This is a genomic window from Mycobacterium sp. SMC-8 (assembly GCF_025263565.1).
GTDB lineage: Bacteria > Actinomycetota > Actinomycetes > Mycobacteriales > Mycobacteriaceae > Mycobacterium.
In genome coordinates this window covers 4465019-4522689 of record NZ_CP079865.1, presented here as the reverse complement: position 1 = coordinate 4522689, position 57671 = coordinate 4465019, and the positions used below count along the sequence as shown (strand labels likewise).

Annotated in this window: 50 protein-coding genes, 2 tRNA genes and 2 pseudogenes (2 of these 54 running past the window's edge); 15 read left to right on the top strand and 39 right to left on the bottom strand. The window is 67.4% G+C overall.

What is annotated here, in order from left to right; genetic code table 11:
- Positions 1-11, top strand: partial view of an MBL fold metallo-hydrolase gene (locus KXD97_RS21925; protein ID WP_260752368.1) — the final stretch only. It extends 667 nt beyond the left edge of the window; 11 of the gene's 678 nt are visible here — the last part of the coding sequence; the start codon falls outside the window, past its left edge; its stop codon occupies positions 9-11.
- A 34-nt stretch (positions 12-45) separates the two neighbouring features.
- Complete coding sequence (locus tag KXD97_RS21920; protein ID WP_260752367.1) at positions 46-930, top strand: fructose bisphosphate aldolase; 885 nt, start codon at positions 46-48, stop codon at positions 928-930.
- A gap of 84 nt (positions 931-1014) precedes the next feature.
- On the opposite strand, the gene KXD97_RS21915 is transcribed toward KXD97_RS21920, so the two are convergent.
- The 9 genes and pseudogenes from KXD97_RS21915 to uvrB form a co-directional block, all read right to left on the bottom strand.
- A complete protein-coding gene (locus tag KXD97_RS21915; RefSeq protein ID WP_260752366.1) occupies positions 1015-1458 on the bottom strand; it encodes a universal stress protein in 444 nt (147 codons plus the stop codon).
- 204 nt (positions 1459-1662) lie between these two features.
- The gene (locus tag KXD97_RS33175) at positions 1663-2622 is read right to left on the bottom strand and encodes a hypothetical protein (RefSeq protein WP_313901320.1); all 960 of its coding nucleotides are present in this window, start codon (positions 2620-2622) and stop codon (positions 1663-1665) included.
- A gap of 162 nt (positions 2623-2784) precedes the next feature.
- Complete coding sequence (locus KXD97_RS21900) at positions 2785-3462, bottom strand: cutinase family protein (protein WP_260752362.1); 678 nt, start codon at positions 3460-3462, stop codon at positions 2785-2787.
- Positions 3463-3591: 129 nt separating this feature from the next.
- Positions 3592-3912, bottom strand: coding sequence for a multidrug efflux SMR transporter (locus tag KXD97_RS21895; RefSeq protein ID WP_260752361.1), 321 nt, complete (start codon positions 3910-3912; stop codon positions 3592-3594).
- Positions 3912-4238, bottom strand: coding sequence for a multidrug efflux SMR transporter (locus KXD97_RS21890; RefSeq protein WP_260752360.1), 327 nt, complete (start codon positions 4236-4238; stop codon positions 3912-3914). The genes KXD97_RS21895 and KXD97_RS21890 overlap by 1 nt, the downstream gene beginning before the upstream one ends.
- Positions 4238-4798 (bottom strand): TetR/AcrR family transcriptional regulator, encoded by a 561-nt coding sequence (locus KXD97_RS21885; RefSeq protein ID WP_260752351.1) that lies wholly within the window; start codon positions 4796-4798, stop codon positions 4238-4240. The genes KXD97_RS21890 and KXD97_RS21885 overlap by 1 nt, the downstream gene beginning before the upstream one ends.
- 62 nt (positions 4799-4860) lie before the next feature.
- Positions 4861-4931 (bottom strand) — tRNA-Cys (locus KXD97_RS21880).
- A 48-nt stretch (positions 4932-4979) separates the two neighbouring features.
- Positions 4980-6382, bottom strand: a pseudogene (locus tag KXD97_RS21875) (MFS transporter).
- 39 nt (positions 6383-6421) lie between these two features.
- The gene (gene uvrB, locus KXD97_RS21870; protein WP_260752348.1) at positions 6422-8581 is read right to left on the bottom strand and encodes an excinuclease ABC subunit UvrB; all 2160 of its coding nucleotides are present in this window, start codon (positions 8579-8581) and stop codon (positions 6422-6424) included.
- Between the two features lie 82 nt (positions 8582-8663).
- On the opposite strand from uvrB, the gene KXD97_RS21865 reads away from it, so the two are divergent.
- Positions 8664-9170, top strand: coding sequence for a DUF402 domain-containing protein (locus tag KXD97_RS21865; RefSeq protein WP_260758103.1), 507 nt, complete (start codon positions 8664-8666; stop codon positions 9168-9170).
- Positions 9171-9256: 86 nt separating this feature from the next.
- Entirely contained in the window at positions 9257-9781 is a 525-nt protein-coding gene (locus KXD97_RS21860; protein ID WP_260752347.1) for a hypothetical protein, read from the top strand.
- A gap of 10 nt (positions 9782-9791) precedes the next feature.
- Here KXD97_RS21860 and KXD97_RS21855 read toward each other — a convergent pair.
- The 4 genes and pseudogenes from KXD97_RS21855 to rpsA form a co-directional block, all read right to left on the bottom strand.
- Positions 9792-10665, bottom strand: a pseudogene (locus KXD97_RS21855) (IS5 family transposase).
- 46 nt (positions 10666-10711) lie between these two features.
- Entirely contained in the window at positions 10712-11929 is a 1218-nt protein-coding gene (coaE, locus tag KXD97_RS21850; protein WP_260752346.1) for a dephospho-CoA kinase, read from the bottom strand.
- A 25-nt stretch (positions 11930-11954) separates the two neighbouring features.
- A complete protein-coding gene (aztD, locus tag KXD97_RS21845; protein ID WP_260752339.1) occupies positions 11955-13178 on the bottom strand; it encodes a zinc metallochaperone AztD in 1224 nt (407 codons plus the stop codon).
- 116 nt (positions 13179-13294) lie between these two features.
- The gene (gene rpsA / locus KXD97_RS21840; protein ID WP_260752338.1) at positions 13295-14734 is read right to left on the bottom strand and encodes a 30S ribosomal protein S1; all 1440 of its coding nucleotides are present in this window, start codon (positions 14732-14734) and stop codon (positions 13295-13297) included.
- A 152-nt stretch (positions 14735-14886) separates the two neighbouring features.
- Between rpsA and KXD97_RS21835 the strand changes: the two genes are divergently transcribed.
- On the top strand, positions 14887-16089 hold the full coding sequence (locus tag KXD97_RS21835; RefSeq protein WP_260752337.1) for a PrsW family intramembrane metalloprotease: 1203 nt from the start codon (positions 14887-14889) through the stop codon (positions 16087-16089).
- On the opposite strand, the gene KXD97_RS21830 is transcribed toward KXD97_RS21835, so the two are convergent.
- Together KXD97_RS21830 and polA are read right to left on the bottom strand one after the other, a co-directional pair.
- Positions 16086-16895 (bottom strand): acyl-CoA thioesterase II, encoded by an 810-nt coding sequence (locus KXD97_RS21830; protein WP_260752336.1) that lies wholly within the window; start codon positions 16893-16895, stop codon positions 16086-16088. The genes KXD97_RS21835 and KXD97_RS21830 overlap by 4 nt on opposite strands.
- A gap of 83 nt (positions 16896-16978) precedes the next feature.
- Positions 16979-19714: a DNA polymerase I gene (gene polA, locus KXD97_RS21825; protein WP_260752333.1), complete on the bottom strand. Its 2736-nt coding sequence runs from the start codon at positions 19712-19714 to the stop codon at positions 16979-16981.
- A 154-nt stretch (positions 19715-19868) separates the two neighbouring features.
- Between polA and KXD97_RS21820 the strand changes: the two genes are divergently transcribed.
- Both KXD97_RS21820 and KXD97_RS21815 read left to right on the top strand, forming a co-directional pair.
- A complete protein-coding gene (locus KXD97_RS21820; protein ID WP_260752330.1) occupies positions 19869-20330 on the top strand; it encodes a Zn-ribbon domain-containing OB-fold protein in 462 nt (153 codons plus the stop codon).
- Positions 20327-21526 carry a lipid-transfer protein gene (locus KXD97_RS21815; RefSeq protein ID WP_260752328.1) on the top strand — a complete coding sequence of 400 codons (1200 nt, stop codon included), beginning with the start codon at positions 20327-20329 and terminating at the stop codon, positions 21524-21526. Before KXD97_RS21820 ends, KXD97_RS21815 begins: the two co-directional genes overlap by 4 nt.
- Before the next feature lie 119 nt (positions 21527-21645).
- Here KXD97_RS21815 and KXD97_RS21810 read toward each other — a convergent pair whose 3' ends face one another.
- From KXD97_RS21810 to KXD97_RS21785, 6 genes are all read right to left on the bottom strand, one after another.
- Positions 21646-22407 carry an ABC transporter ATP-binding protein gene (locus tag KXD97_RS21810; RefSeq protein ID WP_260752326.1) on the bottom strand — a complete coding sequence of 254 codons (762 nt, stop codon included), beginning with the start codon at positions 22405-22407 and terminating at the stop codon, positions 21646-21648.
- Positions 22394-23251 carry an ABC transporter ATP-binding protein gene (locus KXD97_RS21805; protein WP_260752323.1) on the bottom strand — a complete coding sequence of 286 codons (858 nt, stop codon included), beginning with the start codon at positions 23249-23251 and terminating at the stop codon, positions 22394-22396. The genes KXD97_RS21810 and KXD97_RS21805 overlap by 14 nt, the downstream gene beginning before the upstream one ends.
- Positions 23248-24393: a branched-chain amino acid ABC transporter permease gene (locus tag KXD97_RS21800; RefSeq protein ID WP_260752319.1), complete on the bottom strand. Its 1146-nt coding sequence runs from the start codon at positions 24391-24393 to the stop codon at positions 23248-23250. The genes KXD97_RS21805 and KXD97_RS21800 overlap by 4 nt, the downstream gene beginning before the upstream one ends.
- A complete protein-coding gene (locus tag KXD97_RS21795) occupies positions 24390-25400 on the bottom strand; it encodes a branched-chain amino acid ABC transporter permease (RefSeq protein ID WP_260752318.1) in 1011 nt (336 codons plus the stop codon). The genes KXD97_RS21800 and KXD97_RS21795 overlap by 4 nt, the downstream gene beginning before the upstream one ends.
- Positions 25401-25494: 94 nt before the next feature.
- On the bottom strand, positions 25495-26706 hold the full coding sequence (locus tag KXD97_RS21790; RefSeq protein ID WP_260752317.1) for a branched-chain amino acid ABC transporter substrate-binding protein: 1212 nt from the start codon (positions 26704-26706) through the stop codon (positions 25495-25497).
- 223 nt (positions 26707-26929) lie between these two features.
- Positions 26930-27559, bottom strand: coding sequence for an ANTAR domain-containing response regulator (locus KXD97_RS21785; RefSeq protein WP_260752313.1), 630 nt, complete (start codon positions 27557-27559; stop codon positions 26930-26932).
- A 70-nt stretch (positions 27560-27629) separates the two neighbouring features.
- On the opposite strand from KXD97_RS21785, the gene KXD97_RS21780 reads away from it, so the two are divergent.
- Both KXD97_RS21780 and KXD97_RS21775 read left to right on the top strand, forming a co-directional pair.
- Positions 27630-27706: transfer RNA gene (locus KXD97_RS21780), tRNA-Leu, on the top strand.
- A 78-nt stretch (positions 27707-27784) separates the two neighbouring features.
- Positions 27785-29113, top strand: a complete 1329-nt coding sequence (locus KXD97_RS21775; protein ID WP_396884539.1) for an adenylate/guanylate cyclase domain-containing protein — start codon at positions 27785-27787, stop codon at positions 29111-29113.
- Here the strand turns inward: KXD97_RS21775 and KXD97_RS21770 are convergent.
- The 7 genes from KXD97_RS21770 to KXD97_RS21740 are packed head-to-tail and all read right to left on the bottom strand — an operon-like array spanning position 29088 to position 35868.
- The gene (locus KXD97_RS21770; protein ID WP_260752310.1) at positions 29088-29591 is read right to left on the bottom strand and encodes a Dps family protein; all 504 of its coding nucleotides are present in this window, start codon (positions 29589-29591) and stop codon (positions 29088-29090) included. The two genes, KXD97_RS21775 and KXD97_RS21770, sit on opposite strands and share 26 nt — an antisense overlap.
- A 32-nt stretch (positions 29592-29623) precedes the next feature.
- Positions 29624-31414: a DUF2339 domain-containing protein gene (locus tag KXD97_RS21765; RefSeq protein ID WP_260752308.1), complete on the bottom strand. Its 1791-nt coding sequence runs from the start codon at positions 31412-31414 to the stop codon at positions 29624-29626.
- Positions 31415-31457: 43 nt separating this feature from the next.
- Positions 31458-32102 (bottom strand): response regulator transcription factor, encoded by a 645-nt coding sequence (locus tag KXD97_RS21760; protein WP_260752307.1) that lies wholly within the window; start codon positions 32100-32102, stop codon positions 31458-31460.
- A complete protein-coding gene (gene macS / locus KXD97_RS21755) occupies positions 32099-33232 on the bottom strand; it encodes a MacS family sensor histidine kinase (RefSeq protein ID WP_260752306.1) in 1134 nt (377 codons plus the stop codon). Before macS ends, KXD97_RS21760 begins: the two co-directional genes overlap by 4 nt.
- The gene (locus tag KXD97_RS21750; protein WP_260758102.1) at positions 33229-33981 is read right to left on the bottom strand and encodes an amino acid ABC transporter ATP-binding protein; all 753 of its coding nucleotides are present in this window, start codon (positions 33979-33981) and stop codon (positions 33229-33231) included. Before KXD97_RS21750 ends, macS begins: the two co-directional genes overlap by 4 nt.
- A 39-nt stretch (positions 33982-34020) precedes the next feature.
- Positions 34021-34932 carry an amino acid ABC transporter permease gene (locus KXD97_RS21745; protein ID WP_260752305.1) on the bottom strand — a complete coding sequence of 304 codons (912 nt, stop codon included), beginning with the start codon at positions 34930-34932 and terminating at the stop codon, positions 34021-34023.
- A 15-nt stretch (positions 34933-34947) separates the two neighbouring features.
- On the bottom strand, positions 34948-35868 hold the full coding sequence (locus KXD97_RS21740) for an ABC transporter substrate-binding protein (protein ID WP_260752304.1): 921 nt from the start codon (positions 35866-35868) through the stop codon (positions 34948-34950).
- Between the two features lie 201 nt (positions 35869-36069).
- Between KXD97_RS21740 and KXD97_RS21735 the strand changes: the two genes are divergently transcribed.
- The 6 genes from KXD97_RS21735 (at position 36070) to KXD97_RS21710 (ending at position 42838) form a co-directional block, all read left to right on the top strand.
- Complete coding sequence (locus KXD97_RS21735) at positions 36070-36663, top strand: HdeD family acid-resistance protein (protein WP_260752303.1); 594 nt, start codon at positions 36070-36072, stop codon at positions 36661-36663.
- Between the two features lie 80 nt (positions 36664-36743).
- Complete coding sequence (locus tag KXD97_RS21730; RefSeq protein ID WP_260752301.1) at positions 36744-38204, top strand: cytochrome ubiquinol oxidase subunit I; 1461 nt, start codon at positions 36744-36746, stop codon at positions 38202-38204.
- A 9-nt stretch (positions 38205-38213) separates the two neighbouring features.
- Positions 38214-39254 (top strand): cytochrome d ubiquinol oxidase subunit II, encoded by a 1041-nt coding sequence (cydB, locus tag KXD97_RS21725; protein WP_260752300.1) that lies wholly within the window; start codon positions 38214-38216, stop codon positions 39252-39254.
- Positions 39251-40870 (top strand): thiol reductant ABC exporter subunit CydD, encoded by a 1620-nt coding sequence (cydD, locus tag KXD97_RS21720; protein WP_260758101.1) that lies wholly within the window; start codon positions 39251-39253, stop codon positions 40868-40870. Before cydB ends, cydD begins: the two co-directional genes overlap by 4 nt.
- Positions 40857-42335 (top strand): ATP-binding cassette domain-containing protein, encoded by a 1479-nt coding sequence (locus tag KXD97_RS21715; RefSeq protein WP_260758100.1) that lies wholly within the window; start codon positions 40857-40859, stop codon positions 42333-42335. The genes cydD and KXD97_RS21715 overlap by 14 nt, the downstream gene beginning before the upstream one ends.
- Complete coding sequence (locus tag KXD97_RS21710; RefSeq protein WP_260752299.1) at positions 42332-42838, top strand: DUF4190 domain-containing protein; 507 nt, start codon at positions 42332-42334, stop codon at positions 42836-42838. The genes KXD97_RS21715 and KXD97_RS21710 overlap by 4 nt, the downstream gene beginning before the upstream one ends.
- Here the strand turns inward: KXD97_RS21710 and KXD97_RS21705 are convergent.
- The 11 genes from KXD97_RS21705 to trpB form a co-directional block, all read right to left on the bottom strand.
- The gene (locus KXD97_RS21705) at positions 42822-43703 is read right to left on the bottom strand and encodes an acyl-CoA thioesterase II (protein ID WP_260752296.1); all 882 of its coding nucleotides are present in this window, start codon (positions 43701-43703) and stop codon (positions 42822-42824) included. The two genes, KXD97_RS21710 and KXD97_RS21705, sit on opposite strands and share 17 nt — an antisense overlap.
- A gap of 17 nt (positions 43704-43720) precedes the next feature.
- On the bottom strand, positions 43721-45139 hold the full coding sequence (gene pyk, locus KXD97_RS21700; RefSeq protein ID WP_260752295.1) for a pyruvate kinase: 1419 nt from the start codon (positions 45137-45139) through the stop codon (positions 43721-43723).
- A gap of 27 nt (positions 45140-45166) precedes the next feature.
- Positions 45167-46675, bottom strand: a complete 1509-nt coding sequence (locus tag KXD97_RS21695) for a glutamate synthase subunit beta (protein WP_260752291.1) — start codon at positions 46673-46675, stop codon at positions 45167-45169.
- Positions 46668-51224, bottom strand: coding sequence for a glutamate synthase large subunit (gene gltB, locus KXD97_RS21690; RefSeq protein ID WP_260758099.1), 4557 nt, complete (start codon positions 51222-51224; stop codon positions 46668-46670). Before gltB ends, KXD97_RS21695 begins: the two co-directional genes overlap by 8 nt.
- A gap of 79 nt (positions 51225-51303) precedes the next feature.
- Positions 51304-51717, bottom strand: a complete 414-nt coding sequence (locus KXD97_RS21685) for a DUF2752 domain-containing protein (RefSeq protein ID WP_260752290.1) — start codon at positions 51715-51717, stop codon at positions 51304-51306.
- Positions 51707-52135: a TM2 domain-containing protein gene (locus tag KXD97_RS21680; RefSeq protein WP_260752289.1), complete on the bottom strand. Its 429-nt coding sequence runs from the start codon at positions 52133-52135 to the stop codon at positions 51707-51709. The genes KXD97_RS21685 and KXD97_RS21680 overlap by 11 nt, the downstream gene beginning before the upstream one ends.
- Positions 52136-52247: 112 nt before the next feature.
- On the bottom strand, positions 52248-52490 hold the full coding sequence (locus KXD97_RS21675) for a hypothetical protein (protein WP_260752286.1): 243 nt from the start codon (positions 52488-52490) through the stop codon (positions 52248-52250).
- A 179-nt stretch (positions 52491-52669) separates the two neighbouring features.
- Positions 52670-52960 (bottom strand): hypothetical protein, encoded by a 291-nt coding sequence (locus KXD97_RS21670; RefSeq protein ID WP_260752285.1) that lies wholly within the window; start codon positions 52958-52960, stop codon positions 52670-52672.
- A 152-nt stretch (positions 52961-53112) separates the two neighbouring features.
- Positions 53113-55800, bottom strand: coding sequence for a prolipoprotein diacylglyceryl transferase (gene lgt / locus KXD97_RS21665; RefSeq protein ID WP_260752284.1), 2688 nt, complete (start codon positions 55798-55800; stop codon positions 53113-53115).
- The gene (gene trpA / locus KXD97_RS21660; protein ID WP_260752283.1) at positions 55797-56585 is read right to left on the bottom strand and encodes a tryptophan synthase subunit alpha; all 789 of its coding nucleotides are present in this window, start codon (positions 56583-56585) and stop codon (positions 55797-55799) included. The genes lgt and trpA overlap by 4 nt, the downstream gene beginning before the upstream one ends.
- Positions 56582-57671, bottom strand: the 3' portion of a protein-coding gene (gene trpB, locus KXD97_RS21655; protein ID WP_260752282.1) for a tryptophan synthase subunit beta. 173 nt of this gene lie beyond the right edge of the window; the window shows 1090 of its 1263 coding nt (coding positions 174-1263); the start codon falls outside the window, past its right edge; it ends in the stop codon at positions 56582-56584. Before trpB ends, trpA begins: the two co-directional genes overlap by 4 nt.

Here is a 57671-nt window from a genome sequence, read left to right as displayed (position 1 = left end):
GCGGTTGGTGACCGCGGTATCGAGAAGAAGGTTCAGGAAGGGATCATGAGCAGCGATCAGTTCAGCAAGGCCCAACGGGGGGCCGGGTTCATTGCCGCACTCGACCAGAGCGGTGGCAGCACGCCCAAGGCGCTCAAGCTCTACGGCATCGCCGAGGACGCATACTCCGGTGACGCCGCGATGTTCGATCTGGTGCACCAGATGCGGACCCGCATCATCACCAGCCCGAGCTTCGACGGTGACCGGATCCTCGGGGCCATCCTTTTCGAGGACACCATGGACCGGCAGATCGAAGGCCGCGACACCGCCGACTACCTGTGGAACGTCAAGCAGATCGTCCCCTTCCTGAAGGTCGACAAGGGCCTGGCTGAGGAGAAGGACGGCGCTCAGGTGATGAAGCCGATCCCCGGCCTTGACGATCTGCTCGCCCGAGCCCGCGACAAGGGTGTTTTCGGCACCAAGATGCGGTCGGTGATCAAGCTCCCGGGCGCAGGCCTGGAGGAGGTCGTCAAGCAGCAGTTCGAGATCGGACGGCAGATCCTGGCCGCCGGCCTGGTGCCGATCATCGAGCCGGAGGTGGACATCCACAGCCCCGAGAAGGGCAAGGCCGAGGAACAGCTGAAGGCCGCGATCCTCAAGGAGCTCGACGGCCTGGGCGATGATCAGGCCGTCATGCTGAAGCTGACGTTGCCGGACGTCGACAATCTCTACCGCGAGCTCGTCGAGCACCCGAAGGTGCTGCGCGTCGTCGCGCTGTCGGGCGGCTACAACCGGGATCAGGCCTGCGACAAGCTCGCAGCCAACCAGGGCGTCATCGCCAGCTTCTCCCGTGCGCTGACCGAGGGGCTGACCGCCCAGCAGAGCGACGACGAGTTCAACGCCGCGCTGGACGCCGCCATCACCGCGATCGCCAAGGCGTCGAACACCTGATCTGCGACATGAAAAGAACCCTGGGCCGGCGGTGCCGGCCCAGGGTTCTTTCTCGTTAGTTCCAGATCAGTCGTTCGTTCCAGGTCAGGAGGTGTGCACGATCAGCACGTCGCTCTTGGATCGTCGCGCCACGTTGGCCGGAACGGATCCGAGCAGTCGGCCCGCGATCGTGCTCAGGCCCACGTTGCCGACGACCAGCAGGTCGGCCTTGACCTCCTCGGCGAGATCGACGAGCGCGTCCACCGGCGCTCCCACGATCGCCTTCTCTTCGATGTCCTGCGCACCGGCGGCCTTGGCCCGGTCGCGGGCCTCCCGCAGGATCGCGTAGATCGGAGCGTTGCCGGACATCTTGTAGCCCTCGTCCTTGAGCACGTCCGCGGCGCGCGCGTCCTCGTTCTGAGGGAAGTAGGCGGTCGCGACAATGAGCTTCGCGTTCGCCCCGGCAGCGATCTGACCGGCGCGGTCCACGGCACGCAGCGACGAATCAGATCCGTCCGTACCAACCACCACCGTTTGATAGGCGCTCATCCATATCCTCCCAGGGTCAGTTGCAACGCCACCCGAGACAGTAGCCTGCTGGCAGGCGAACCTGGGTGCGAATCACCACACAACGATGGCAGTTGCCCGGTTTTCATTCCATCACATGCAGGCAACGTCACTCGACGCACGTGACGTGACGCCCGGTACACGACGAGCAATCACACAGTGCGCCACCACGAGAATTGCCGTGCCTCACCATTGCTCGCGGTTCCGCTTCGGCCCGACCTCCTGCAGTGCGGGTTCGCCGCCCGGTGGCGCACCGGCCGACCACGCGGTGCCCTCGCAGACCAGGTCACGCGGGACCGGCAGGGTGGCGGGCAACAGCGGCAACGCAGGAACCGCGTCGCCCAACGGCACGGGCGGCAGACCCAGAGGCGCCGCCGGCACCGGTGCCGCCGCGGGCACCGGGACGACCGGGACGACGGGACCGGGCGCCGCCGGGGGTACCGACGCCGCATGCAGCACCGGCGCCGATTCGGCGGGCACCACAGCGTCGGCGGCCGGCGCCGCCGCAACCGGCGCGGGTATTGCCGGTGGCACTGCTGGTTCGGCGGATGCCGATACCGGAGCGGGTGCCTCTACGGCCGGAAGTGGCGCTGCAGCAACAGGTTCGACGACCGCCGGCGCCGAAGCCACCGGCAGGGCTGCCGCCGGCTCAGGCGCGGGCGCCACCGCGGCCAACTCCACCGGCGCCGCGAGCGGTACCGGTGGGGCACCGGCAGTCACCACCGGCGGCCCCGCCGGCGGGACGACTACCGGAATCGGCGGTGCCGCAACGGGAACCGCGGGCACGACGGGGACGGACGCGGCCGCGGGGGGCGCAGGCACCGCCGCGGCGTGAATGACGGCAGCGGCCTCCACCGGAGGTGGCAGCGGACCCGGTGCCGCGAGCGCTGCGACACCGTGCACGACATCGGCGACGGGAATGGCCGGCATCGCCGGCGGCTCCTCGGGGACAACATTGCCCAGCGCGTTGGCGGCGGTGTCGAGGGTCTCGGGAACGCTGGGCGGTTCGGCGGCCAACTGCTGCACCATCTCCAGGCACGGGACGCCGGGGCTGGGTTCGGCGGCAGCGGGTGCGCAGTAGATGGCCGGCCATATGACGCTGAGTGCGAGCGCAGCGACGCCGATGCGGTCGACCATGGGTGACATCGTCTTTCCTCGTGCTTCCAACGGTGCCCCCACCCGTAGTGAAAACCTAGCGGGAATCACGATCAATTGACGGATCGGTTACCGAACCGATACCGCTCAGACCTCGCATGGTGACCCGACGATCTACGCAGACCAGAACCGTTGCAAATCCGGCAAATTCGCTCACGAATCCCGGCCGAGAACCCGATTCGTGACGAAAGTCGCCGCCTCGTTCACCATTCCGTTCCACGGATACGACCAGTGGGCAAACATGTTGTTACCACGAGAGCAGTACGGGTCTCCGTCGGCGCACAGGTCGATCGTCATGTGCGCGTACTGCGGGCTGATCTCGGTCAGCGGCCCGAGCATGGCCTGGTCCCGAGACGGGTTGGCGAACACCGCAACCGCGACCACGTGGTTGACCATCGCGTCGGGAAGTGGTGCGGGGGTGAAGAACCAGATCTTGCGGTTACCGATGGTGATCAGGTCGATGACCCCGGCACCCTGCGACATCCCCCCGAGGACGATCTTGGTCTGGGGACACATGCCGGCCACGTACTGCACGTGCTTGTTGGCATCCACCGCGCCGGCCGATGTCGACTTCGAGAAGTTCCAGCTCGCCGGATAATTGACCGCGTAGGCCGAGACCTTCTTCCCGAGCAGCTTCTTCTTCACGGCATCGACGAACGCCCTCCCGACCGGGCCGAAACCCTGCTTGTCACTCGTGCCGCGGGCGAAAACGATCTCGACATCAGGGCATGACACAGCCCCAGCAACAGGAGCAGCCGCGGTGGAGACCGACAGCGCCGAGGCCGTCACCACCGCAACACACAGCGATCGGACCACCTGGCATGCGCGCACGCGACAACGCTGACACACTTCTAGCAAAGTTGAACTACACGGCAACGCAACGGTGATCCAATAGATGCCGTTCCGTGCTGCAACAAAATGTGCATTGCCGTCAGCATGCGGATAATCGCGCCACCCAGCTCAGTGGCTGGATCCGAGCTCGACCAGCAGCACCCCGACAGCGATGAGTACGATCCCGCCCATCATCCGCCGGTTCAGCGGCTCATCGAACAGCAATCTCGACGCCAGCGCCGTCAACGCCACCCCGGCCGCTGCCCAGATGCCGTAGGCGACACCGAGGGGCATCCCGTGGCGCAGCGAGAACCACAGCAGCGTGAAGGCCAGCACATACCCGACGGCCACGATCGCGTAGAACGACGACCGCCCTCTGGCGGCGACCCGCAACGCGAGCGTCCCGGTGACCTCGCTGGCGATGGCTGCGATCAGGAAGAGGTACTGCATCATTGCGCCTCATGCCGGGAGCCGGTCTCGACCAGCACCACGCCGCCGATGATGCACAGCAGGCCGACACCCATGACCGCCGTGAGTGCCTCGCCGAAGAGCACCGCGGACAGCACCGCGGTCAACGCCACACCTGCGGCGCCCCAGATCGCGTACGCCACACCGAGTCCCATCCCCCGTTTGAGGACAATCGCCAGAAAGACGAAGGACGCGAGGTAGCCGAGCGCAACGACGATGTAGAGCGCCGGTGCGGTGGCCGACCCTTTGAGCGACAGCGTCGCCGCGACCTCACTGCCGATGGCCAGTCCCAGGTACAGCCATGTCATCAGGCCTTCTCCCCCAGCAACTCAAGCGCCAGCGAAAGCACCTGCGGCCGTTCGTGTTCAGCGAGCGGGAAGGTGGCGGACGAATCGGACAGCCACGCACCGTCGGCGAGCATCCTCGCCGCATGCAGGCGGGCGCGCTCCTGCGGCGGCAGACCGGACGGGACGTGCACCCAAGGGTGAAAACGCTCGGTCCAGCGGGCGAGCATGCGGTCGGCCGTCTTCGGGTCGCTGAGCATCACCAGGTCCGACCGCCGATGCCGGGTCAGCAGCGCCCACCGCAGGTAGGCGCTCAGGCGTTGCCGCGGCGACGCCGCGTCGAGTGGAACGTCGAGGCAATGGGCCAATTGCCGCTCCTGGGAGTCCACGATGTGGTCGACCAACGCCTCCATCAGCGCGGACTTCGTCGGAAAGTGGTACAGCAGTCCCGGCTTGGTCAGCCCGCACGCCTGCGCCACGGAGTCGAAGGAAACCGGGGTGCCGGCGTCGAGCAGGTCGCGGGCGGTGTCGAGGATGCTCGTCAGCGACGATGGGCGCCCGCGGACCGGAGGGGTCGAAGTCACCGGTTTACTTTACCGTCCGGTTGGTAAAGTAAACCGGCGGGTGACCACGGATACTTCATGCGAGCGAGTGACGGGATTCGAACCCGTGTAAACGGCTTTGCAGGCCGGTGCCTAGCCACTCAGCCACACCCGCACTGAATACGAGTGTCGCAGTGCGCTGTCGGTGCGGGAACAGTTCGGATCAGCGTGATCGTGAGCGACTACTGAAGGTCGAAGCCACCGTCGCGCCGGCGGCGAGCATGGCGAAGACGCCGAACAACCACCGCGCCGCGGCAGCGTCGCCCGCGCTCGCCAGATTGGCAATGACTCCGGCCAGCGCCGCACCGAACGCCGCCGAGATCACCTGCACGGTGTTGATCGCCGCCGCGGCCGCGGGCCCCTCGGCCGGATCGTCCACCTTGCTCATCGCCCACGCCGACAGATGCGGCCACGCCATACCCACCCCCGCCCGCTGATCATCAGACCCACTGCCCAGATCGCGACCAGCACCGGCCCGGTGTCGCCGCGTTGGATCACCGCGCAGATCATCAGTCCGGCGGCCATCACCAGCGGTGCGACCGCGACCGTGCGCCGGATCGTGCGCTGCCCCGTCAGCGAAGCGCTGGCGATCTCGCTCGCCGTCCACCCGATCGCAAGTCCGGCGCCCAGGAATCCGGCCGCCACCGGTGTCAGATGCGCGAGCCGCTGACCGAACAGCGGCACATACATGTCGACCATCGTCGCGGCCATCAGCGCGCCGAGCGTCAGGTAGATCCATTTCAGCGGTCCCGGCTTGAAAGCACTGGGCGGCAACACCGAAGCACCGGCCCGCTTGTCGATGACGACGAACACAACCACCAGGCCGACACCGACGGCCACCAACGCCACGGTGAGCCGCGGATCGTCCGCGACCCCGGCAACGCTGACCGACAGCGCGGCCGCACCGAGCAGCATCAGCGACTGCAGCGGCGCGCGGAAGGGCTGCCGAGCGGCCGCGGCGATGCCGGAACGCGATGGCAGGGCCAGCGGCACCAGCGCCGACATCACGGTGGTCAGCACCACCAGAACACCGAAAGCCCAACGCCATGAAGCATATTGGGCGAACAAGCCGCCGGCGGCCGGCCCGGCCAGCGTGCCCACCCCCCACATCGCCGATACGAGTGCCGACGCTTTGGTCCACAGCGCGCGCGGCAACACCGTGTTGATCACCGCGTACCCGAGGCCGGCCAGCAGGCCGCCCGCGGCGCCCTGCACGGTGCGTCCGACGAGCAGCCACTCCATGGCCGGCGCGGCAGCGCATCCGAGGCTGCCGAGCCCGAACACGGTCAGGCCCAGCAGGTAGGCCGACCGCGGCCCCACACGCATCAGCACCGGATGCACGGTGGCCGCCGCCATCACCGACCCGACCAGGTACACCGTCGTCACCCACGCGTAGAACCGGTAACCGCCGATGTCGGCCACCGCACTGGGCATCAGGCTGATGGTCAGGAACTCATTGGTGGCGTACAACGCAACACCACCGGCGAGCACCGTCGAGGCACCGAGGTTCTTGGGGCCGAGCAGTTCACGCCAGCTGTTTGCGGCCACGGTTTCGGTCTCGGTCACGGTCTCGACCGTAGGACCTCAACAGCGGTTGAGATCAAGTCATTTGAGACCCGCGGCGTCCATGCCACGGAGTTCCTTCTTCAGGTCGGCGATCTCGTCACGGATGCGGGCCGCCAACTCGAACTGCAGGTCTCGTGCCGCGGCCATCATCTGCGCGGTCAGATCCTTGATCAGGTCGGCGAGCTCGGCGCGCGGCATGTTGGAGGTGTCGCGGCCCTCGATCACCCCGGCGCTCACCGCACGGCCCGGTTCACCGGGCGCGCGCCGGCCCCGTGACGCGTTGCGGCCGGAGCCACCGACCTCCACCGCCTCGGTATCGTCGGCCTCCCGGTACACCTGGTCAAGGATGTCGGCGATCTTCTTGCGCAACGGCTTCGGATCGATGCCGTGCTCGGTGTTGTAGGCGATCTGCTTGGCGCGGCGGCGCTCGGTCTCGTCGATGGCCTGCTTCATCGAATCGGTCACCTTGTCGGCGTACATGTGCACCTCGCCGGAGACATTTCGCGCCGCACGACCGATGGTCTGGATCAGGCTGCGCGGCGACCGCAGGAACCCCTCCTTGTCGGCATCGAGGATCGCCACCAGGGACACCTCCGGCAGGTCGAGACCCTCTCGCAACAGGTTGATGCCGACCAGCACGTCGTACTCACCGAGGCGCAGCTGACGCAGCAGCTCCACCCGACGCAGGGTGTCGACCTCCGAGTGCAGGTAGCGAACGCGGATCCCCATCTCCAGCAGATAGTCCGTCAGGTCCTCGGCCATCTTCTTGGTCAGTGTCGTCACGAGCACGCGCTCGTCACGTTCGGTCCGCTTGCGGATCTCACCGATCAGGTCGTCGATCTGGCCCTTGGTCGGCTTGACGATGACCTGGGGGTCGACCAACCCGGTCGGACGGATGACCTGCTCGACGAACTCACCGTCGGCCTGGCTGAGCTCGTAGGAACCGGGCGTCGCCGACAGGTACACGGTCTGACCGATCCGGTCGGCGAACTCCTCCCAGGTCAGCGGACGGTTGTCCACCGCCGACGGCAGCCGGAATCCGAAGTCCACGAGGTTGCGCTTGCGGGACATGTCGCCCTCGTACATGCCGCCGATCTGCGGCACGGTCACATGGGACTCGTCGATGACGAGGAGGAAGTCCTCGGGGAAGTAGTCGATCAACGTGGCGGGCGCGGTGCCCGGACCGCGGCCGTCAATGTGCCGCGAGTAGTTCTCGATGCCCGAACAAAAGCCGACCTGGCGCATCATCTCGACGTCGTAATTGGTGCGCATCCGCAGCCGCTGGGCCTCCAGCAGCTTGCCCTGCCCCTCCAGCTCGGCCAGGCGCTCCTCGAGTTCCTGTTCGATGCTTGCGATGGCCTGGGCCATGCGCTCGGGTCCGGCGACGTAGTGGGTGGCCGGGAAGATCCGCAGCGAGTCGACCTTGCGGATGATGTCGCCGGTGAGCGGGTGCAGGTAGTACAGCTCTTCGATCTCGTCGCCGAAAAACTCGATGCGCACCGCGAGCTCTTCGTAGGACGGGATGATCTCGACGGTGTCGCCCCGGACCCGGAAGGTACCGCGGGTGAACGCCATGTCGTTGCGGGTGTACTGCACGTCGACCAGCAGCCGCAGCAGGTCGTCGCGCGGCACCTCGTCGCCGACCTTGAGCTCGACCGAGCGGTCCAGATAGGACTGCGGGGTGCCCAGACCGTAGATGCACGAGACCGACGCGACCACCACCACGTCGCGGCGGGACAGCAGGTTCGACGTCGCCGAGTGGCGTAGGCGCTCCACGTCGTCGTTGATCGAGCTGTCCTTCTCGATGTAGGTGTCGGTCTGCGCGATGTACGCCTCGGGTTGGTAGTAGTCGTAGTAGGAGACGAAGTACTCGACGGCGTTGTTGGGCAGCATCTCCCGCAACTCGTTGGCCAGCTGCGCGGCCAGCGTCTTGTTCGGCGCCATCACCAGGGTGGGACGCTGAAGCCGTTCGATGAGCCAGGCGGTGGTCGCCGACTTACCGGTGCCGGTGGCGCCCAGCAGCACCACGTCCTTCTCCCCCGCCCGGATGCGGCGTTCCAGCTCGTCGATGGCGGCGGGCTGATCGCCGGCGGGCTCGTATTCGCTGACCACCTCGAAGCGCCTGCCGGTGCGGACGATCTCGTCCACGGGGCGGTACTCCGAGTGCGCAAGCACTGGGTGTTCGGTCGCAAAAGCCATTTCACCAGGGTAGAACCTGATACCGACACGTTCTGTTCCTGCAGCACGCGACCAGCAGCCGGCTGCGCTTATCCTGGTCGGCATCCACCCTCCCAAGCACGAGACCTTCGACCTTGCGGCCGGCACCAACACCGACCCCAAGGGCATCGTCCGGGCGGTCGAGCGGTACACCGTTCGGCCGTGGGGGCTGTACATGGCCCGGCCGGCACCCGGGCGTGCTCAGTTCCACTACCTGGAGTCGTGGATGCTGCCCACCCTCGATCTGCGGGTGACGGTGTTCCATTTCAACCCGGGGCACGAGCGTGATCAGGACTTCTATCTCGATGTCGGCGTCTACCGCCCGGGCCCGACCTGCTGGGAGGGGACAGACCACTATGTCGACCTCGTGGTGCGCACCGGACAGGACGTGCAGGTCAGCGACATCGACGAGTTGGCCACCGCACTCGCCGAAGGGCTGCTCGACCGGCAGGCCGGCGAACGTGCGATCCGCACGGCGGTCACCACCGTCGAGGCGCTGGCCCGACACGACTACGACCTCGACCGGTGGTTGTCCGGGCTCGGGATGCCGTTGACCTGGCGCGGTCTGTAACGGTCGCGGGTGCGCCTGCGATCTTGATTCCGATGGCCATGACTGTGTATGCGACCGAGCAAAGACGGACGGTAATCTCTCGTTTCATGGTTGCCGCCCCGCGCACGCGGACCGCTGTTACGACCGCCGCCGCCCTGGTGGCCGCCGTGCTGGCGGCCCCGGTCGCCTCGGCTCAACCGCAGGACCCCGCCACCGAGATCCAGCCGGCCCCGGCCGAGCCGGAGGTGCTTCACAACGTCCTCTACCGGGCCCGCGCCGACGGCACCTCTCGGGGCGCGGTGGTCGCGTACCGGATGGACGACGAGAACGTCAACAGCGCGCAGCCCACGCTGCTGCCCGGCCAGACCTTCGAGATCAACGCCGTGCTCGCCGATCCCGCAAAGGCGGGCATGGAGCTGTCGATCGAGTGGCCGTACGGATCGAACCTGCACTGCGAGATCCTCGTGGACGATCAGATCGTGGCGAAGGCCGATCAGTTCATCGCGCCGCGACTGTTCCGGCCGAAAGACGATCCGCTCTACGGGGTCCTGCAGTGCGGTGCACCGTTGAACCTTCCGATCGATGGCGGGTCGCCTGCGCCCGCCGAGCCGGCGGTTGCGGACGCTCCCTAGGTAGTGTCTGTTAATTGCGGACGCGGTGATAGATGATGATCGCAGCTAGGGTGACGCCCCCGAGGTAGCTCAGCGCGTATTTGTCGTATCGGGTGGCGATACCTCGCCAGTGCTTGAAGCGGTTGAAGGATCGCTCGACGGTGTTGCGGTGCTTATAGATTCGCCCGGAGAACGCCGGTGGCCGTCCGCCTTTGCTTCCCCGGCTCTTTCGGCGGGCGATCTGGTCGCTGCGCTCGGGAATGGTGTGGGCGATTTTGAGCTGGCGCAGTCGGGCTCGGGTCGAGTCATGGGAGTACGCCTTATCGGCGAGTAGCCGAAACTTTGGGCCCTGATGGGCAGTCAGCAGTGGCCACAGCATCGGGTTGTCGCCGGCTTGCCCCGGCGACAGTGCCATGGTGACCGCGCTGCAGCGTTGATCGGCCAGCGCGTGGATCTTCGTTGTCAGCCCGCCGCGTGAACGGCCGATGGCATGGTCATCGGGCTCATCGGGGTGTTTGTTGTAATTCGACAGATCCCCCTGTGTGGCGACCAGGGCGGGCACCAGCGGCATGCTGATGTACACGCACGCTGGTCGAATCCACCGCCAGCAGCAGTTCGACCAGCTCAGCGTCAGCGTCATCGACATCGATGTCACGGGAGATCGCTGCGAAGATCTGCGCGTAGGTGCCGTCGGTGGACCACCGCAGGTGACGTTCAGCCACCGACTGCCAGGCGCCGAACTGCGCGGGCAGATCGCGCCACGGAGATCCAGTCCGGTAACGCCAGATAATTCCTTCCAGCGTCACCCGATGATCGTTCCACGGCCGCCCGCGCCGTCGACCCGAAGGCAGTACCGGCTCAATCACCGACCACAAGTCATCAGAAATCACATCAGTCCGTAACACTTAAACAGCATCAGGCACAACATCGTTCACATTAAGCAGACACGCCCTAGCCCGACGGCCGCCAGCCGGTGGCCTGCGCCCACTCCCAGGCCCGGCGGTAATTGTCGAGGAACCACGGCTCCTTCGCGTCGGCGTAGGCCCCCGTGGTCGGATGCTCCCGCGCGGTGACGCCCTGCTTGAGTTCGAGGTACTCGGACTGAGCAGCGGGGTTGGCTTTCAGCCAATCGACGAACAGCAGCGCGAACTGCTGGTTGGGCCAGCCGTCCACCCGCACGTGCACGTTGGTCGGGCGTCCCGGGTCGGCCGAGCAGTACAACCGCTTGCCCCACCGGTCGGCGCTGTCGGAGTGGTCGAATTCGGCCACGGTGCTGCGCCCGTCGGGCTTGCCGACATCGGAGGTGACCGAGGTGGGCACATACCCGGCGCCCCGCATCGCCTCGGCGAGTTCGTCGGCGACCTCCAGAGACGGCACGGTCACCTGCACGTCGATCACGTCCCTGGCGTCCAGGCCTGGTACCGCGGTCGAGCCGATGTGGTCCACCCGCGAGGCGCGGTGACCGCAAGCGGTCCGCAACCGGGCCAGGATCCGTTGCGCCTGCGCCGGCCACTGCGGGTCGGCCGGGACCAGCTGCGGCGCCGATGACGCCGGGGTGCCCGCCTCGAGGTTGCGGGCGAACGGCTGGATGCGCTCATGCCACAACGCGCGGGCCTTCTCCACGAGTTCGCCGGCGCTGCCCGAGTTGTCCAGCCAGACGTCGGCCACGACGCGGCGCTGTTCTTCGGTGGCCTGTGCCGCGATGCGCGCCCGGGCGTCCTCCTCGGAGAAATTGCGGTACTCGATCAGGCGTTTGACCCGCACGTCCTCGTCGGCGTGCACGATCACCACCAGCGGGAACATCGGCGCCATCTGCGATTCGACCAGCAGGGGGATGTCCTCGACGATCACGGCATCGTGCGCGGCGGCCTCGATCAGCTCCGAACGGCGTTGCCCCACAAGGGGATGCACGATCCCATTCAGCGTGGCCCGCTTGTCCTGGTCGCTGAACGCGATCGCCGCCAGCGCCGGCCGGTTCAATGCGCCGTCGGGCAGCAGGATCTGCTCGCCGAACGCGTCGACCAATTTGGCCAGGCCGGGGGTCCCCGGTTCGACCACCTCGCGGGCGATCACGTCGCCGTCCACGACGATCCCGCCGAGCTCGCTGAACGTCGCCGACACCGTCGACTTGCCCGCCCCGATTCCTCCGGTCAACCCAATGCGCAGCACTGCATCAGTGTGTCAGGCCGTGCCGTCAGCCTTCGACCCCCGTCAGCTCGACCGGCCGGTGGCTCAGCGCGGTATCGGCGACCACCGAACCGTTCGCGAGGTCGATTGCGACCAGACGCCGTGCGTGCGGATCGCTGACGTAGGCCACGCCGTCCTGGACGTGCAGGTTCGGCATCGGAGACTGCCACTCGTCGGGCTCGGTCCACGCCCCGATCGCCGGGAAGTACCCGATGCGCTGCGCACTGACCGGATCGAACACATGCAGGGCACCATCGGTGCCCAGGATCACGGCCTCCCCTTCGGGGCCGCGGTCCAGGGAACGGAAGCTGTAGCTGGCCTCCAGCGGGATCACGCGCAACGAGCCCGTCGCGGTGTCGGTCAGCGTGAACCGTTGCGGCCGTTCGATGTCGGCTTCGGGCTCGGTCTTGTAGTCACCGAGAACGACCGGGGATTCCTCGCTGCCGGCCTGGTTTCCGATGCGGCCGTAGGGATCTGGGCTGGAGACCTTCTGAATGTCGTTGCCGCGCACGATGAGCAGGCCGTCCTCGCAGCCGAACGTCAGCACTCCGCCGGCCGCCGCCGCCTCGCCGTGCAGACCCGGGCACTCATCGGTCGCGGCGATCCGGGTTCCCGCCGCGTCGAGGGTCTCCAGGCCGGTGCGCCCGCGCTCGTCACCGACGCTGACGACCACGGTGCCGTCCTGTCGCGCCACCGCGACTCCGTGATGCGGACTTGTCGTCAGCACATTTTCGGCGTCCCCGTCGCCGTCGAGCAGCGCGTGCGGGTCAACCACGTCGACGGCCCCGGTGCCGTCGCTGAACAGGGTCAGCCGGTCGTCGTGCGCGACGACGTGGCCGGGCTCGTCACCGCCGAACCGCAGGTCGGTCAACGCGGGTTCGGCGGTGTAGTGGTGCCCGTGATCACCGTGCGCGTCCGTCCAGGTCCCCATGTCGAGCACCGCGAAGCCGTCGGCCTGGGAGACCAGGACGTGGCGTCCGTTGGCGGCGGCGTTGAGCCGGACGAACCCGTCCAGCGGGATGTCGGCGATCTGCTGCAGCGTGGCCGCGTCGAGAACCAGCACTCCCCCGTCATAGCTCAACGCCAGGCGCGGCGTCGGTGACGACTCCTCGGTCTGTGCGGCCGGAACGCGCGATTCGGACTGCTCGATGGGCGGCGCACTCTCCGGCGTGGCGCAGCCGGCACCGAGAAGGGCCGCGGACAGGACAGCGAACAGTCGGGTTGTCGTCATGGGCACGATCCAACACGTTAATGAAAATCATTGTCAAAAAGCGATACGTGCACCTGTCGGATCCGGAGACGACGAAGGCCCCGACTCCACGGAGCCGGGGCCTTCGATCGGAATTGTCAGGCGTTGCCTGCGAGCTTCTCCCGCAGGGCGGCGAGCTGAGCATCGCTGGCCAGCGAGCCACCCGTCGACTCCTCGGACCGCGACGATCCGTTGGCGACCGGCTTGGCGGCCTCGGCGGCCTCGGCAGCGGCGAACTTCTCCATCTGCGCGGTGTGCATCTTGTGGCGGCGCTCGGCCTCGGCGTACCGCGCCTCCCACTCGTCACGCTGCTTCTCGAAGCCTTCGAGCCACTCGTTGGTGTCGGCGTCGAAGCCCTCGGGGAAGATGTAGTTGCCCTGGTCGTCGTAGCTGTCGGCCATGCCGTACTTCCAGGCCTCGAACTCGTCGGAGTAGTCCTCGTTGGCCTGCTTGAGGCTCAGCGAGATCCGGCGACGCTCCAGGTCGATGTCGATGACCTTGACCATCGCGTCGTCGCCGACCTGGACCACCTGGTCGGGCACCTCGACGTGACGCTCGGACAGCTCCGAGATGTGCACCAGGCCTTCGATGCCCTCCTCGACGCGGACGAACGCACCGAACGGCACCAACTTGGTGACCTTGCCCGGAACGATCTGACCGATCGCGTGGGTGCGGGCGAAGTGACGCCACGGGTCTTCCTGGGTCGCCTTGAGCGACAACGAAACCCGCTCCCGATCCATGTCGACGTCGAGCACCTCGACGGTGACCTCGTCGCCCACCTGGACGACCTCGGACGGGTGGTCGATGTGCTTCCAGGACAGCTCGGAGACGTGCACCAGACCGTCGACACCGCCGAGATCGACGAACGCGCCGAAGTTGACGATCGAGGACACCACACCCTTGCGGATGGCGCCCTTGGTCAGCTGATTGAGGAACTCGCTGCGCACCTCGGACTGGGTCTGCTCCAGCCAGGCGCGGCGGGACAGCACCACGTTGTTGCGGTTCTTGTCGAGCTCGATGATCTTTGCCTCGATCTCCTTGCCGATGTACGGCTGCAGATCGCGGACGCGACGCATCTCCACCAGCGAGGCGGGCAGGAAGCCGCGCAGGCCGATGTCGAGGATCAGGCCGCCCTTGACGACCTCGATGACGGTGCCCTTGACGGCCTCGTCCTTTTCCTTGAGCTCTTCGATGGTGCCCCAGGCCCGCTCGTACTGAGCGCGCTTCTTGGACAGGATCAGGCGGCCTTCCTTGTCCTCCTTGGTGAGGACCAGAGCTTCGACCTCGTCGCCGACGGACACAACCTCATTGGGGTCGACGTCGTGCTTGATGGACAGCTCACGGGAAGGGATGACGCCTTCAGTCTTGTAACCGATGTCGAGCAGGACCTCGTCGCGGTCCACCTTGACGATGGTCCCTTCGACGATGTCGCCATCGTTGAAGTACTTGATGGTCTTGTCGATGGCGGCGAGGAAGTCTTCCGCGGAGCCGATGTCGTTGACGGCTACCTGCGGGGAAGTGACGGAGGGACTTGGCATGTGGTGGGTTGCTCCGGACAGGTTTAATCGTAGGGACAGATGAGTGTTTTGTTGGCGGCACCCGCGAATCGCACACACAGGTACACGTCGAGGCTACTCGACTGGGTCCATGCAGGACAAACCCGCCTCCCCTGACCCGCTACCCTGCTGTCGTGGCGTACGCCGGCGCTCCTGGGGGGCCTCACCGATTCCGTCATCTCGGAGCGCCGTTCGCGCGTCGAGTCCGCACGGTCGGCGCACCGTTGGGCCTGCTCATCGCGCTGGGCACCCTGGCGGGGCTGATCGTCATCCTGCTGACGCTGGCCAACCCGGTCGGGACCGCGATCGGGTTCGTGCTGTCCAGCCTGGCGATGGCCGTGGTGGTGCTGGCCTATCTGTGGCTGGACCGCTTCGAGCCTGAGCCACCGCGACTACTTCTGCTGGCGTTCATCTGGGGCACGTCGGTGGCGGTCGTCGTCTCGGCGCTCCTGCAGGTCTTTCTGGACGCGTGGCTCAATCCCGCGGTGGATCCCGACGCGACCGGCGTCAGCCCATTCACGCTGGTCATCGGCGCACCGGTGACCGAGGAGGCCGCCAAGGGACTGTTCCTGCTGCTGATGATGACCGGCGCCAGGCGCAACGAGATGAATTCGCTGACCGACTGCCTGGTGTACGCCGGGCTGGTCGGGGCCGGCTTCGCCTGGCTGGAAGACATTCTCTACATCGCCAACGGTGAGTCGCTGGCGGACTCTCTGGTGACCGCGGCGCTGCGGCTGGTCATGGCGCCGTTCGCGCATTCGCTGTTCACCACGCTGTTCGCGCTCGGCGTCTGGTTCGCGCTGCAGCGACGCAGCGGCGCCGGAAAGGCCGGCTGCATCCTGCTGGGTTACGCGGGGGCGGTCGCGCTGCATGCGATGTGGAATGGCTCGTCGCTGCTGGGCACCGGCGCGTACTTCGGGACGTACGTGTTCTGGATGATGCCGGTATTCGCACTTGCGATCGCCCTGGCGGTCAACAGCCGGCGTCGAGAGCAGCGCATCGTCACCGAGAAGCTCCCCGGGATGGTTTCCGCGGGCGTCGTCACGCCGAACGAGGCCACATGGTTGGGGTCGATGCGGACCCGCAAGCAGGCCGTCGCCGAGGCCACCCGCTTCGGCGGAAAGGAGGCCGGTAAGTCGGTCAAGCGGTTCGCCCACGAAGTCGCCGGACTGGCTTTCGTCCGCGATCGCATCGATCGCGGCTTCGGCGACGACCGGGTGACGACCCTGCTGTACGAGGACACCCATGCCGTGCATGCCGCCAGGTCGGCGTCCCCGGCGCTACAGCGGATGGCGGGTTTCCGAACCCACGCGCCGCAATGGCCTAGGTCTTCCTAGGTCTTGAAGTAGACGACCTGGTGGGTGGTGACCAGCAGGTCGCCCGACCTGCTCCAGATCTCGCCCGACTGGTCGAAGTAGCCGCGCGCGAACCGGTTCGCACGGGACCGGCACAGCACGAATTCGCCGTCGACCGCGGACAGTTCATCCGCGTCGACATGGAAATAGGTGGTCAACGAGATGGTTCCGGCCGGACACAGCGCGCCGCGACGCAGGAACACCCGCGGGTAGAAGATGTCGCTGAGCGCGGCCAGGGACGGGAAGTCCACAGCGCGCCCCTGCCGGTCCCTCGCCCACAACGTGGTGGTCGACGAGTCCACCGGCCCGCCGTCCGGCCTGGGGACGGCGCCCTCGACGTAGCGCATGTCGTAATTGCCGGCCCACACCACCATCTCGGGCAGACCGGTCGGCACGATGTCCTCCGGGGCGGGCGCCGAAGGTGGCTGTCGCTCGGTGTCCGACCAGGTGTCTCGGCGGAACCCGAACACCGCGGTGGCGTTGGTCCTGATCGAACCTTCCTGCGACAACTCGATCAGCCAGTGCTGATTGGTGCGGTTGGTGCGCACCGGCTTGGTGGCGATGTCGAATTCACCGTCGAGCACAGGCGCCACAAAGTTCACCGTCAACGCGACGGGGTCACCGGCGCGGTCGGGCTGCAATTGGACGGCACGCAGCAGCGCGGCGGCGGTCACCCCGCCGAACGGGCCGACCATGTTAGCCCAATCCGGGCTGGTGTGTCCGCGCAGCACTCCCCTGGACTCGGTGGGTTCGAGTTCGATCGCCGCGTCGAACGAGTGTTTCGGCATGCACGATCCTTCCTCCAATTATGTATGCGACCCTACATAATGCCGTAGCCTAAGCGGAAGCCGCGTCGACCGCACGGGTCCGGCTAATGCGCCGCGGAATCCCAGCTGCGGCCGTAGCCGACGGACACCTCCAACGGCACGTCGAGCTGATAGGCGCTGCCCATCTGCTCGCGCACCAGCGCGTCGAGCTGGTCGCGCTCGCCGTCGGCAACCTCGAACAGAAGCTCGTCGTGCACCTGCAGCAGCATGCGTGACGACAGACCTGCGTCTTTGATCGCCCGGTCCACGTTGATCATCGCGACCTTGATGATGTCGGCGGCGCTGCCCTGGATGGGCGCGTTGAGCGCAGCGCGTTCGGCGGCCTCACGCACCTGCCGGTTGCTGCTGTCGAGCTCGGGCAGATAGCGCCGACGGCCGAACACGGTCGAGGTGTAGCCATCCTTGCGGGCCTGGTCCACCACGTCGCGCAGGTAGTCCCGCACCCCGCCGAACCGGGCGAAGTACTGCTCCATCTGTTCCTTGGCCTCTTCGGTGGAGATCTTGAGCTGCTGTGAGAGCCCGTAGGCGCTCAGCCCGTAGGCCAGTCCGTAGGACATTGCCTTGACCCGGCGCCGCAACTCGGCGGTGACCTCGTCGATCGGCACCGAGAACGCCCGGGAGGCGACGAACGAGTGCAGATCCTCGCCGGTGTTGAACGCCTTGATGAGACCTTCGTCCCGGGAGAGGTGAGCCATGATCCGCATTTCGATCTGGCTGTAGTCGGCAGTCATCAACTCGCCGTAGCCCTTGCCGACCACAAACGCGTCCCGGATCCGGCGCCCCGCCTCGGTGCGGATCGGGATGTTCTGCAGGTTCGGTTCCGTCGAGGACAACCGCCCGGTGGCTGCGATCGTCTGGTTGAACGTGGTGTGAATCCGGCCGTCGGAGGCGACCGCGTTGAGCAGCCCGTCGACGGTGACCTTCAGTCGGGTCGCGTCGCGGTGAGCCAGCAGATGCTGCAGGAAAGGATGCCCGGTCTTGTCGAACAGCGACTGCAGCGCGTCCGCGTCCGTGGTGTAACCGGTCTTGGTCCGCTTCGTCTTCGGCATCTCCAGCTCGTCGAACAGCACGACCTGCAGCTGCTTCGGTGAGCCCAGGTTGATCTGCTTGCCGATCACGGCATAGGCCGCCTCGGCAGCGTCGCGGATCTGGGCCGCGAACTCACTTTGCAGCCCCGACAGCATCTCCAGATCGACGGCGATGCCCGCGGTCTCGAGCTCTGCCAGCACCCGCTGCACCGGCAGCTCCATGTTGCCCAGCAGCGCTGTGGAGTCGATGCGCGCGAGTTCCTCGTCGAGCGCATCGGCGAGGTCGGTCACCGCGCTGGCACGCAGCAGCAAGGTCTGCACAGCCTGGTCGTCGACACCGTCACCGTCGTCGAGAAGCGAAAGCTGTTGTTGCTCAGGGTTGTCCGCACGCAGTTCACGTTTGAGGTAGCGCAGCGACAGATCGTCGAGGGCGAAACTGCGCTGCCCGGGACGAACCAGGTACGCGGCCAGCGCGGTGTCGGAGGTGACCCCGGCCAACGTCCAGCCCCGCCCCTGCAGGTCGTGCATCGCAAGCTTGGCCTCGTGCAGCGCCTTCGGCACTTCTGGATCAGCCAACCAGGACGCCAGCGCCTTCTCGTCCTCGGGATCGAGACGGGCGGTGTCGATGTAGCGCCCGTCGCCGCCTGAGGCGACGATCGCCAGCGCGGTCGCGTCGCTGTCGAAGGCGAGGTGGTTGCCGACCACGGCCAGTCCGAAGCGCCGGCCGTCGCTGTGGTCGGTCAGCCAGCCGGCCAGCGTGCCGGGTTCCAGCGCCTCACCGCGGACCTCGAACCCCTCGTCGACCTCGGGATCGGCCGAGGCCAGCGTATCGAAGAGCCGGTCGCGTAGGACACGGAACTCGAGGTCGTCGAACAGGCGGTGAATCTGGTCGCGGTTCCAAGGCTGCATGCGCAGCGTGTCGGGGGTCTGCGCCAGCGGCACGTCCTTGACCAGCTCGGTGAGCTCGCGGTTGAGCACGACGCTGGACAGGTGCGCGCGCAGCGCGTCGCCGACCTTGCCCTTGACCTTGTCGACGTTGTCGACCAGCGACTGCAACGAGCCGTACTCGGCGATCCATTTCGTCGCCGTCTTCTCGCCGACCCCGGGAATGCCGGGAAGGTTGTCGCTCGGGTCGCCGCGCAGCGCCGCGAAGTCCGGGTACTGCGCGGGGCTCAGCCCGTACTTCTCCTGGACGGCCTCGGGGGAGAACCGCGTCAACTCGCTGACGCCCTTGCGCGGGTACAACACCGTGACGTCGTCGCTGACCAGTTGCAGCGCGTCGCGGTCGCCGGTGACCACCAGGACGCGGTGCCCTTCGCTCTGGGCCTGCGTCGCCAGCGTCGCGATGATGTCGTCGGCCTCGAAACCGGGCTCGGCCAGCACCGTGATTCCCAGCGCGCCGAGCACCTCTTTGGTGATGTCGATCTGGCCGCGGAATTCGTCGGGCGTGGCCGAGCGGCCCTCTTTGTAGTCCGGGTATTTGTCCTTGCGGAACGTCTGCCGGGACACGTCGAACGCGGCTGCGATGTGGCTGGGCTGCTCGTCGCGCAGCAGGTTGATCAGCATGGCGGTAAACCCGTACACCGCGTTGGTGGTCAACCCGCCCTGGGTCTTGAAGTTCTCGGCGGGCAGCGCGTAGAACGCCCGGAAGGCCAGCGAGTTGCCGTCCAGCAGCATCAGGGTGGGCTTGGCGCCGGCCTCCGGTTTACCGGCTCTGGTCTCCGATGCAGTCTTGGCAGGGCTCACGGACATCACTCTAGGCATCTGGGCCGACAGCAGCTGCGCCCGTCGCCGCAATCATCGCGCCGGCCCGCTCGTTGAGCGGACGCGCCGCCGGGAACTGACCGGACGACACCAAACTGGAACACGTTTCAGTTTCCCGGCCGGACTCGGTACGCTGACCCGCGTGTCAGCTTCTACGCAACCTGCGATCGACGGGTGGTTCGCCACGGATGGGTCGGGGGATCCGTATCTGATCGGTGGTAAGTGTCATCTGTGCGGGACGTTTGTGTTCCCGCCGCGGGCCGATAATTGCCCGAATCCCGGGTGTGAGGGTGATGAGCTGGCCCAGGTGCCGTTGTCGCGGCGGGGCCGGTTGTGGAGCTACACCGAGAACCGGTATGCCCCGCCGCCGCCGTATCCGTCCCCGGATCCGTTCGAGCCCTTCGCCGTCGCGGCGGTCGAACTGGCCGCCGAAGGGCTGATCGTGTTGGGCAAGGTCATCGAGGGCACCCTGGCCGCCGACCTGACAGTGGGCATGGAGATGGAACTGACCACGATGCCTTTGTATGTCGACGACGACGGGGTGCAACGCATCGTGCACGCCTGGAAAATCGCCGAGACAACCACGGAAGGTCAGGCCCGATGAGCCCGGAACCGGTCTACATCCTGGGTGCGGGAATGCACCCCTGGGGCAAATGGGGACGCGACTTCACCGAATACGGGGTCGTGGCCGCGCGCGCCGCCCTGGCCGAAGCCGGCTTGGACTGGCGCCAGATCCAACTCGTCGCCGGCGCCGACACCATCCGCAACGGCTACCCCGGCTTCGTCGCCGGGGCCACCTTCGCCCAGAAACTGGGCTGGAACGGCATCCCGATCACCTCCAGCTACGCCGCCTGCGCCTCGGGCTCGCAAGCCCTGCAGTCCGCGCGCGCCCACATTCTGGCCGGACTGTGCGAGGTCGCCCTGGTCATCGGCGCCGACACCACCCCCAAAGGTTTCTTCGCCCCCGTCGGCGGGGAACGCAAAAACGACCCCGACTGGCAACGCTTCCACCTGATCGGGGCCACCAACACCGTCTACTTCGCCCTGCTGGCACGGCGCCGCATGGACCTCTACGGCGCCACCGTGCAAGACTTCGCCGCGGTCAAAGTCAAAAACGCCCGCCACGGCCTGGCCAACCCCAACGCCCGCTACCGCAAAGAAGCCACCGTCGACGATGTGCTGGCCTCCCCGGTGGTGTCCGACCCGCTGCGCCTGCTCGACATCTGCGCCACCAGCGACGGCGCCGCCGCCCTCATCGTGGCCTCCAAAGCCTTCGCCGAAAAACACCTGGGTTCGGTCGAGGGAGTCCCCTCGGTGCGCGCGATCAGCCTGCAATCCCCCCAATACCCCCAGCACCTGCCCGAGCTGCCCGACATCGCCACCGATTCCACCGCCGTGGTCCCCGGACCCGAGCGGGTGTTCAAAGACCAGATCCTCGACGCCGCCTACGCCGAAGCCGGCATCGGCCCCGAAGACCTGAGTCTGGCCGAGGTTTACGACCTGTCCACCGCGCTGGAACTGGACTGGTACGAACACCTCGGCCTGTGCGCCAAAGGTGAGGCCGAACACCTCCTACGCACCGGCGCCACCACCATCGGCGGACACATCCCGGTCAACCCCTCCGGCGGGCTGGCCTCCTTCGGCGAAGCCATCCCCGCCCAAGCCATCGCCCAAATCTGCGAACTGACCTGGCAACTCAAAGGCCAAGCCACCGGCCGCCAAGTCGAAGGCGCCACCGTCGGCATCACCGCCAACCAAGGCCTCTTCGGCCACGGCTCCTCAGTCATCCTCGCCACCTAAAACACCCCCACCCCAACCCGCGCGAGCGTGCGCAGAATCGCCGAATTACCCGGCATGTCGCCCGCAGACACGCACGCTCGCGAGTAGGAAAGGGCACCAAAAAAAGGGGGAGAGAGAGATCAGGCCACGCCGAGGTAGGCCGCGCGAATACTCTTGTCGGCCAACAATGTCCGAGCATCGCCGGTGCGGGTGACCTCCCCGGTCTCCAGGATGTAGGCCCGGTCCGAGCGGCTCAACGCCTGCTGGGCGTTCTGTTCGACCAGCAGCACCGTGGTGCCGTTCCCGTTGATCTCGGCGATGATCTTGAAGATCTGCGAGATCACCATCGGCGCCAACCCCATCGACGGCTCGTCGAGCAGCAGCACTTTCGGCCGCGCCATCAACGCCCGGCCGATTGCCAGCATCTGCTGCTCCCCGCCCGAAAGCGTTCCCCCGACCTGGCTTCGACGCTCCGCGAGCCTCGGAAACGTCTCCAACACCCAGTCGAGGCGCTCGTCGTGTTCGCCCTTCGAGGCGAATTTACGTCCGTAGCAGCCCATTTCCAGGTTCTCGATGATCGTCATACCCGGGAAGACACCACGGCCCTCCGGCGCCTGGATCAAACCGTCGGCCACCCGCTTGTGCGCCTTGACCCGGCTGATGTCTCTGCCGTCGAACCACACCGACCCCGACGTCAGCGGCAGCAGGCCCGAGATCGCGCGCATCATCGTGGTCTTGCCCGCGCCGTTGGACCCGAGCAGCGTGACCAGTTCACCCTCGTGCACGGTCAGCGACACCGAGTGCAGAGCTTTGATCCGGCCGTAGTGCACGACGACATCGCGCACTTCCAGCAACACCGGACGGGAATCAGGTTGTGCGGCGGTGTTTTCAGGCGAGCTCATCGTCGGGCACTCCCAGATAGGCGGCGATGACCTTCGGGTCCTCGCGGATCTCGGCCGGCAGTCCGTCGGCGATCTTACGGCCGAACTCCAGCACCACAATGCGGTCGGTCACCCCCATCACCAGCCGCATGTCGTGCTCGATCAGCAACACGGTGTAACCCTCGTCGCGGATTTTGCGGATCAGGTCGATCAACGCCGACTTCTCACTCGGGTTGAAGCCGGCCGCCGGCTCGTCGAGGCAGAGCAGCTTGGGTTCGGTGGCCAGCGCCCGCGCGATCTCCAACCGGCGCTGGTCGCCGTAGGGCAGGTTCTTGGCCTTCTCCTCGCCGCGGTGCGCAATCCCCACAAAATGGAGCAATGCAGCCGATCTTTCGATCGCCGACCGCTCTTCGCGGCGGTGCCGCGGCGAGCGGATCAACGCCCCGGGGACCGAGGTGCGGTGCCGGGCGTCGGTACCGACCATGACGTTCTCCAGCGCGGTCATCTCACCGAACAGCCGGATGTTCTGGAACGTGCGGGCGATCCCCAGCCGGGTGATCTGGTGGCGTTTGATCCGCCCGATCGTCGAGCCGTCGAACGCCACCGATCCCGAGGTCGGTCGGTAGACACCGGTGATCGCGTTGAAGCAGGTGGTCTTACCGGCGCCGTTTGGTCCGATCAATCCCAGAATCTCCCCGCGGCGGATGTTGAACGTGACGGCATCCAGCGCGGTGAGCCCACCGAACTTCACGGTCAGATCCGTGGTCTGCAGCAGGACCTCGCCTTCGTCAGCCCGGATCTCGCGGTGCACGCCGGCGATCTCGGCGATGCTCTCCTCGAACACCTCTTCGTCGGGCGACGTCATTTGACCGGCTCCGTGTCGGTCGGCTGGGTGCGCAGCAGTTTGCGCGCGGCGCTGGAGTAGGTGAGCAGATGCTGGCGTGCCGGGAACAGACCCTGCGGCCGGAAGATCATCAGCACCACCAACGCCAACCCGAAGAACAGGTATTTCAGGTTGCCCATGTCGATGCCCAGGAAGTGAACGCCGAGAAGGCGGTTGGGCAGGTACACGATGATGAACGCACCCAGGATCACACCCAGCTTGTTGCCCTGCCCGCCGAGCACCACCGCGCACAGGAACAGCATCGAGTTGATGATGTTGAACGTCGGCGGAGCCACGTACTGAACCTGCCCGGCGTACAGCGCGCCCGAGAGCCCGCCGATCGCCGCGCCGATGGTGAAGGCCCACAGCTTGAACTTGAAGGCGTTGACCCCCATCACCTCGGCGGCGTCCTCGTCCTCCCGCACAGCGATCCAGGCGCGCCCGACGCGGCTGCGCTCGAGGTTGCCGACGAGCAGCAGGATGCCGACGATCAGGATGAGCCCCAACCAGAACCACCACGTGCCGTAGTTCGCGTCGCCGCTCGAATTCGCCACGGAGAACACCCCTTCGGGGTGCTGCGCGTCCTCCCGGAAGTGCGGGAACGCGACCTCGTTGAGTCCCCGGGGCCCGTTGGTGATGTCGGCGAGGTTGTCGGCCAGCAGCCGGATGATCTCGCCGAAGCCGAGGGTCACGATCGCCAGGTAGTCGCCGCGCAGCCGCAGTGTCGGGGTACCGAGGATCAGTCCGGACAGCGCGGTGACCGCCATCGCCAGCGGCACACAGGCCAGCCACGCCCACGGCGTGGTGAGAATGCCCTTCGGACTCATCTGGTTCCACGGGCTCTCGGGGCTGGTGAGCAGCGCCACCGTGTAGGCGCCCACGGCATAGAACCCGACGTAGCCGAGATCGAGCAGACCGGCCTGACCGACGACGACGTTGAGGCCGATCGCGATGATCGCCACCATGGCGAACTGGGCCATGGTGCCGCCGAAGCTGATACCCGGAGTGTCCAGGAACGCCGGCGTGAAGAGCGGGGACAGCGCGATCCCGGTGAACAGGATGATCCCGAACACCCACTTCTGCGGACGGGTCAGTCCGTCCCACCAGTCCATCACTCGCGTCATACGCGTGCCTTCCCGAGGCTCTCACCGAGAATGCCGGTCGGACGAACCAGCAGTACGAGCACCAGCAGCACGAACGCGACGACGTCACGCCACTGGGTGCCGAACACGGCCTGCCCGTAGTTCTCCATCACGCCGAGCAGCAGACCGCCGAGCAGCGCCCCGCGCAGGTTGCCGATCCCGCCGAGCACGGCGGCCGAGAACGCCTTGATACCCAACAGGAATCCGCCCGAGTAGATGATGCCCTGCGGGACCTTGAGGGTGTACAGCAGCGCGGCGGCGCCGGCGAGCAACCCACCGATGAGGAACGTCGTCATGATGATGCGTTCCCGCGAGACCCCCATCAACGTGGCCGTGGTCGGGTCCTGCGCGACGGCACGGATGCCGCGGCCGAACTTCGTGCGGTTGATCGCGGTGTCAGTGAGCACCGCGAGCACGAGCGCTGAGACCACGATCACGACCGTGACGTTCGAGACGGCCACCCCGAAGAGCTCGAACTGGGTCTTGGGCTGCACCAGCACGATGGGCTGCTGGGCGTTCGGACCGCCGTAGCCCGGTATCAGCTTGGGCAGGATGAACAGCACGAACTGCTGCAGCACGAACGACATCCCAATCGCGGTGATCAGGAACGTCAACGCCCGCGCATTGCGCTTGCGCAGCGGGCGGTAGGCGATGAATTCCAATCCCACGGCCGCGCTGCCGGACACCAGCATCGCGAACAGCATCGCGAAGCCCAGATAGACGATCGTCAGGGCTACGCCCATGCTGTAGGCGTTGCCGCTCGGCGTGAAACCCAGGATGACGTCCAGCGCGAAGTACGCGCCGAACATGCCCAGCATGAAGATCTCCGAGTGCGCAAAGTTGATCAGTCGCAGCACACCGAACACGAGGGTGTAGCCGACAGCGACCAAGGCGTAGATCGCTCCCCATGACAGGCCGTCGATCGTCAACTGCCAGAAGCTGTCCACCAGCGCTCCGACGTTGAAGTTGATGTTTGCGGCCAGGTTCATCCGGCGGTGGGCTCCTCAGCGATGCGGAAGTTCTTGTGCGACAACGACGAAGCGCGCCCGAGTCGGATGTCTCGAACGCGCTTCGCCTCAGCCCTTACTGGACGTCGTAGATCCAGATCAGAGTGGTGGTGAGCTCACCTTCCGGAGTCCATTGATACTCGCGGGCCACACCCTGGCCCTGGTAGTTACGCACGTAGTCGAGCAGCGCGGGCCGGGTGATCGCACCCGAGTCGATGCCCTTCAGAAGGATCGTGCCCAGGTCGTAACCCTCGGCACTGTAGGTACCGGGCTCCTGATTGAACTTCTCGGTGTACTCATCGGCGAAAGACCCGGTGGCCGGCCCGCAGGGGCATGCCAACACAGCGCCCTTGGCCGACTCGCCGGCCTGCTTGACGAACTCGGGGTCCTTGGTGCCGTCGGCGCTGGCGAAGACGCCCTCGAAGCCGCCGTCCCTGAGCTGCTGCGCGAGCGGAGCCGCTTCGGCGTAGTAGCCGCTGAAGAACACCGAATCGGGAGCGGCGCCCTTGATCTGGGTGACAGCCGCCGAGAAGTCCTTGTCACCCTTCTTCACCGAGATGTTGCAGGCCGAGTCGGCCACCGGCCCGAGCGTCTCGCGAACGGCCTGTGCCAGACCCAGACCGTAGTCGGTGCTGTCGTCGACGACGCAGACCTTCTTGTGTCCCAGGGAGTTCTTCAGGTAGTTGGCGACCGACGGGCCCTGCACGCCGTCGTTGGCCAACCCGCGGAAGAACGTCTTCCAGCCGTTCTTGGACAGGTCGACGTTGGTCGCCGACGCCGTGACGGCGACCAGACCGGCCTGGTCGAAGACGCCGCCGGTGGCCTTGGTCTCACCGGAGAAAGCCGGTCCCACCAGACCGATCGTGTACTGATCGTTGACGATCTGCGGGGCGATGCCGGTGGCCTTCTGCGGATCTCCCTCGGTGTCGAACGGGATGAGCTGTACCTGACAGCCCGGGTTGGCGGCGTTGTGCTTGTCGACCGCCAACTGCACACCGTTTTTGATGTTGATGCCCAGTGCGGCGTCGGGGCCGTTGAGCGCTCCGGCCATCGCGATGGACACCGGCGGGCAGGTGGCGTTTCCGTCGCCGGCCGGGTCGGCAGGCGTAGCACCCTGCGACGCGGCGACCTCGGCGCCGTTCTCGTCGATCTGCACCTTTTCCACGATCTTGAGGTTCGTCTGCGACGCCTCTTCTTCGGGCGTGCCCTGACTGCAGCCGGCCAAGGCCAGCACAACCAGACCCGCGCTTCCGACAGCAAATGCCTTGCGTGCCACGCGACCGCGCACGTATCACCTCCGGTTCAGTGTTCTGCTCGACGCCGTCGGCCGGACCGTCCAGAAACCGAAACGACACGGCGGCGATGCTTCGCCGACGACCATAACCAACGCATGCCCGCGGTGCGTGCTGTTGGAAAACGCGTCGCGCGGATAATTCGGCGTGACCGGTCAAAAGACGCGGCGTGGAAACGCAGAGTTAACGGCGCGCCGCGCCGCGCCGGATTTTCGCCGGTTACGACGGCGTGTCGGTGGGCGGGTCCAGCGTCTCGACGACCACCTCGGCCACCCGCTTCATCGTGGTACGACGGTCCATCGCCGCGCGCTGGATCCACTTGAACGCCTCAGGCTCGGTCATCCCCTGCTTCGTCTGCAGCAAACCCTTTGCCCGCTCGACGAGCTTGCGGGTCTCCAGCCGGTCGGAGAGGTTGGCGACTTCCTTCTCCAGCTCGGCCATCTCGCTGAAGCGGCTGACCGCGACCTCGATCGCCGGGATGAGGTCGGTGACGCTGAACGGCTTGACCAGGTAGGCCATCGCCCCGGCGTCGCGGGCGCGTTCGACGAGTTCACGCTGGCTGAACGCGGTCAGGATCACGATCGGGGCGATGCGCTTGCTGGCGATCTCCGAGGCGGCGTCGATACCGTCGCGGCGCGGCATCTTGACGTCCATGATCACCAGATCCGGGCGCAGCGCCTCGGCCAGCTCGACGGCCTCTTGACCGTCGCCGGCCTCACCGACGATCTCGTAGCCCTCCTCGCGCAGCATTTCCGCCAGGTCGAGCCGGATGAGGGCCTCGTCCTCGGCCACGAGGACTCGGCGCGGCGTGACGACGGAGTCGGACGGCGACGCGGGAGCAGAAGACATGGACAACATTGTGAACGGCGCAGGCGGGATGAGCGAGCGCGGGGCCATCCTCTATGGTGGTAGGCCGCGCGCCCTCGTATCCCAACTGGCAGAGGAAACGGATTCAAAACCCGTACAGTGTGAGTTCGAATCTCACCGAGGGCACCACCTGGTCGGCGCACTCGCGCCTCTGACGATCCGCCTATTCCGCCAGGTCGACAGGCGTCGCGGCGATAACCTTTGCGGGTGCGGAACCTACGGCCGGTCTGTGTGCCCGAGGTGACGCTGGGCCGCCGTCCCTGGTCACCGAGCCGGCACCGCGACGACCGTGTGGCCCGGCGGCTGCGCGTGCTGGTGATCGCCAGCTGGATCGCCGCGGCCGTGTCGATCAGTTTCGGAATCTTCCAGTTGATCCTCGGCGGCGCGCTGTGGTGGGTGGGCGCGATCAACATCTGTTGCGGCGTAGTGTTTTTGGCGATCCCACGGCTGTGTCCGCTCGGGCCACTCGTAGCCCCGCTGACGTTCGTGGTCTTCGCCTACACCTCGGTCGGCTTCTTCTGCTACACCGTCGGTACCGGCTCGGGACTGCAGTTCTACTTCCTGGTCGCGTCCTCGCTGGTGGTGCTGATCCTCGGCATCGAGCGGATCGCGCTGGCCTCGGCCATCGCCGCGGTCGGTGTGGCCCTGACGATCGCGCTGGAACTGACCGTGCCCCACGACCGGGGGCTCGGGCCGTCCTGGACGCTGACCGTCGGCTTCGTCAGCTCGGTGGTGGGGTCGGCGGTGATGATCGTGGCCACGATCTGGTACACCCTGCGCGAGATCGAGCGGGCCGAGGCCGCCATGGAGGCCGAGTACGACCGCTCAGAACAGCTGCTGGCCAACATTCTTCCCGAGACCATCGCCGAGCGGCTCAAGGAACCCACGCGCACGGTCATCGCCGACGGGTACGACGACGCGTCGATCCTGTTCGCCGACATCGCCGGCTACACCGCGCGTGCCAGCGAGACCGCGCCGGCCGACCTGGTGCGTTTCCTGGACCGGCTGTACACCGACCTGGACGCGCTCGTCGACCGGCACGGCCTGGAGAAGGTCAAGACCAGCGGCGACTCGTACATGGTGGTGGCCGGGGTGCCCACTCCCCGGCCGGACCACCTTCAGGCGCTGGCCGACCTCGCCCTGGACATGGCCGACGCGGTCGCCGACCTGAAGGACCCGCAGGGACGCGACGTCCCGCTGCGGATCGGCATGGCCAGCGGACCGGTGGTCGCCGGCGTCGTCGGGGCGAAGAAGTTCTTCTACGACGTCTGGGGTGACGCGGTCAACGTCGCGTCGCGGATGGAGACCACCGACGTCGAAGGCCGAATTCAGGTGCCGGACACGGTGCAGGAGCGACTACGCCACGAGTTCGTCCTCGAGGAACGCGGCGTCGTCGACATCAAGGGCAAAGGCCCGATGCACACCTGGTACCTGGTGGGGCATCGGGCCGACTCTGGCAGATGCGCCCGCTCGGCGGAGGGTGGCCGACTTCCCCGCTCCGCGGAGGGTGTCACACCTTCCGGTTCTCCGACTTGACCAGCCAGGCCAGCTTCTCCAGCCCGTCGATCAGCTGGTGCAGGATGTCGGCGGTGCTCGGATCCTCGGCGTCGACGGTGTCGTGCACCGACCTGAGGGTGTCCACCACCGCGTAGACACGGACGGTGATCAAGTCGACGACGTCACCGGTGCTGTGCTCGTAGGCGGGAAACTCCGGCAGCGACGTCGTCGCCGCGACGGTGTCCGACCTGCCGTCGGGCACCGCGTCCAAGGCGCGCATCCGCTCGGCGACGGTGTCGCTGGCCACCCGCGCGAAGTCGACGACCTCGTCGAGCTGCAGGTGCAGATCGCGGAAGTTGGTGCCGACGACGTTCCAGTGCGCCTGCTTACCCTGCAGATGGAGTTCGATCAGATCGACCAACACCTGCTGAAGTGCGGCGCCGAGCTCCGGGGAGGCCTGGACATTGACGACCTCGGCTTCGGTCCTGCGTGCGTTCTTCGTGATGCTCATGCTCATGACAACCACTCCTTCTTTAGACTGAGTCCAGTTTAGCGGGTGTTCCTCGTCACAGCCTCCTTGTCCTGCCTGTCCAGCAACCGTGCGTACCCGGCGCCCATCCCGAGCAGGGTGAGCCCGGCGGCGATGAACACCCCCACCCGGAACATCCCGTCCAACGTGCCCAGGTCGAACAGGAAGAGCTTGGCCATGGCCGCGGCAACCAGGCCCAATCCCCCGCTGATCGGGACCGACCGGGCCTCCCGCGGCAGGCGGGCGGCAAGGCCGAACGCTGCCGCCGCCATCGCGATCCAGCAGATGGTTGCGGCCATATGCCCGGCGAAGAAACCCCCGTCCCCGTCGGAGATCAGCACCCCGGCGGTCACCGTGAACGACGTGACCGCGTAGATGACCACCGCTGCGGCCCCCAGCCACAATGCGCTCTCGGTGGGATCCCAGGCCCAGACGATCGCGACCGCGGCGGCCGCCAGCAGGAGGCTGGACACCAGGGTGGAGACGCCGGTGCCGGTGCTGATCCGGGTGGCCTCGAGCAACATGTCCGGCGGCGAATAGCTCAGGTGCGCGCAGGCGCCGATGGTCGCGAAGCCGATCGCCGCCCAGCGGGCGACGGTGTCGCGCCGTGCGGCCACCGCCACCACCACCGCCATCGCCAGCAGCACGGGCCCGGCGACGCGGCCGTCGAACGCGGCGGTCACGGCGATCAGCGCGGCGATCGCCGACGTCGCCGCGAACACCTGCCGCACCACACCCGACACCCCGGGCAAACGGTCGGCGACGAGCACGACGGCCAGCAGCGCCGCGGCCAGTGCCGCGGCCATCAATGCCGCGACGATGCGGTCCACCGCCAACCCCACGCAGAGCACGGGCAGCAGACCGGCCGCGGTCAGCAGCGCCAGCGCGGCGCGATTCCTGGTGCCGGGCAACAGGATCAGCGCCGCGGTCAGCGCGATCGCGGCGGCGATTCCGCACGCGCCGGCGAGCCAGAGATCATGCCGGCCGGCGATGTGCCGGGCCGCCAGGGCCGCCAGCAGCGGCAGCACCGCGGCGGCGATGCGTGCGGCGTGCAGCCACAGCCAGTCCCTGCCCAGCTGGACGGGCAACGACACCGCCGCCAGCGTCAGCATGAATCCGACCAGCAGCAGCGAGATTCCGTCGGTCACGATCGGGGCCAGTCCGATCAGCGGCACCAGCACGAGCAGGCCCAGGTGCTGGGAATCCCAGCGCCGCGCCACGGCGAGACCGCCGGCCGCGACCGCGGATGCAACGATCAGCCCGATGGCTGCAGGCATCCAGTCATAGATCGCCGTGACAGCGATGACGTCGATGTAGGCCGCAGCCACCCCGGTGGCAACCAGGGCGATCGCGCCCACCCGTCCCCCGGGCCGGCTGTCCTGCCACCATCCCGCCGCAACCAGGCCCGCGGCCAGGACGGCACCGGCGCCGACCCGGAACTCGGGGCGCAGGATTCCGGCCTGGGCGGCAAGCACCAGCAGCAGCACGACACCGATCAGCGTGACCGCCACCCCGGCGACAGCCAGCAGCTTGCCGATCCAGCCCTCCGAACGTTCCATGGGCTTTCTGGGCGCGGCGGGTCCAGCGGGAGGCACCGGCGGTGGCCAAGGTCGCTGCGGCGCCGGGGCATACTGCGGCCAGTACGGCGGCGGGGCCGGGGCCGGGGCCGCTGACGGTGGCACAGGTACCGGGCGGTCGGCCAGGATCCGGTCCAGTTCGGCCAGATCGGCAGAGACCCTGGCCAATTGCCGTGAGATCGCGGCGAAGTCCGCGGAGAGCCGGGTGATGACGGCGGTGTGCGGTTGCGTCATACCGCCATCGTCACAACGGGCACGCCCCGGCGGATGAGTACAACTACTCGTCCAGACCGTGCTCCATCGCGTAGCGGGCCAGCTCGACGCGGTTGCCGACCTGCAGTTTGCGGAACGTGGCCTGGACGTGGTTCTCGACTGTGCGATGACTCAGGGACAGTCGCGACGCGATCTGCTTGGCCGTGAGCCCCTTGGCGACATGGCGCAGAATCTCGATCTCGCGCTCGGTCAACGTGGGCCCGGCCGGGGTGTCGCGCTCGATGCGCCGAAACTCCCCCAACACCAGACCCGCCAGGCCGGGGGTGAACACTGCCCGACCCGACGCGGTGGCGCGCACCGCGTCGGTCAGCACCTGCTTGGAAGCGCTTTTGACCAGGTATCCCGTCGCGCCCGCCTTGACGGCTTCCAGCACGTCGTCGCGCTCATCGGAGGCGGACAACACCAGCACCCGGGACGCCGGGGACACCGCGAGGACCTCGGCGGTCGCCTGGGCGCCGTCCCCGTCACCCAGCCGCATGTCCATCAGCACCACAGCGGGTTTCACCACTGCGGCGCGGCGCTTCGCCGAGGCCACGCCGTCCGCCGTGGCCACCACGTCGAAACCCTCGTCAGCCAGGTCCCGTGCCACCGCGTCACGCCAGATCGGGTGGTCGTCGACCACCATCACCGAGATGGGCTGACCGGTCATCGCGATGCGTCCGGGGTACGCGGCACAGTCAGCTCCCACTCCACACCCAACCCCGGGCCGGTGTTCAGCACAGCCTGACCGCCCAACGAATTCATCCTTCCCACAATTGAATTCGCGACACCCATACGACCTTCGGCGACCGCTTCGGCCAGCCGCCCTTCCGGTATGCCCACGCCGTCGTCGCGGACGCTGACGGTCACCGTGTCGCCCAGGTCCTCGACAAGAACATACGCGTGCGCCCCGGCTCCAGCATGCTGGTCCACGTTGTCGAGCGCGTTGCCGATCGCGGCGCACAACTCGTCGGCGACGGCGGCGTCGAGCAACACGGGATCGGCGGGCACGCTGACCGACACCCGATCCGATGCCCAGCGCCGCAGCATCGCGGCGAGGTCGGACGCCGGGCTGTCGCGCGATGCGGGCTCGGCGGTGCTGACCAGCCGGCGCAACGCCCGCTCCTGCTCGCCGGCCAGCTCGGCCAGTGCGGCGGTGTCTCCCCCGATCTCACGCCCGCGGCGGGCCACCAACGCCAGCACCTGGATCGCCCCGTCGTGAACCTGCCTGGACAGTCGTTCCCTCTCCTGCAACGACGCCGACAACCGGGCGGCCCGTTCCAGTTCGGCGTGCGCACGGCGGGCCGTCTGGGCGGCCAGACCGACCGCGAGTCCGACCGCCAACTCGATCACGATGGTGGCGTTGCGGCCGACGTCGATGCTGACGTACCCCTTCAGCGCGGCGCTGGCCGCGACCACCGCCACCCCTGCGATCATTCCGGCGACCGGTCCGGACAGGATGGCCGCCGAGATCGTGGCGTTGGTGGCCCACAACGTGGTCGGCCACGACTGGTTGTCCAGTACCCATTGGTCGGAGGCGATCAGCTCCGTGGACAGCATCAGGGCGACAACGACAGCGATCTCGGCCAGCACCCAGGCGCGGCGCCGCCCGAAACCACGAAGATAGGCGACCGCGCAGGCCGCACTCCAGGTGATCAGCAGTACGAACAGCACCCAGCCGGCCGCGGGATGTTCGAGATCGTCGTTGACCGCGAGCTGGAAGCCCAACGCGTACACGCAGCTGAGCAGCCGGAACACCTGGGCGGCCCGCCACAACGGCGTGGCCGGATCGGGCGTCACATCACTTTGGAGAGAAACGCCTTCGTCCGTTCGTGTTGAGGGTTGGCCATCACCTCACGCGGATCTCCGCGCTCCACCACCACACCGCCGTCCATGAACACCAGTTGGTCGGCGACCTCGCGGGCGAAGCCCATCTCGTGGGTCACCACGATCATCGTCATGCCTTCGGACGCCAGCTTCTTCATGACGCCCAGCACCTCACCGACCAGTTCGGGATCCAGCGCCGAGGTCGGTTCGTCGAACAGCATCAGCTTCGGATTCATCGCCAGCGCCCTGGCGATCGCCACGCGCTGCTGTTGACCGCCCGAAAGCTGCGCCGGATACGCTTCGGCCTTGTCGGCCAGACCGACCTGCGCCAGCAGTTCCCGGCCCCGCTCGGTGGCCTCCTTTTTCCCGACCCCCTTGACCTGGATGGGCGCCTCGACGACGTTGCCCAGCGCGGTCCGGTGCGGGAAGAGGTTGAAATGCTGGAACACCATGCCCACGTCGCGGCGCTGCCGCGCCACGTCGCGAGGCTTCATCTCGTGCAGTTTGCCGCCGCGCTCGTTGTAGCCGACCAGCGATCCGTCAACGTAGAGTCGGCCGGCGCTGACGGTCTCGAGGTGATTGATGCACCGCAGGAACGTTGACTTACCGGATCCGGAGGGGCCGACCAGGACAAGCACCTGCCCCTTGTGCACATCCAGTGTGATGCCCTTGAGCACCTTGAGCGCACCGAAGTCCTTGCACACCAACTCCGCCTTGACCATCGGCGTCGCACTGATTGCATCTGCCGTCATACCCGTCCTCTATTTCACCGGAGGCAGTTGTGCCAACGCGAGAGCCTCAAGCTGTTTTGCGGTCAGCTTGCGCGAGGCTCCCCTGGAGAAGTACCGCTCCAGGTAGAACTGGCCCACCATCAGGATGCTCGTAATCACCAGGTACCACGCAGCGGCGACCAGGAGCAGCGGCACCGGCTCGAAGATCCGGGCGGCGATCTCGCGGGTGGCGATGCTGTACAGGTCGAAGGCGTAGGGCACGGCGGTGACCAGTGACGTCGTTTTCAACAGGCTGATCAGCTCGTTGCCGGTCGGCGGGATGATCACGCGCATCGCCTGCGGCAGGACGGTTCGGCGCATGGCCTTGCCCCACGACATGCCCAGCGCCGTCGACGCTTCCATCTGACCTTCGGGGACCGACATGATCCCGGCACGCACGATCTCGGCCATATAGGCGGCTTCGTTGAGGCCCAGTCCGATCACCGCGAGCACAAACGGAATCGAAAGGTCTTGTAGCTCAATGTGGAAGAACGACGGGCCGAACGGTACGCCGAGCTGAATGTTCCGGTAGATCGTGGGGAACAGGCCCCAGAACGCCAGCTGCACGTAGATCGGCGTGCCGCGGAAAATCCAGAGAAAGACCCACGCCACGGAACTGAGCACCGGGTTGTCAGACAGTCGCATCACGGTGAGAACGACGCCCAGCACGATGCCGATGATCATCGAGTAGATGGTCAGCTGCAGCGTGTTGAAGACGCCGAGCAGGATGCGTTCGTGGAAGAAGTACTCCCTGAACGTCGACCAGCCGTAGGCCGGGTTGGTCGCCGCCCCGTACAGGAACAGCCCGACCATGACGAGGATGACGGCCGCCGCCAGCCACCGCCACGGATGGCGCAGCGGGACGGCGTCGATCGACTGTGGCGGCGTGCCGGCATCACTCATCGCTGTCAACGTCTCCTAGGAGACCGCGCCGTTGATCACCGGCTTGTCGATCATGCCCTCTTCGAGCCCCCAGTTGGCGGCGATCTCCTTGTACTTTCCGTTCTCGATCAGATGCTCGAGCGCCTGCAGCAGCGACTGCGCCAACGGGGAACCCTTCGCGACCGGCCACCCGTAGGGCGCCGAGTCGAAGGTCTCGCCGGCCTGTTCGAGCTTGCCGTTGGTCTGCTTGATCGCGTAGAGCGTCACCGGGGAATCGGCCGACATGGCGTCCGCCTGGCCGAGCACCACCGCGTTCGTGGCGGCGTCCTGGCTGTCGAACGGGATGACCTCGATCGCGGGCTTGCCCTCGTCGGTGCACTTCTTGCTGCGCGCGGGCAGCTCTTCGGTCTCCTGGACCGTCGTCGCCTGCACCGCGACCTTCTTGCCGCACGCGTTCTCCGGGTCGATGTCGCCGCCGGCGGGTTGCGCCCACAGCGTGCCGGCCGAGAAGTAGGTGACGAAGTCGACCTGCTGCTCGCGCTCCTTGCTGTCGGTGAACGACGACATGCCGACGTTGAAGGTGCCGCCCTGGATCGACGGGATGATCTTGGCGAAGTCGGCCTCCCGGTAGTCCGGGGTGAGACCCAGGGTGCCGGCGATGGCGTTCATCAGGTCGACGTCGAAGCCGACGATCTTGCCGCTCTCGTCCTTGAACTCGTTCGGCGCGTACGGAATGTTCACGCCGACGACGAGTGTCCCGGTCGACTTGATGGCCTCCGGCACGGTGTTCGCGATCGCCTCGACCTTCTCCGCGGGCGCGGCCGCGGTCGGGGATCCCTCGTCGCTAGGTTCCTCCGAGCTGCTCGAACAGCCCGACAGGGCCAGGGCGCCGGTCGCAGCGAAGATGGCCGCGATGCGCCAGATCTTGGTCCGGCGGTCTTGGATTCCACCCAACACAGGTTTGCCTCTACTTTCTTCTTCGGGTCGTCCGCGTTTCCGCCTGAGTCCCCTCAGAACCAGGCATTCCCAGCCAGGAACGTTAACGACCGATGATCCGGCGCGCAGCGCCGGTAACAGGACATTAACGACACGATGGAGACATCACAGCCGTACTGCGAAAACAGGGTAGGCATGTCGCCCGTGTGTCACACTGCACGCATGGAAACCGCTGCTCCCCCAAGCATGTTGCAGCACCTGTGGAAGTCGGCGCTGGTGTCCGGCCTTCTCGCCGTCGCGCTGGGCGTCATGGTGCTCGTCTGGCCGGCCATCACCGTGGTGGTGGCCGCGATCTTCTTCGGCGCCTATCTGTTGATCGCAGGCGTCTCGCAGGTGGTCTTCGCGTTCAGCCTCCACGTGTCCGCCGGCGGACGGGTACTGCTATTCCTCAGCGGCGCGGCCGCCCTGATCCTGGCCGTGCTGTGCTTCCGGAGCCTGCAGGAATCAATCCTGCTGCTGGCCATCTGGATCGGTATCGGGTTCATCTTCCGCGGGGTGGCCACCGCGGTGTCGGCCATCAGTGACCCGACCCTGCCCGGTCGGGGGTGGGAGATCTTCATCGGCGTGGTCAGCCTCATCGCCGGCGTGATCATGCTCGCCTCGCCCTTTGACTCGTTGGCCACGTTGGCGATGGTCGTCGGCATCTGGCTGATCGTGCTCGGCGTGTTCGAGGTGGTGTCGGCCTTCGGCATCCGCTCGGCCAGTAAGAACCTCGCGCCGACCAGAGATCCGGTCGTCACGTCCGCGCCGGAATGAGACGAAAGTCCTAGCCATGCGACGCCCGACCTCTACTACACTTTGTCGTAGATCGGACTTGTAGAGCCTGGGAGTGGCGCATGGACGCATTGGATGTGTCGCGGTGGCAGTTCGGAATCACCACCGTCTATCACTTCATCTTCGTCCCGCTGACCATCGGGCTGGCGCCGCTGATCGCCGTCATGCAGACGGTTTGGCACGTCACGGGCAACACCGCCTGGTACCGGCTGACGCGCTTCTTCGGCAAGCTGTTCCTGATCAACTTCGCGATAGGTGTGGCGACCGGCATCGTGCAGGAGTTCCAATTCGGGATGAACTGGAGCGAGTACTCCCGCTTCGTCGGTGACATCTTCGGCGCCCCGCTCGCCTTCGAAGGCCTGATCGCGTTCTTCTTCGAGTCCACGTTCATCGGCCTGTGGATCTTCGGCTGGAACCGGTTGCCGCGCCTGGTCCATCTGGCCTGCATCTGGATCGTCGCGTTCGGCGTCAACGCCTCGGCCTACTTCATCATCGCGGCGAACTCCTTCATGCAGCATCCGGTCGGCGCGCGCTACAACCCGGAGACCGGGCGGGCCGAACTCGTCGATTTCGTGGCGTTGCTGACCAACAACACCGCCATCTGGGCCTCGCTGCACGCCATCACCGCGGCACTGCTGACCGCCGGGGCGTTCGTCGCCGGCATCTGCGCGTGGCTGATGGTGCGCGCACAGCGGCGCGGCGGTGAAGACGTCGAAGCCAGGACCATGTACCGCCCCGCCACGATCCTGGGCAGTCTGGTCGCACTGATCGCCGCCGCGGGCTTGTTCTTCACCGGCGACATCCAGGGCAAGCTCATGTTCGACCAGCAGCCGATGAAGATGGCGTCGGCGGAATCCTTGTGCTACACCGCAACCGACCCCGACTTCTCGATCCTGACCGTGGGGACGCACAACAACTGCGACAGCGTCATCCACCTCATCGAGGTTCCCTATGTGCTGCCCTTCCTGGCCGAGGGCAAGTTCTCCGGTGTGACGCTGCAGGGCGTCGAGGATCTGCAACGCGCGGCCGAGCAGAAGTTCGGCCCCGGCAACTACCGCCCCAATCTGTTCGTGACCTACTGGTCATTCCGCGCGATGATCGGATTGCTGCTGGTGCCGGTGGCGTTCGCGCTGGTGAGCCTTTGGCTGACCCGCCGGGGACGGATCCCCGACCAGCGCTGGTACGGAACCTTCGGACTGCTGACCCTTCCAACGCCGTTCCTGGCCAGCTCGGCCGGCTGGATCTTCACGGAGATGGGCCGGCAGCCCTGGGTGGTGGTCCCCAATCCCACGGGTGACCCGATGGTCCGGATGACCGTGCAGGAGGGCGTGTCCAACCACGCGGCAGGCACCGTGATGTTCTCGCTGGCGGTGTTCACGCTGCTGTACGGCGCGCTGGCGGTGGTGTGGTTCTACCTGTTGCGGCGATACGTGACCGAAGGCCCGCAGGAACACGACTCCGAACCGGCGCCTCCGGCACCGCCCGACGAGAACGACGTCGCACCCCTGTCGTTCGCCTACTAGGAGATTGTCATGGGACTCCAGGAACTGTGGTTTGTCCTGATCGCCGTGCTGTTCCTCGGCTTTCTGGTGCTCGAGGGTTTCGACTTCGGCGTCGGCATGCTGATGGCCCCGATGGGCACCATGGGGCCCGGCGATCCCGACAACCGGCGCCGCGCGGTCCTCAACACCATCGGCCCGGTCTGGGACGCCAACGAGGTGTGGCTGATCACCGCGGGCGCAGCGATGTTCGCCGCGTTCCCCAACTGGTACGCGACGCTGTTCTCGGCGCTGTACCTGCCACTGCTGGCGATTTTGTTCGGCATGATCCTGCGGATCGTCGGCATCGAATGGCGCGGCAAGATCAACGATCCGCAGTGGCGGCGCTGGGCCGACGTCGGGATCGCGCTCGGCTCATGGCTACCCGCGTTCCTGTGGGGTGTCGCATTCGCGATTCTGTTGCGCGGCTTGCCGATCGACGCCGACGGCCAGGCCCATGCCGGCATCGGTGACGTGCTCAGCCCGTACACCTTGCTGGGCGGATTTGCGACGGCGACGCTGTTCGTGTTCTACGGCTCGGTCTACCTCGCGCTGCGCACCGCGGGCGCCCTGCGCGAGGACGCCTTCCGCGTGGGCCGCATCATGTCGGTGCCGACGATCGCGCTCGCCGGCGGCTTCGGCTTGTGGACCCAGCTGGCCTACGGCCGCACCTGGACCTGGTGGGCGCTCGCTGTCGCGGTGCTCGCGTTGCTGACCGCGGTGGCCCTGATGTGGGGACAGCGCCGTGAGGGGCTCGCATTCGTGTCCATGGTGATCGTGATCGCCGCGGTGGCAGTGCTCATCTTCGGCTCGATGTATCCCAATCTGCTGCCGTCGACACTGAACCCGGACTGGAACGTGACGATCTACAACGGGTCCTCGACGCCGTACACGCTCAAGATCATGTCGTGGGCGTCGCTGACCCTGCTGCCGCTGGTGCTGGGTTACCAGGCCTGGTCTTACTGGGTGTTCCGCAAACGCGTCACCGCCGAGGCCATTCCGGAATCCATCGGACTGTCGAGGCGGCCGTCCTGACCGATCCCACCCGCGCCCCGATCGACCCGCGACTGTGGCGAGCCTCGACGGCGACGCGCCGATTCCTGGCCGTCACCACGGTCTGCGGCGTGCTCATCGCGGCGTGCACGATCGCCTCGGCGGTCGTCCTTGCCGATGTGGTCGCCCGGGTGATCACCGACCCGGCCTCCCGCAGCGTCGACGCGCTCGCCGCCCAGATCACGACCCTGGCGGCGCTGTGGACGGCTCGCACCCTGGTGCAGTGGCAGCAGGGCCGGCTCGCCCAGCACGGGGCCAGCGCCGTCATCGCCGACCTGAGCGAACAGGTGTTGACGGCGGCCACCTCGCTGACGCCGCGCGAGCTCGCCACCCACCGCGACGACGCCGCGGTGGTGATCACCCGGGGACTCGACGGGTTGCGGGCGTACTTCATCGCCTACCTGCCCTCGCTGTTCCTGGCCGCGGTGCTGACCCCGGCCACCGCGGTGGTCATCGCGCTCTACGACTGGAAATCCGCCGTGATCGTGCTGATCGCGCTGCCGCTCATTCCGGTGTTCATGATCCTAGTCGGTCTGGCCACGGCGGACCGGTCGGCAGCGGCGCTGACGGCGATGTCGACGTTGCAGTCTCGGCTACTGGACCTGGTGGCGGGCCTGCCCACCCTGCGGGCGCTGGGCAGAGCAGAAGGGGCCGCGGAGCGGATCGCCGAACTGGGTGCCGCGCACCGCCGTTCGGCGATGGCCACGATGCGCATCGCGTTCTTGTCCGCGCTGGTGCTGGAATTGCTGGCCACGCTCGGGGTGGCGCTGGTCGCGGTCGGGGTCGGCATGCGGTTGGTGTTCGGTGAGATGACCTTGACCGCCGGGCTGACCGCGCTGCTGCTCGCCCCGGAGGTGTTCTGGCCGCTGCGCCGGGTCGGAGCCGCATTCCACGCCTCCCAGGACGGCAAGACGGCGGTGCAGGCGGCGTTCCGGTTCATCGACGCCGCCCGGCAGCCGCCTGCCGGAGACGCGCCGGTGCCGGGTGCTGCGGTCACCGTCGAGGTCGACGTCCCGGCGATGACGGCACAGCCCGGCCGCGTGACGGTACTGACCGGTCCGAACGGCATCGGCAAATCCACGCTGCTACAGGCGATCCTCGGCCTGGACCGCCCGACGGCCGGGCGGATCCAGATCAACGGCCTCGACGTGGGTGACCTGGATACGCGGCAGTGGTGGTCGCAGGTGGGATGGCTGGCGCAGAGACCCGTGCTGATCCCGGGCACCGTGCGGCAGAACCTGGAGCTGTTCGGCCCGCTGAATGATCTCGAAGCCGCTTGCCGGGACGCTTGTTTGGACGAGGTGCTCGCCACGCTGCCCGCCGGTCTCGACACCGTGGTGGGGCGCGGCGGGGTCGGGCTGTCGCTCGGGCAGCGGCAGCGACTCGGACTGGCCCGGGTACTCGGATCCGGGGCGCCGCTGGTTCTGTTCGACGAACCCACCGCCCACCTCGACGGACCCACCGAAGCGCGGGTGCTGGAGGCGATCGCGCGTCGCGCCGCCGGCGGGGCCACGGTGATCGTGGTCGGACATCGCGCCTCCGTCCTGGCGATCGGCGATGTGGTGGTGGACATGGGCGGTGACCGTGTCCGGTCCTGACCCCCTCGTCCAGGCGTGGCCTCTGCTGGCCCCGCGGGCGCCACGAATCGCGCTGGCCGTGCTGCTGGGGGCCTTGTCACTCGGCAGCGCGCTGGCGTTGACCGCGGTGTCGGCGTGGCTGATCACCCGGGCCTGGGAGATGCCGCCGGTGCTGCACCTGACCGTCGCCGCGGTCACCGTGAGGGCCCTGGGCATCTCGCGCGGCGTGCTGGGGTACTGCGAGCGGCTGGCCTCACACGACACCGCGCTGCGGGCGGCAGGCACCGCCCGGGCACGGTTGTTCACCAGGCTGGCCGACGGCTCGGAGAACGTCGTGATGCGGCGCAGCAGCGGCGAACTGGTGTCCCGCGTCGGTGCGGGGGTGGACGAGATGTCCGACGTCGTGGTGCGGGCTGTCGTCCCGATCGGCGTCGCCACCGTTCTGGGGGCGGCCGCCGTCGCGGTGATCGCCGTCATCTCGCCGGCGACGGCCGCGGTGCTGACGGTCTGCCTCCTCATCGCTGGCGCGGTGGCGCCGGCACTGGCCGCCCGCGCCGCTTCAGCTGCGGAAAGCGTTGCCACCGAACATCATTCACAGCGCGACAACGCGGTGATGCTGGCCCTCGAACACGCCCCCGAACTGCGGGTCAGCGGCCGACTCGCCGACGTGATCGCCGAGGCGGGCGCCGAACAGCGCCGCTGGGGCCGGGCGGTCGACCGGGCCGCGGCACCGGCGGCCGTCGCCGCGGCCGCACCGACCGCCGCCGTCGGGGTCAGCGTGCTGGGGGCTCTGTTCGCCGGAATCTCATTGGCGGGCACCGTCGCGCCCACCACCCTCGCGATCCTGATGCTGGTGCCGTTGGCGGCGTTCGAGGCGACCGCAGCGTTGCCGGGCGCCGCCGTGGCGTTGACCCGGGGGCGCATCGCCGCCCGGCGTCTGCTCGCTCTCACCGAACCCGCAGACGGCGACCGCAGCAGGCCCGTCGTCGCCCCGTTGCGCCTGAAGCCCGGCGAGCGCGTCGCGGTGGTCGGGCCGAGCGGCAGCGGCAAGACCACCCTGCTGATGCAGACACCGGGGGTGTTCTTCGCCGAAGATGCCCACCTGTTCTCCACCACGGTGCGCGACAACCTGCTCGTGGCACGCGGGGACGCGACCGACGATGAGCTGCGGGATGCGTTGCGGCGCGTCGGTTTGAGTGCGTGGCTCGACGGGTTGCCTGAGGGGCTGTCGACAGTACTCGTCGGCGGCGCCGCCGCGGTCTCGGCCGGGCAGCGCCGGCGGTTGCTGCTTGCCCGAGCGCTGGTGTCCACCGCCCCGACGATCCTTCTCGACGAACCGACCGAGCACCTCGACGCGGCCGACGCCGACCGGATGCTGACCGACATCCTCACGCCGGGGGCGATGTTCGACTCCGGCCGCACGGTCGTCGTCGCCACTCATCATCTGCCCCGGGACGTCCCTGTGACGGTAATCTCACCGGCATGAGCGAACCGCCGCCTCCTCCGCCCGGCAGCTACCCCGGCGGCTATCCGCCGCAGCCCTACGGTGGGTACGGCGGCTATGGCGGATACGGCGGGTACCCGCCGACGCCGGCGGCCCCGAAGAACGGTCTGGGCACCGCGGCGCTGGTGCTGGCCATCGTCGGTCTGCTGCTGTGCTGGACGGTCGCCGGCGGCGTGCTGCTCGGCATCGCTGCGATCGTGCTCGGCTTCGTCGCCCGGGGCCGGGTCAAGCGAGGTGAGGCCACCAACGGCGGCGTCGCCCTGGCCGGCATCGTGCTGGGCGCCGTGTCGATCGTCGCCGGGCTCGTCCTGGTCGTGATCTATGCGACGTTGGGGGTCGCGCTGTTCAACGACCTCGGTGGCGGCGACTACGTCGACTGCCTGCAGCGGGCCGGGTCCGATCAGGAGGCCGTGCAGCGGTGTGCCGACGAGTTCACCGAGCGGGTCGAGGAGTCCTTCTCCGTCACCGTCACTCCGACGCCGTAGCCCGCCCGGGGAAGTACTTGACAATGCCTTCCTGCACGACCGTGGCCAGCGGCTGACCCGAACGGTCGAAGAAGTGGCCGCTGCCCAGCCCCCGGGACTCCGCGGCCACCGGGGAGGTCGTCGAGTACAGCACCCAGTCGTCGAACCGCACCGGCCGGTGAAACCACACCGAATGGTTGGTGGTGACCGCGAAGATCCGGTCGTGTCCCCACGACAATCCGTGGGTGGTGATGATCGAGTCGAGCACCGTGGTGTCGGATGAGTACACCATCGCCGCGGCGTGCAGCACGGGGTCGTCGGGCAGTACCCCCTGGGCCTTCATCCACACCCGGTTGTGGGTGAGCTTGTCACCCTTGTCCCGCATGATCCAGGCGGGGTCGTTGGTGTACCGCCATTCGATGGGACGCAACGCGTTGGCGAAATGCGGAACCACCTGCTCGTAACCGCGCAACAGATCGTCGATGGGCGGCACCGACAGCGGGTCGGTCGGTGGCGGCGGCTCCACGCCGTGTTCGAGACCCTTTCCGCCGGCCAGGTAGGACACCATCGCGGTGGTCAGCAGCTCGCCCTTCTGCATCACGTCGACGCGGCGGTTTGCGAAACGCCGCTCGTCGCGCAACCGCACCACCCGGAACTCCAGATCCTGCTCCGGATCACCACCAGCGATGAAGTGCACCGACAGCGCGCTCGGGGGCGTGGGATGGTTCAGGCTGCGGCTGGCGGCCACGAACGCCTGCGCCATCATCTGCCCGCCGAAGGTTCGGACCGGGTTCTTGCTCGGGTGGACGCCGACGAAGGTGTCGTCATCAAGCCGGTCCAGGTGGAGTATCGCCAGCAGCTCCTCGAAGTCGGCATGTGGCGACACAGACACTCCCTCGGCGGCTAGACGTCGTCCTCCCCGATGCGGTGGACGTGGATCAGATTCGTGGAGCCTACTGTGCCGGGCGGCGCACCCGCGACGATGACCACCAGGTCGCCCCGCTTGTAGCGGCCGAGGTTGAGCATCGACTGGTCGACCTGGCGGATCATTCCGTCGGTGGTGTCGATGTGCGGGACGATGAACGTCTCGGTGCCCCAGGTCAGCGCCAACTGGCTGCGCACCTCGGGCAGCGCGGTGAACGCCAGCACCGGCAGCGGCGTGTGCAGCCGGGCCAGCCGGCGCACGGTGTCGCCGGACTGGGTGAAGGCGACGAGTGCCTTCGCGTCCAGGCGTTCACCGATGTCGCGCGCGGCGTAGGAGATCACCCCTCGCTTGGTGCGGGGCACGTGGGTCAGCGGCGGCGCCGCCACCGAGTTCTCCTCGACCGCGGAGATGATGCGCGCCATGGTGCGCACCGTCTCGAACGGGAACTTACCCACCGAGGTCTCCCCCGACAGCATCACCGCGTCGGCGCCGTCGAGCACCGCGTTGGCGACGTCGGACGCCTCCGCCCGGGTGGGCCGTGAGTTCTCGATCATCGACTCCAGCATCTGCGTGGCCACGATGACGGGTTTGGCGTTCTCCCTCGCCATCTGGATCGCGCGCTTCTGGACCAGCGGAACTTCCTCCAGCGGCAGCTCCACGCCGAGGTCACCGCGGGCGACCATGATCGCGTCGAACGCCAGCACGATGGCTTCGAGGTTGTCGATGGCCTCGGGCTTCTCCAGTTTCGCGATCACCGGGACCCGCCGGCCGACACGGTCCATCACCTCGTGGACCAGTTCGACGTCGGCGGGCGAGCGCACGAACGACAGCGCGACCAGGTCGACGCCCAGGCGCAGCGCGAACTCGAGATCGTCGATGTCCTTCTCCGACAGCGCGGGCGCCGAGACGTTCATGCCGGGCAGGGACATGCCCTTGTTGTTGCTGACTTTGCCGCCCTCGGTGACGGTGCAGACCACGTCGGTGCCGTCGATGTGCTCGACGACCAGACCGACGTTGCCGTCGTCGACGAGGACCCGGTCGCCGGGGCGGGCGTCCTGGGCCAGCCGCTTGTAGGTGGTGGAGACCCGGTCGTGGTTGCCGAGGAAGTCCTCGGTGGTGATCCGGACGGTCTCGCCGTTGGCCCACACGGTGGGTCCGTCGGCGAACCTGCCGAGCCGGATCTTCGGCCCCTGCAGGTCGGCGAGGATTCCGACGGCCCGCCCGGTGGCGTCGGACGCGGCACGGACACGCTTGTAGTTCGCTTCGTGATCGGAGTACTCACCGTGGCTGAAATTGAGCCGGGCGACGTCCATCCCGGACTCGACGAGTTGCCTGACGGCCTCGTCGGAGGCGGTGGCCGGACCCAACGTACAGACGATCTTCCCGCGTCTATTCACGGCTACCGAGCATAGTCGTTGATCGATTCAGATGACGGCCAGCGGCAGCGCACCGGGCCGGACCGGCGCCGGGAGATCCGAGTCACCCATCAGATAGGCGTCCACGGCGTGCGCCGCACTGCGACCTTCGGCGATCGCCCACACGATCAGCGACGCGCCGCGATGGGCGTCGCCGCAGACGAACACCCCGGGTGCGTCGGTCTGCCAGTCCGATCCGCACGAGAGGGTGCCGCGCCGGTTCAGCGACAGACCGAGTTCGTCGAGCAGCGTCATGCGCTCGACCCCGTCGAACCCGATGGCCAGCAACGCGAGGTCGCACGGTATCTCCAAGGCGTCGCCGACCGGAACGATGTGCCGGCGTCCCGTCTCGTCGCGCTCGACCTTCACCTCGGCGATCTCGATCGCTCGCAGGTTGCCGCGATCGTCGCCGAGGAACCGCTGCACCGCCACCTCGTAGCGCCGGTGCCCGCCCTCGGCATGCGCCGGAGACAACCGGGTGCGCAGCACGATCGGCCACGTCGGCCACGGCGACCGCGACTCGTCGCGATACTCGGGCGGTTCGGGGTTGTAGTCCAGCTGAGTCACCGACGTGGCGCCCTGCCGATGCGCGGTGCCGAGGCAATCGGCCCCGGTGTCACCGCCGCCGATGATGACCACATGCCTGCCCTCGGCGCTGATCTGGCTCGGTCCGTCGCCCTCACACTCCCGGTTGGCCGGGACCAGGTGCTCCATCGCCAGATGCACACCGTGGAGGCCGCGCCCCTCGACGTCGTTGTCCCGGGCCCGCAGCGCGCCGACCGCGAGCACGACAGCGTCATGCTGGGCCCTCAGCTGTTCCACCGGAAGGTCCACTCCCACTTCGCATTCGGTGACGAAACGGGTCCCCTCCGCGCGCATCTGGGCCAGCCGTTGGTTCAGCGTGGACTTCTCCAGCTTGTATTCGGGGATGCCGTAGCGCATCAACCCGCCGATGCGGTCGTCGCGCTCGTACACGGTGACGTCGTGACCGGCCCGGGTGAGCTGTTGTGCGGCAGCCAGTCCGGCCGGACCGGACCCGACGACCGCCACCTTCTTTCCGGTGGAGATCGCCGCGGGTTGAGGCTCGACCATGCCGTCCATCCAGGCCTGGTCGGCGATGGTCTGCTCGATGCGTTTGATCGTGACGCTGCCGCCGGTGTGCTCCTCGGATATCGACAGCACGCAGGCGGCCTCGCACGGAGCCGGACACAGCCGGCCGGTGAACTCCGGGAAGTTGTTGGTCGCATGCAGCCGGTCGCTGGCTGCGTCCCACCGGCCGCGGCGCACCAGGTCGTTCCACTCGGGGATCAGGTTCCCGAGCGGACAGCCGGCAGTTCCGGAGTGGCAGAACGGAATTCCGCAGTCCATGCAGCGCCGGGCCTGCTGGGACACCTCGCCGGCGCGCTGGTGCGGATCCTGACGTTCGTAGACCTCGCGCCAGTCCCCGACCCGTTCGTCGACCGGCCGCTTGGCGGCCTCCACCTTGGCGACTTCGAGAAATCCGTGCGGATCAGCCACGGCTGGCCTCCATGATCGCAGAGTCGACATCGCGACCCTCGGCCTTCGCCATCCGGGTCGCTTGCAGCACGCGCTGATAATCGCGCGGCATGATCTTGGTGAATTGGGCGCTGCGCCTGGGCCAATCGGACAGCAACGAGGTCGCGACGGCGCTGCCGGTGTACCGCGCGTGCCGGTTGACGACATCGTGCAGCCACGCGAGATCCTCCGGTTCGAGCCGCTGCAGCTCCACCATGTCGGTGTTGACCCGCTTCGGGTCGAGGCCGAGCACGAACGCAATGCCGCCCGACATGCCCGCCGCCATGTTGCGGCCCACCTTGCCCAGCACCACCACCCGGCCGCCGGTCATGTACTCGCAGGCGTGGTCGCCGACGCCCTCGACGACGGTCAGCGCACCCGAGTTCCGTGCCGCGAAGCGCTCCCCCACCCGGCCGCGCAGGTACAGCTCACCGGACGTCGCCCCGAACAGCAGCGTGTTGCCGGCGATCACGTTGTCCTCCGGCAGGAACAGCACGTCGTCCTGCGGTTTGACGATGATCTTGCCGCCCGAAAGACCTTTGCCGACGTAGTCGTTGGCGTCCCCGACGAGCTCCAGTGTGACCCCGGGCGGCAGGAACGCGCCCAGGGACTGTCCCGCGGACCCGGTCAGGGTGATGTGCACGGTGTCCTCGGGCAGTCCCTGGGCACCGTAACGTCGGGTGATCTCGCTGCCCAGCAGGGTTCCGACGGTCCGGTTGACGTTGCGGACGGGCAATTCCAGGCGCACCGGGTGCGCGTCCTCGAGGGCGCCTTCGGCCAGTTGGATCAGGGTCTGGTCCAGGGCCTGATCGAGTGCGTGGTACTGGTCGCGGACCCGGCGCCGGGCGGCGGGCCGGCCGGTGTGAGCGTCGGCGGGCACCGCGAAGATCGGCGACAGGTCCAAACCCTTGCTCTTCCAGTGGGCGACGCCTTCGGCGGTGTCGAGCATCTCGGCGTGCCCGACCGCCTCGTCGACACTGCGGAAACCGAGCTCGGCCAGATACCGACGGATGTCCTCGGCGATGAACCGGAAGAAGTTCTCCACGAATTCGGGCTTGCCGGTATATCGCTTCCGTAGTTCGGGGTTCTGCGTCGCGACCCCGACCGGGCAGGTGTCGAGGTGGCAGACCCGCATCATGATGCATCCCGACACCACCAACGGCGCGGTGGCGAACCCGTACTCCTCGGCGCCGAGCAGCATCGCGACCATGACGTCGCGGGCGGTGCGCATGCCGCCGTCGCACTGGACGGTGATGCGGTCGCGCAGACCGTTGAGCATCAGGGTCTGCTGAGTGTCGGCCAAGCCGATCTCCCAAGGCGCACCGGCGTGTTTGAGGCTGGTCAACGGCGCAGCACCGGTGCCGCCGTCGTAGCCGGAGATCAGCACCACGTCCGCGTGCGCCTTGGACACACCGGCGGCGACCGTCCCGACGCCGACCGAGCTCACCAGCTTGACGTGGATGCGCGCGTCGGCGTTGGCGTTCTTGAGGTCGTGGATCAGCTGCGCAAGGTCCTCGATCGAGTAGATGTCGTGGTGCGGCGGCGGGGAGATCAGCCCCACGCCGGGCGTCGAGTGCCGGGTCTTGGCGATGTTCGGATACACCTTGTATCCCGGAAGCTGGCCGCCCTCACCGGGTTTGGCACCCTGCGCCATCTTTATCTGGATGTCGGTCGCGTTGACCAGGTAGTCGCTGGTGACACCGAACCGGCCCGATGCGACCTGCTTGACGGCACTGCGCCGGTTCGGGTCGTAGAGCCTCTCGGCGTCCTCGCCGCCCTCGCCGGAATTGGACCGGCCACCGAGGTTGTTCATCGCCACGGCCATCGTCTCGTGGGCCTCGGCCGAGATCGACCCGTAGCTCATCGCACCGGTGTTGAAGCGGGTGACGATGGAGTCGACGGATTCCACCTCTTCGAGCGGGACCTCGGGCCGCATCCCCTTCTTGAATTCGAACAGGCCGCGCAGTGCTCCCCCCTCGCGGGCCAGCCGGTCTACCTCGGCGGAGTACTTCTCGAACACCTCGTAGCGGCCGGTGCGCGTCGAATGCTGAAGCAGGAAAACCACTTCCGGGCTGAACAGATGCAGCTCGCCCTCGCGGCGGAACGCGTACTCACCGCCGACCTCCAACCGCCGGTGCACCCGCTCGGTCGGGTTCTCCGGGTAGGCGCGGCGGTGCCGCAGCTTCACCTCCTCGGCGATGACGTCGAGACCGACGCCGCCGAGCTGGGTGGGCGTGCCGGTGAAGTACTCGTCGATGACGTTCTTGTCGATACCGATGGCTTCGAACGCCTGTGCGGCGGTATAGGAGGCGACCGTCGAGATGCCCATCTTGCTCATCACCTTCATCACACCCTTGCCGAGCGCTTTGAGATAGTTGCGCACCGCGGTGACCGGTTCGATCCCGGTGAGCTCACCTTCGCGGATGAGATCCTCGATGGACTCGAACGCCAGATACGGGTTGACCGCGGCCGCGCCGAAGCCGATCAGCATCGCGATGTGATGGACCTCGCGGGCGTCACCGGTCTCGACGACCAGCGCGACGGTGGTGCGTTCCTTGGTGCGCACAAGGTGGTGGTGCACGGCCGACACCGCCAGCAGCGACGGGATCGGCGCCTTGGTGTGGTCGGAGTCCCGGTCTGAAATCACCAGTGTGCGTGCGCCCTTGGCGATGGCGTCGCTGGCGCGCAGGCGCAGGTCCTCCAGCGCGTCGGCCAGCCCCTCACCGCCGCGTTCGACGTCGTAGAGCGCCCGCAGCACCGCGGTGCGCAGGCCGGGATGTTCACCGTCGTCGTTGATGTGGACGATCTTGTTGAGCTCGTCGTTGTCCAGAACCGGCCAGCTGAGCCGGATCTGGCGGCAGGACGCTGCCGACGGTTCCAGCAGGTTCTGCTCGGGCCCCATCACTCGGGCCATCGATGTCACGATCTCCTCGCGGATCGCGTCCAGCGGCGGGTTGGTCACCTGGGCGAACAGTTCGACGAAGTAGTCGTAGAGCAGCTTCGACCGCTGCGACAGCACAGCGGCGGGCGTGTCGGTGCCCATCGACCCCAGCGGCTCGGCGCCCGAGGCGGCCATCGGGGTCAACAGAATTCGCAGATCCTCCTCGGTGTAGCCGAAACTGACCTGCCGGCGGACCACCGATTCGTGGTTGGGATGCACCCGGGCGCGGTCGGGCAGCGTCTTCAGATCCAGCAGACCGGCATGCAGCCATTCGCCGTAGGGTTCGGCGGCGGCGAGTTCTTCTTTGATCTCATCGTCGGAGACGATGCGCCCCGCGGCGGTGTCGATCAGGAACATCTTGCCGGGCTGCAGCCGGCCCTTGGCGACGATCTCGGCCGACGGCACGTCGAGCACACCGGCCTCACTGGCCAGGATGATGCGGTCGTCGATGGTCCGCCACCACCGTCCGGGCCGTAATCCGTTGCGGTCCAATACTGCTCCGACGAGCGTGCCATCGGTGAAGGTGACACAGGCGGGCCCGTCCCAAGGCTCCATCAGGGATGCGTGGAACTGCCAGAAGGCACGCTCGGGCGGTTCCATCGTGGTGGTGTTCTCCCACGCTTCAGGGATCATCATCAGCACGGCATGGGGCAGGCTGCGGCCGCCGAGGTGGAGCAGCTCCAGGACGTCGTCGAAAGACGCGGAGTCGGAGGCGCCGGGCGTGCAGATCGGCGACAGCCTGCTCAGGTCGCCGGGGATGGTGGCGCTGGCGAGCTTGGCTTCGCGGGCGTGCATGCGGTTGCGGTTCCCGCGCACGGTGTTGATCTCACCGTTGTGGGCGACGAAGCGGAACGGGTGGGCCAGCGGCCAGGACGGGAACGTGTTGGTGGAGAAGCGGCTGTGCACGATGGCGATCGCGCTGACACAGCGTTGGTCGCGGAGGTCGGAAAAGAACTGCGGCAGCTGCAGTGTGGTCAGCATCCCTTTGTAGACCATGGTGCGGCTGGACAGTGACGGAAAGTACACGCCGTCACGTTCAGCGCGTTTGCGCACCGGATACACCAGCCGGTCGAGTTCGAGCCCGGCCGGCCGGACCCCGCCACGGGCGGGCGCGGTGACGAACAGCTGCGCCATGTGCGGCATGCAGTTGACCGCCGTGGAACCCAGCTCGGCTCCGGCAGGATCGACGGGCACCTCGCGCCAGCCGAGCACCTCGAGGCCCTCGTCGGCGGCGATGGCTTCGACGGTCTCGCGGGCGCTTTCGCGGGCGCTGTGGTCCTGCGGCAGAAAACACATGCCTGCGGCGAAGGTGTTGGCCCCGTCGGCGGCGGGTTCTGGCAGCGGGAAGTCGGCGACCTCACGCAGCAGCTCGACGGGTAGCTGGATCAGGATGCCGGCACCGTCGCCGCTGCTGGCTTCGGCGCCTGCAGCGCCGCGGTGCTCAAGGTGTTCCAACGCGATCAGACCGTCCGCGACGATCGAGTGTGAACGGCGGCCCTGGATGTCGGCCACCATGGCCACCCCGCAGGAATCCACCTCGTTGTCGGGGTCGTACAAACCTTGGGGTTCGGGCAAAGCCGAATAGAGCATGGACACCGGCCTCCAGTCCTGAATTCGAATCAGGGACTGCACCGGCCCGTCGGTCGAGTGTATCAGCGCCGCAGCAGAGCTACCCGTCGAGAACCGTCGGGACCAGCGGGAATCCAGGCAGATTGCGGACCACCGTCCACGCCAGGACCGCTGTGATGACGACCACGTAGGTGGGCATGGTGAAGGCGGGCCTGCCGTGGCGACGGCGCAGCAGAACCCAGGCCAGGAGCAGCGGCGCACCGATGAGGATGAAGGCGTTGTCGACGAACGCCGCTGCCAGATCACCGTGCAGCAGATCGTGGGTCATGCGCAGCCCACCGCAGGCCGGACAGTTCCACCCGGTCAGAGCTTGGAACGGGCACGGCGGAAACACAAACGTCGGGCTGTGCGGGTCACCGATGCCGATGTAGGCGAGCGCGCCGGCGGCCGCGGTCGCGGCGCCGAGCCCGACCAGCAGTCGGTGACGGGTGGGTGAGGTGGAGCTAGGTCCCATCGCGCAGCGGACGCCCCTCCGGATCGCGCACCTTGTCGGTGAGGATGAGGACTGCGTCGACGATGCCCCAGATGATGGCGACGATGCCGCACGTGAGTAGCCCCACGACGAGCTGGATGACGCCAAGCTTCGTGTAGCCCAGATAGATGCGGCCGATGCCGACCAGCCCGACAAGGCCGAGCAGCTGCAGCAGCCCGCCTACTACCTTGGATTTGTCCGACAGCGGTTCGCCGGTGATCGGGTGGCGGCCCCACGGTGCGGCAGGGTCGGGGTATCCGGCCGAATAACCGCCCACGGGCGGCGGATAGCCTCCGGGAGGGGGTGCGTACTGCGGTCCCGGTGTCGCATAGCCCGGCTGCGACGGTGGTGGTGTGTGCGGATTTCCGCTGTCGTTACCGCTGTACGGGGGCTCGGTCATCACACCAGCATGCCAGAGCCCACCACCTCTCAGCAGGTGGCGGTGCGGGCGTTGCCGCCCGCGGGCGCGCTCCACCGTCGGGCCGACTTACGCGGCCCGACGTGCGGGTGCGTCAGCCGAAACCGAACCCGAACACGGGCCAACCGAACCCCCAGCCCCATCCGGGCCAACCGTAGTTGTACGTCCAGGGGCCGGGTTGCGTGGTGATCTGCGAACTACCGTTGGTTTGGCACTGCGTGGTGTTTGGGGCTGTGTTGACGCACTGCGGTATCGCGTTCGCCTGAGAAGCGGACAACAGCACCCCGATGCCCAACGCCAGAATCCACGCCAGCTCAAGAGGCAATTTTGTGGTCATGACCTGCTCCGATCGCAGCGATCAGTCTACTCCGATCAGGTCCGGATGTGACCCCGCTGACCACGGGATCTGGAGATGGGGGTGGTGGTGCTGGGTGGGTGTCACCGCCATCGCGAATCACACCAGGACAACGGTTTCGGTCGCGACCGGACCGGCTGGCGAATAGGCTGGGCCGCCGTTCAGTCGTTGATGTGCGTCGGTGGGTCGGCGAACGCCAGATCCGGGGTGTAATGGCCGGGACCCATCAGGCCGCAGTGCTTCTCGGGCACCAGATGCGAACTGAAACCGCTGGGCACCAAGCGGGCCACTGCCACGCAGCGTTGCCAGGTGCCGTCGGATTGGACAGGTCCATCGCACTTGCTGATAACGGGTCCTCCGTACAGACAACCGGCACCGGCGGGCGGTGCTGAGGCGATGAGCCCGACGGGTATCAGCAGGGCAGCCGATGCTCCGACGATACAGCGCTTCATGGTTGTCTCCCGTCACCACCTCGCCAGGGGTTCGCCGATCGTCGGGCAGGTCGGCGACCCTGCCAGCAACTTACGACGCTACCGCGTGACCATCTGAATTTTGCGGCCTTCGGGTTTCCCGGCCCGGTTACCGTGGCACCGCCGACGGACGGTCAGCGATCGCGGCGACGCCGAATCCACTCACGGACTCGGCCCGCAACCTCGGATCGGACTGTGCCGGCGAACGATTGGGCGGGAGAAGGGCGCCGCGCGACCTCCGGCTCGTCGGGGGTGGATTCTGGCTTCGCTTCTGCTCCAAAAGAATCCGCCGGTTGCGGGACCGACTCGGCGTCGCCTTCAGCCACTTCGGCGCTGGCCTCGGCCTGGGTCTCGGCGTCCTCCGGTTCCCCAGCAAGTCCGGTTTCGGTGTCGCCTTCTGCGACTTCGCCCATATCGGAAACCTGCTCGGCTACACCGGCACCCTGAGCATCGGCCTCACCCTCGACCGCAGCCTCATGAGCTTCCGACGCCTGGGCCACAGCCCCAGCCACCTCATCGGACTCCACCGAACCCACACCGACGGTCTCAGCCTCGGCCTCCGGCTCAGTCTCCTCGGAAACCAGCTCGGCTACACCGCCACCCTCAGCGTCGGCCTCATCCTCGACCAACGCCTCGGCATCGGCCTCAGCCTCATCGACCCACGCCTCAGCCTCGGCCTCCGGCTCAGTCTCCTCGGAAACCAGCTCGGCTACACCGCCACCCTCAGCGTCGGCCTCATCCTCGACCAACGCCTCAGCATCGGCCTCAGCCACAACCGCGGCCTCATGAGCTTCCGACGCCTGGGCGACAGCCCCAGCCACCTCATCGGACTCCACCGAACCCACACCGACGGTCTCAGCATCGGCCTCGGCCTGTGACTCAGCCTGCTCGGAAACCTGGTCGGCTGCACCGCCACCCTCAGCGTCGGCCTCATCCTCGACCAACGCCTCGGCATCGGCCTCAGCCTCATCGACCCACGCCTCAGCCTCGGCCTCCGGCTCAGTCTCCTCGGAAACCAGCTCGGCTACACCGCCACCCTCAGCGTCGGCCTCATCCTCGACCAACGCCTCAGCATCGGCCTCAGCCGCATCGACCCACGCCTCAGCCTCGGCCTCCGGCTCAGTCTCCTCGGAAACCTGCTCGGCTACACCGCCACCCTCAGCGTCGGCCTCATCCTCGACCAACGCCTCAGCATCGGCCTCAGCCTCATCGACCCACGCCTCAGCCTCGGCCTCCGGCTCAGTCTCCTCGGAAACCAGCTCGGCTACACCGCCACCCTCAGCGTCGGCCTCATCCTCAACCAACGCCTCAGCATCGGCCTCAGCCTCATCGACCCACGCCTCAGCCTCGGCCTCAGCCTCATCGACCAACGCCTCAGCATCGGCCACACCCACAACCGCGGCCTCATGAGCCTCCGACGCCTGGGCGACAGCCCCAGCCACCTCATCGGACTCCACCGAACCCACACCGACGGTCTCAGCCTCGGCCTCGGCCTGTGACTCACCCTCGATCTCGACGATCGACTCGTCAGCCTGCGCCTCACCCTCAGCCGCCTCATGAGGCTCCATCACCGAGTCGACATCGACCTCGGCGACCTCCACGGCGTCGACACCCTCGAGACCTTCTTCAGCTGCTTCCGAACTGTCGGAGTCAGCCCGGGCCGCCAACAGCTCGGCCTCCGCCTCACCCTCGACGGCAGCCGCATGAGCCTCCGGCGCCTCCGCGACAGCCTCGGCGACCTCATCGCCCTCCACCGCCCCGAGACCCGCGGACGCGGCGGCGCTCCGATCCTCCGGCTCGGCGGCTTCCAACTCGGCGACCAAGGCTTCCAACTCTGCGTCCTCCTGCGCCGACGCCGTGGCCTCGTCCTCGTCGGCGACCTTCGCCGCGGCGACGATCCCGACGGCCGAGGCGACAGCCAGATCCTTCGCCCGGTCCTCGACGCCGGCCTCGGCGGCGGCGTGGCCGCGCAGTGTGGCCGGGTCTTCACGACCCTTCGGCGCGACCATGATGTACACGACGGCACCGATGAAGATGAACGTCGAGGTAAACGAATTGATCCGGATGCCGGCCAGTTCGGTCGCGGTGTCGCTGCGCATCAGCTCGATCCAGAACCGGCCGACGCAGTACCCCGCCACATACAGCGCGAACAGCCGACCGTGGCCGATCTTGAACCGGCGGTCGACGACGATCAGCACCGCGAACACAAGCAGGTTCCACAGCAACTCGTACAGGAAGGTGGGATGCACGACCTGGACCAGCTCACCGGTCGACACCCCGTTGAGCGAATCCGGCACGCCGGCCGCGTTCACCCGCTCGTAGATCTCCAGTCCCCACGGCAGCGTGGTCTCACGGCCGTACAGTTCCTGGTTGAAGTAATTGCCGAGGCGCCCGATCCCCTGTGCCAAAACGATTCCCGGCGCGATCGCGTCACCGAACGCGGGCAGCGGTATGCCCCGTCGTCGGCACGCGATCCACGCGCCGACACCGCCGAGCGCCACCGCACCCCAGATACCGAGACCACCGTCCCAGATCCGCAGCGCGGCCATGGCGCCCACACCGTCTTCACCGAAGTACGTTCGCCAGTCGGTCATCACGTGGTAGAGGCGTCCGCCGATCAGGCCGAACGGCACCGCCCACAACGCCACGTCGTAGACGACGCCGGGTTCACCGCCGCGGGCCACCCATCGCCGGTCGCCGATCACGAGCGCGGCGATGATGCCGGCGATGATGAACAGCGCGTACGCGCGGACGGGGAACGGCCCTAGATGCCAGACCCCCTGAGACGGACTGGGGATGAACGCCAGGACCGTTGTCGTCACGCAGTGATCCTCTGTCGCACACCGTCAGCGAGCTCTTCGGTGAGCGCCCGCACCGCCGGGATGCCCTCCTTGAGGGCCGACACCAGGGCTGAACCGACGATCACCCCGTCGGCGTAAGCGCCGATCTCGGCCGCCTGCTCGCGTGAGCGCACCCCCAGCCCGACGCCCACCGGAATGTCGGCCACGGCCTTGACCCGGCGCACCAGCTCCGGCGCGGCGTTCGACACCGCATCCCGAGCGCCGGTGACGCCCATCGTCGAGGCGGCGTAGACGAACCCGCGCGACGCGTGCACGGTCGTGGCCAGCCGCTCCGGCGTCGATGACGGCGCCACCAGGAAAATCCGATCCAGGTCGTGGGCCTCCGAAGCCGCCAACCACTCCCCCGCCTCGTCCGGGATCAGGTCCGGCGTGATCATGCCGAGCCCGCCTGCCGAGGCCAGGTCGCGGGCGAACGTATCAACGCCCTTGCGCAGCACCGGGTTCCAGTAGGTCATCACCACGGCGCGACCGCCCGCGTCGCTGATCGCCTCGACCGCACGCAGCGCGTCGTACACCCGCACACCGCCGCGCAGCGCCACCTCCGTCGCCGCGGCGATCGTGGGCCCGTCCATCCCCGGGTCGGAATACGCGACACCGACTTCGACGATGTCACAACCTGATTCGACCAGAGCGACCATCGCCGCGATCGACGAATCGACGTCGGGGAAACCTGTCGGTAGATAACCGATCAGCGCCGACCGGCCGTCGGCGCGGCAGGATTCGAACAACCCGGCCAGGCGACTCATGCCGTCCCGTCCTCCATCAGACCGAACCACTTGGCGGCCGTCTCGACGTCTTTGTCGCCGCGACCGGACAGATTGACCAGAATGATCGACCCGGATCCCAGCTCTTGGCCCAGCTTCAGCGTCCCGGCCACCGCATGCGCGGACTCTATCGCCGGGATGATCCCCTCGGTGCGGCTCAGCAGCGAGAGTGCGTCCATCGCCTCGGTGTCGGTGACGGGGCGGTACTGCGCGCGTCCCAAATCCTTGAGCAACGCATGCTCGGGCCCGACGCCGGGATAGTCCAGACCGGCTGAAATCGAGTGGGATTCGATGGTCTGGCCGTCCTCGTCCTGCAACAGGTAGGAGTACGAACCCTGGAAGGCTCCCGGTGAGCCGCCGGTGAATGTCGCGGCGTGCCTACCCGTTTCGACACCGTCTCCGGCGGCTTCGAAGCCGTACAGCTGCACACAGGGGTCGTCGATGAACGCGTGGAAGATGCCGATCGCATTGGACCCGCCGCCCACGCACGCGGCCACCGCGTCAGGCAGCCGGCCGGCCTGGTCGAGCATCTGGGCGCGAGCCTCGAGACCGATCACCCGCTGGAAGTCGCGCACCATCATCGGGAAGGGGTGGGGTCCGGCGGCCGTCCCAAAGCAGTAGTAGGTGTTGTCCGCGTTGGTGACCCAGTCACGGAACGTCTCGTTGATCGCGTCCTTCAGCGTCTTGGAACCCGACTCCACCGCGACCACCGACGCGCCGAGCAGCCGCATCCGTGCCACGTTGAGCGCCTGCCGCGCGGTGTCCACCGCACCCATGTAGATGACGCATTCCAGTCCCATCAAGGCGCACGCCGTCGCGGTGGCCACGCCGTGCTGGCCGGCGCCGGTTTCGGCGATGACCCGGGTCTTGCCCATCTGCTTGGCCAGCAGGGCCTGCCCCAGCACGTTGTTGATCTTGTGGGATCCGGTGTGGTTGAGGTCTTCCCGCTTCAGGAAGATGCGCGCTCCACCGGCGTGCTCGCTGAGCCGCTCGGCCTCGTACACCGGCGAGGGCCGCCCGGTGTAGTGGCGTTGCAGCCTGTCGAGTTCATCGAGGAATGCCTGGTCA

Bases quoted from the DNA above. Each gene is read 5' to 3' on its own strand.
- KXD97_RS21920 (WP_260752367.1), top strand. From the start codon at position 46: ATGAGCAGCGATCAGTTCAGCAAGGCCCAACGGGGGGCCGGGTTCATT.
- KXD97_RS21915 (WP_260752366.1), bottom strand. From the start codon at position 1,458: ATGAGCGCCTATCAAACGGTGGTGGTTGGTACGGACGGATCTGATTCG.
- KXD97_RS33175 (WP_313901320.1), bottom strand. From the start codon at position 2,622: ATGTCACCCATGGTCGACCGCATCGGCGTCGCTGCGCTCGCACTCAGC.
- KXD97_RS21895 (WP_260752361.1), bottom strand. From the start codon at position 3,912: ATGCAGTACCTCTTCCTGATCGCAGCCATCGCCAGCGAGGTCACCGGG.
- KXD97_RS21890 (WP_260752360.1), bottom strand. From the start codon at position 4,238: ATGACATGGCTGTACCTGGGACTGGCCATCGGCAGTGAGGTCGCGGCG.
- uvrB (WP_260752348.1), bottom strand. From the start codon at position 8,581: ATGGCTTTTGCGACCGAACACCCAGTGCTTGCGCACTCGGAGTACCGC.
- KXD97_RS21860 (WP_260752347.1), top strand. From the start codon at position 9,257: ATGGTTGCCGCCCCGCGCACGCGGACCGCTGTTACGACCGCCGCCGCC.
- aztD (WP_260752339.1), bottom strand. From the start codon at position 13,178: ATGACGACAACCCGACTGTTCGCTGTCCTGTCCGCGGCCCTTCTCGGT.
- rpsA (WP_260752338.1), bottom strand. From the start codon at position 14,734: ATGCCAAGTCCCTCCGTCACTTCCCCGCAGGTAGCCGTCAACGACATC.
- KXD97_RS21830 (WP_260752336.1), bottom strand. From the start codon at position 16,895: ATGCCGAAACACTCGTTCGACGCGGCGATCGAACTCGAACCCACCGAG.
- polA (WP_260752333.1), bottom strand. From the start codon at position 19,714: ATGTCCGTGAGCCCTGCCAAGACTGCATCGGAGACCAGAGCCGGTAAA.
- KXD97_RS21815 (WP_260752328.1), top strand. From the start codon at position 20,327: ATGAGCCCGGAACCGGTCTACATCCTGGGTGCGGGAATGCACCCCTGG.
- KXD97_RS21810 (WP_260752326.1), bottom strand. From the start codon at position 22,407: ATGAGCTCGCCTGAAAACACCGCCGCACAACCTGATTCCCGTCCGGTG.
- KXD97_RS21805 (WP_260752323.1), bottom strand. From the start codon at position 23,251: ATGACGTCGCCCGACGAAGAGGTGTTCGAGGAGAGCATCGCCGAGATC.
- KXD97_RS21800 (WP_260752319.1), bottom strand. From the start codon at position 24,393: ATGACGCGAGTGATGGACTGGTGGGACGGACTGACCCGTCCGCAGAAG.
- KXD97_RS21795 (WP_260752318.1), bottom strand. From the start codon at position 25,400: ATGAACCTGGCCGCAAACATCAACTTCAACGTCGGAGCGCTGGTGGAC.
- KXD97_RS21785 (WP_260752313.1), bottom strand. From the start codon at position 27,559: ATGTCTTCTGCTCCCGCGTCGCCGTCCGACTCCGTCGTCACGCCGCGC.
- KXD97_RS21770 (WP_260752310.1), bottom strand. From the start codon at position 29,591: ATGAGCATGAGCATCACGAAGAACGCACGCAGGACCGAAGCCGAGGTC.
- KXD97_RS21765 (WP_260752308.1), bottom strand. From the start codon at position 31,414: ATGACGCAACCGCACACCGCCGTCATCACCCGGCTCTCCGCGGACTTC.
- KXD97_RS21760 (WP_260752307.1), bottom strand. From the start codon at position 32,102: ATGACCGGTCAGCCCATCTCGGTGATGGTGGTCGACGACCACCCGATC.
- KXD97_RS21750 (WP_260758102.1), bottom strand. From the start codon at position 33,981: ATGGTCAAGGCGGAGTTGGTGTGCAAGGACTTCGGTGCGCTCAAGGTG.
- KXD97_RS21745 (WP_260752305.1), bottom strand. From the start codon at position 34,932: ATGAGTGATGCCGGCACGCCGCCACAGTCGATCGACGCCGTCCCGCTG.
- KXD97_RS21735 (WP_260752303.1), top strand. From the start codon at position 36,070: ATGGAAACCGCTGCTCCCCCAAGCATGTTGCAGCACCTGTGGAAGTCG.
- KXD97_RS21730 (WP_260752301.1), top strand. From the start codon at position 36,744: ATGGACGCATTGGATGTGTCGCGGTGGCAGTTCGGAATCACCACCGTC.
- cydB (WP_260752300.1), top strand. From the start codon at position 38,214: ATGGGACTCCAGGAACTGTGGTTTGTCCTGATCGCCGTGCTGTTCCTC.
- KXD97_RS21710 (WP_260752299.1), top strand. From the start codon at position 42,332: ATGAGCGAACCGCCGCCTCCTCCGCCCGGCAGCTACCCCGGCGGCTAT.
- gltB (WP_260758099.1), bottom strand. From the start codon at position 51,224: ATGCTCTATTCGGCTTTGCCCGAACCCCAAGGTTTGTACGACCCCGAC.
- KXD97_RS21685 (WP_260752290.1), bottom strand. From the start codon at position 51,717: ATGGGACCTAGCTCCACCTCACCCACCCGTCACCGACTGCTGGTCGGG.
- KXD97_RS21680 (WP_260752289.1), bottom strand. From the start codon at position 52,135: ATGACCGAGCCCCCGTACAGCGGTAACGACAGCGGAAATCCGCACACA.
- KXD97_RS21675 (WP_260752286.1), bottom strand. From the start codon at position 52,490: ATGACCACAAAATTGCCTCTTGAGCTGGCGTGGATTCTGGCGTTGGGC.
- KXD97_RS21670 (WP_260752285.1), bottom strand. From the start codon at position 52,960: ATGAAGCGCTGTATCGTCGGAGCATCGGCTGCCCTGCTGATACCCGTC.
- trpA (WP_260752283.1), bottom strand. From the start codon at position 56,585: ATGAGTCGCCTGGCCGGGTTGTTCGAATCCTGCCGCGCCGACGGCCGG.